50 protein-coding genes and 3 pseudogenes (2 of these 53 running past the window's edge) are annotated in these 57,671 nt (G+C 45.5%); 36 read left to right on the top strand and 17 right to left on the bottom strand.

Features of this window, described 5'->3' with window-relative positions:
* From MJB10_RS17315 to MJB10_RS17300, 4 genes are all read left to right on the top strand, one after another.
* Positions 1-299: the 3' portion of an FAD-dependent oxidoreductase gene (locus MJB10_RS17315; protein WP_314796669.1), read on the top strand. 1,081 nt of this gene lie to the left of the window's left edge; only the last 299 of its 1,380 coding nucleotides appear in the window; its start codon lies off the left edge, out of view; the stop codon is at positions 297-299.
* Entirely contained in the window at positions 292-2,562 is a 2,271-nt protein-coding gene (locus MJB10_RS17310) for a glycoside hydrolase family 31 protein (RefSeq protein WP_314796667.1), read from the top strand. The genes MJB10_RS17315 and MJB10_RS17310 overlap by 8 nt, the downstream gene beginning before the upstream one ends.
* Positions 2,563-2,700: 138 nt before the next feature.
* Positions 2,701-6,138, top strand: a complete 3,438-nt coding sequence (locus MJB10_RS17305; protein WP_314796666.1) for a polysaccharide lyase family 8 super-sandwich domain-containing protein — start codon at positions 2,701-2,703, stop codon at positions 6,136-6,138.
* A gap of 189 nt (positions 6,139-6,327) precedes the next feature.
* Positions 6,328-7,503: a serine hydrolase domain-containing protein gene (locus MJB10_RS17300; RefSeq protein ID WP_314796664.1), complete on the top strand. Its 1,176-nt coding sequence runs from the start codon at positions 6,328-6,330 to the stop codon at positions 7,501-7,503.
* Positions 7,504-7,931: 428 nt separating this feature from the next.
* On the opposite strand, the gene MJB10_RS17295 is transcribed toward MJB10_RS17300, so the two are convergent.
* Positions 7,932-8,807 carry a helix-turn-helix transcriptional regulator gene (locus MJB10_RS17295; RefSeq protein WP_314805701.1) on the bottom strand — a complete coding sequence of 292 codons (876 nt, stop codon included), beginning with the start codon at positions 8,805-8,807 and terminating at the stop codon, positions 7,932-7,934.
* Positions 8,808-9,057: 250 nt separating this feature from the next.
* Here MJB10_RS17295 and MJB10_RS17290 point away from each other — a divergent pair, with 250 nt between their 5' ends.
* The 10 genes from MJB10_RS17290 (at position 9,058) to MJB10_RS17245 (ending at position 19,292) form a co-directional block, all read left to right on the top strand.
* A complete protein-coding gene (locus MJB10_RS17290) occupies positions 9,058-9,222 on the top strand; it encodes a hypothetical protein (RefSeq protein WP_314796662.1) in 165 nt (54 codons plus the stop codon).
* 12 nt (positions 9,223-9,234) lie between these two features.
* The gene (locus MJB10_RS17285) at positions 9,235-10,140 is read left to right on the top strand and encodes an aldo/keto reductase (RefSeq protein WP_314796661.1); all 906 of its coding nucleotides are present in this window, start codon (positions 9,235-9,237) and stop codon (positions 10,138-10,140) included.
* A 12-nt stretch (positions 10,141-10,152) separates the two neighbouring features.
* On the top strand, positions 10,153-10,512 hold the full coding sequence (locus MJB10_RS17280) for a hypothetical protein (protein ID WP_314796660.1): 360 nt from the start codon (positions 10,153-10,155) through the stop codon (positions 10,510-10,512).
* Positions 10,509-11,351, top strand: a complete 843-nt coding sequence (locus tag MJB10_RS17275; RefSeq protein WP_314796659.1) for an amidohydrolase family protein — start codon at positions 10,509-10,511, stop codon at positions 11,349-11,351. The genes MJB10_RS17280 and MJB10_RS17275 overlap by 4 nt, the downstream gene beginning before the upstream one ends.
* Positions 11,352-12,125: 774 nt before the next feature.
* On the top strand, positions 12,126-12,353 hold the full coding sequence (locus tag MJB10_RS17270; RefSeq protein WP_314796657.1) for an SIS domain-containing protein: 228 nt from the start codon (positions 12,126-12,128) through the stop codon (positions 12,351-12,353).
* Between the two features lie 341 nt (positions 12,354-12,694).
* A complete protein-coding gene (locus MJB10_RS17265) occupies positions 12,695-13,582 on the top strand; it encodes a carbohydrate ABC transporter permease (protein ID WP_314796655.1) in 888 nt (295 codons plus the stop codon).
* A 28-nt stretch (positions 13,583-13,610) separates the two neighbouring features.
* Complete coding sequence (locus MJB10_RS17260; RefSeq protein ID WP_314796653.1) at positions 13,611-14,432, top strand: carbohydrate ABC transporter permease; 822 nt, start codon at positions 13,611-13,613, stop codon at positions 14,430-14,432.
* 48 nt (positions 14,433-14,480) lie between these two features.
* Positions 14,481-16,304: a sensor histidine kinase gene (locus MJB10_RS17255; protein ID WP_314796651.1), complete on the top strand. Its 1,824-nt coding sequence runs from the start codon at positions 14,481-14,483 to the stop codon at positions 16,302-16,304.
* Positions 16,276-17,862, top strand: coding sequence for a response regulator (locus MJB10_RS17250; protein ID WP_314796649.1), 1,587 nt, complete (start codon positions 16,276-16,278; stop codon positions 17,860-17,862). The genes MJB10_RS17255 and MJB10_RS17250 overlap by 29 nt, the downstream gene beginning before the upstream one ends.
* Before the next feature lie 98 nt (positions 17,863-17,960).
* The gene (locus MJB10_RS17245; RefSeq protein ID WP_314796648.1) at positions 17,961-19,292 is read left to right on the top strand and encodes an extracellular solute-binding protein; all 1,332 of its coding nucleotides are present in this window, start codon (positions 17,961-17,963) and stop codon (positions 19,290-19,292) included.
* A gap of 44 nt (positions 19,293-19,336) precedes the next feature.
* Here the strand turns inward: MJB10_RS17245 and MJB10_RS17240 are convergent, their stop codons facing one another.
* Positions 19,337-20,149: a helix-turn-helix transcriptional regulator gene (locus MJB10_RS17240; RefSeq protein WP_314796647.1), complete on the bottom strand. Its 813-nt coding sequence runs from the start codon at positions 20,147-20,149 to the stop codon at positions 19,337-19,339.
* Positions 20,150-20,303: 154 nt separating this feature from the next.
* Between MJB10_RS17240 and MJB10_RS17235 the strand changes: the two genes are divergently transcribed.
* From MJB10_RS17235 to MJB10_RS17220, 4 genes and pseudogenes are all read left to right on the top strand, one after another.
* Positions 20,304-21,269 (top strand): zinc-dependent alcohol dehydrogenase, encoded by a 966-nt coding sequence (locus MJB10_RS17235; protein WP_314796646.1) that lies wholly within the window; start codon positions 20,304-20,306, stop codon positions 21,267-21,269.
* Between the two features lie 10 nt (positions 21,270-21,279).
* The gene (locus MJB10_RS17230) at positions 21,280-22,155 is read left to right on the top strand and encodes a sugar phosphate isomerase/epimerase family protein (protein WP_314796645.1); all 876 of its coding nucleotides are present in this window, start codon (positions 21,280-21,282) and stop codon (positions 22,153-22,155) included.
* Between the two features lie 27 nt (positions 22,156-22,182).
* Positions 22,183-23,199 (top strand): zinc-dependent alcohol dehydrogenase, encoded by a 1,017-nt coding sequence (locus MJB10_RS17225; protein ID WP_314796644.1) that lies wholly within the window; start codon positions 22,183-22,185, stop codon positions 23,197-23,199.
* A 30-nt stretch (positions 23,200-23,229) separates the two neighbouring features.
* A pseudogene (locus tag MJB10_RS17220) lies at positions 23,230-23,505 on the top strand (phytanoyl-CoA dioxygenase family protein); the annotation flags it as partial.
* 142 nt (positions 23,506-23,647) lie between these two features.
* Here MJB10_RS17220 and MJB10_RS17215 read toward each other — a convergent pair.
* Positions 23,648-24,541, bottom strand: a complete 894-nt coding sequence (locus MJB10_RS17215; protein ID WP_314796643.1) for an AraC family transcriptional regulator — start codon at positions 24,539-24,541, stop codon at positions 23,648-23,650.
* Positions 24,542-24,671: 130 nt separating this feature from the next.
* Between MJB10_RS17215 and MJB10_RS17210 the strand changes: the two genes are divergently transcribed.
* Positions 24,672-25,859, top strand: coding sequence for a glycoside hydrolase family 88 protein (locus MJB10_RS17210; RefSeq protein ID WP_314796641.1), 1,188 nt, complete (start codon positions 24,672-24,674; stop codon positions 25,857-25,859).
* Here the strand turns inward: MJB10_RS17210 and MJB10_RS17205 are convergent.
* From MJB10_RS17205 to MJB10_RS17180, 6 genes are read right to left on the bottom strand one after another with little or no spacing between them, the layout of a single operon-like run.
* Positions 25,848-26,735: a creatininase family protein gene (locus MJB10_RS17205; protein WP_314796640.1), complete on the bottom strand. Its 888-nt coding sequence runs from the start codon at positions 26,733-26,735 to the stop codon at positions 25,848-25,850. The genes MJB10_RS17210 and MJB10_RS17205 overlap by 12 nt on opposite strands.
* Positions 26,716-27,696: an aldo/keto reductase gene (locus MJB10_RS17200; RefSeq protein ID WP_314796638.1), complete on the bottom strand. Its 981-nt coding sequence runs from the start codon at positions 27,694-27,696 to the stop codon at positions 26,716-26,718. The genes MJB10_RS17205 and MJB10_RS17200 overlap by 20 nt, the downstream gene beginning before the upstream one ends.
* The gene (locus tag MJB10_RS17195; RefSeq protein ID WP_314796637.1) at positions 27,686-28,648 is read right to left on the bottom strand and encodes an aldose epimerase family protein; all 963 of its coding nucleotides are present in this window, start codon (positions 28,646-28,648) and stop codon (positions 27,686-27,688) included. Before MJB10_RS17195 ends, MJB10_RS17200 begins: the two co-directional genes overlap by 11 nt.
* The gene (locus MJB10_RS17190; RefSeq protein WP_314796636.1) at positions 28,649-29,887 is read right to left on the bottom strand and encodes an NAD(P)/FAD-dependent oxidoreductase; all 1,239 of its coding nucleotides are present in this window, start codon (positions 29,885-29,887) and stop codon (positions 28,649-28,651) included.
* Between the two features lie 12 nt (positions 29,888-29,899).
* On the bottom strand, positions 29,900-30,223 hold the full coding sequence (locus tag MJB10_RS17185; protein ID WP_314796634.1) for a MocE family 2Fe-2S type ferredoxin: 324 nt from the start codon (positions 30,221-30,223) through the stop codon (positions 29,900-29,902).
* The gene (locus tag MJB10_RS17180; protein WP_314796632.1) at positions 30,223-31,332 is read right to left on the bottom strand and encodes a fatty acid desaturase family protein; all 1,110 of its coding nucleotides are present in this window, start codon (positions 31,330-31,332) and stop codon (positions 30,223-30,225) included. The genes MJB10_RS17185 and MJB10_RS17180 overlap by 1 nt, the downstream gene beginning before the upstream one ends.
* Before the next feature lie 166 nt (positions 31,333-31,498).
* Between MJB10_RS17180 and MJB10_RS17175 the strand changes: the two genes are divergently transcribed.
* A complete protein-coding gene (locus tag MJB10_RS17175; protein WP_314796630.1) occupies positions 31,499-32,380 on the top strand; it encodes an AraC family transcriptional regulator in 882 nt (293 codons plus the stop codon).
* Positions 32,381-32,499: 119 nt separating this feature from the next.
* Here MJB10_RS17175 and MJB10_RS17170 read toward each other — a convergent pair whose 3' ends face one another.
* A complete protein-coding gene (locus tag MJB10_RS17170; protein WP_314796628.1) occupies positions 32,500-32,784 on the bottom strand; it encodes a beta-galactosidase trimerization domain-containing protein in 285 nt (94 codons plus the stop codon).
* Between MJB10_RS17170 and MJB10_RS17165 the strand changes: the two genes are divergently transcribed.
* Positions 32,752-32,922: a helix-turn-helix domain-containing protein gene (locus MJB10_RS17165; protein ID WP_314796626.1), complete on the top strand. Its 171-nt coding sequence runs from the start codon at positions 32,752-32,754 to the stop codon at positions 32,920-32,922. The genes MJB10_RS17170 and MJB10_RS17165 overlap by 33 nt on opposite strands.
* A gap of 343 nt (positions 32,923-33,265) precedes the next feature.
* On the opposite strand, the gene MJB10_RS17160 is transcribed toward MJB10_RS17165, so the two are convergent.
* From MJB10_RS17160 to MJB10_RS17150, 3 genes are read right to left on the bottom strand one after another with little or no spacing between them, the layout of a single operon-like run.
* Positions 33,266-33,628: a creatininase family protein gene (locus MJB10_RS17160; protein WP_314796624.1), complete on the bottom strand. Its 363-nt coding sequence runs from the start codon at positions 33,626-33,628 to the stop codon at positions 33,266-33,268.
* A 56-nt stretch (positions 33,629-33,684) separates the two neighbouring features.
* A complete protein-coding gene (locus MJB10_RS17155; protein WP_314796620.1) occupies positions 33,685-34,686 on the bottom strand; it encodes an aldo/keto reductase in 1,002 nt (333 codons plus the stop codon).
* A 28-nt stretch (positions 34,687-34,714) separates the two neighbouring features.
* Positions 34,715-36,091: a hypothetical protein gene (locus tag MJB10_RS17150; protein WP_314796619.1), complete on the bottom strand. Its 1,377-nt coding sequence runs from the start codon at positions 36,089-36,091 to the stop codon at positions 34,715-34,717.
* Between the two features lie 121 nt (positions 36,092-36,212).
* Between MJB10_RS17150 and MJB10_RS17145 the strand changes: the two genes are divergently transcribed.
* The 10 genes and pseudogenes from MJB10_RS17145 to MJB10_RS17100 form a co-directional block, all read left to right on the top strand.
* Entirely contained in the window at positions 36,213-37,103 is an 891-nt protein-coding gene (locus MJB10_RS17145) for a helix-turn-helix transcriptional regulator (RefSeq protein ID WP_314796617.1), read from the top strand.
* Positions 37,104-37,548: 445 nt separating this feature from the next.
* A complete protein-coding gene (locus MJB10_RS17140) occupies positions 37,549-38,505 on the top strand; it encodes a carbohydrate ABC transporter permease (RefSeq protein ID WP_314796615.1) in 957 nt (318 codons plus the stop codon).
* A gap of 65 nt (positions 38,506-38,570) precedes the next feature.
* Complete coding sequence (locus MJB10_RS17135) at positions 38,571-39,341, top strand: carbohydrate ABC transporter permease (protein WP_397386640.1); 771 nt, start codon at positions 38,571-38,573, stop codon at positions 39,339-39,341.
* Between the two features lies 1 nt (position 39,342).
* Positions 39,343-41,199 carry a cache domain-containing sensor histidine kinase gene (locus tag MJB10_RS17130; protein WP_314796611.1) on the top strand — a complete coding sequence of 619 codons (1,857 nt, stop codon included), beginning with the start codon at positions 39,343-39,345 and terminating at the stop codon, positions 41,197-41,199.
* Positions 41,177-42,799 carry a response regulator transcription factor gene (locus tag MJB10_RS17125; RefSeq protein ID WP_314796609.1) on the top strand — a complete coding sequence of 541 codons (1,623 nt, stop codon included), beginning with the start codon at positions 41,177-41,179 and terminating at the stop codon, positions 42,797-42,799. The genes MJB10_RS17130 and MJB10_RS17125 overlap by 23 nt, the downstream gene beginning before the upstream one ends.
* Before the next feature lie 119 nt (positions 42,800-42,918).
* Positions 42,919-44,244, top strand: a complete 1,326-nt coding sequence (locus MJB10_RS17120; protein WP_314796606.1) for an ABC transporter substrate-binding protein — start codon at positions 42,919-42,921, stop codon at positions 44,242-44,244.
* Between the two features lie 86 nt (positions 44,245-44,330).
* Entirely contained in the window at positions 44,331-44,840 is a 510-nt protein-coding gene (locus tag MJB10_RS17115; RefSeq protein ID WP_314796604.1) for a heparin lyase I family protein, read from the top strand.
* Between the two features lie 19 nt (positions 44,841-44,859).
* Complete coding sequence (locus MJB10_RS17110) at positions 44,860-45,534, top strand: heparin lyase I family protein (RefSeq protein ID WP_314796602.1); 675 nt, start codon at positions 44,860-44,862, stop codon at positions 45,532-45,534.
* A 211-nt stretch (positions 45,535-45,745) separates the two neighbouring features.
* Entirely contained in the window at positions 45,746-47,827 is a 2,082-nt protein-coding gene (locus MJB10_RS17105; protein ID WP_314796601.1) for a carbohydrate-binding protein, read from the top strand.
* A 157-nt stretch (positions 47,828-47,984) separates the two neighbouring features.
* Positions 47,985-48,780 (top strand): annotated as a pseudogene (locus MJB10_RS17100) (Gfo/Idh/MocA family protein); the annotation flags it as partial.
* Here MJB10_RS17100 and MJB10_RS17095 read toward each other — a convergent pair.
* The 3 genes and pseudogenes from MJB10_RS17095 to MJB10_RS17085 form a co-directional block, all read right to left on the bottom strand.
* Positions 48,708-49,217 carry an ArsI/CadI family heavy metal resistance metalloenzyme gene (locus MJB10_RS17095; protein WP_314796598.1) on the bottom strand — a complete coding sequence of 170 codons (510 nt, stop codon included), beginning with the start codon at positions 49,215-49,217 and terminating at the stop codon, positions 48,708-48,710. The pseudogene MJB10_RS17100 and the gene MJB10_RS17095 sit on opposite strands and share 73 nt — an antisense overlap.
* A gap of 70 nt (positions 49,218-49,287) precedes the next feature.
* Entirely contained in the window at positions 49,288-49,746 is a 459-nt protein-coding gene (locus tag MJB10_RS17090) for a MarR family winged helix-turn-helix transcriptional regulator (RefSeq protein WP_314796596.1), read from the bottom strand.
* Positions 49,747-49,877: 131 nt separating this feature from the next.
* Positions 49,878-50,369 (bottom strand): annotated as a pseudogene (locus MJB10_RS17085) (mannonate dehydratase); the annotation flags it as partial.
* Between the two features lie 529 nt (positions 50,370-50,898).
* On the opposite strand from MJB10_RS17085, the gene MJB10_RS17080 reads away from it, so the two are divergent.
* Positions 50,899-51,429, top strand: coding sequence for an SGNH/GDSL hydrolase family protein (locus MJB10_RS17080; protein ID WP_314805699.1), 531 nt, complete (start codon positions 50,899-50,901; stop codon positions 51,427-51,429).
* Between the two features lie 54 nt (positions 51,430-51,483).
* Here MJB10_RS17080 and MJB10_RS17075 read toward each other — a convergent pair whose 3' ends face one another.
* Positions 51,484-51,936 carry a helix-turn-helix domain-containing protein gene (locus MJB10_RS17075; protein WP_314796594.1) on the bottom strand — a complete coding sequence of 151 codons (453 nt, stop codon included), beginning with the start codon at positions 51,934-51,936 and terminating at the stop codon, positions 51,484-51,486.
* Positions 51,937-52,170: 234 nt separating this feature from the next.
* On the opposite strand from MJB10_RS17075, the gene MJB10_RS17070 reads away from it, so the two are divergent.
* From MJB10_RS17070 to MJB10_RS17055, 4 genes are all read left to right on the top strand, one after another.
* Positions 52,171-54,462 carry an AraC family transcriptional regulator gene (locus MJB10_RS17070; RefSeq protein WP_314796592.1) on the top strand — a complete coding sequence of 764 codons (2,292 nt, stop codon included), beginning with the start codon at positions 52,171-52,173 and terminating at the stop codon, positions 54,460-54,462.
* A 341-nt stretch (positions 54,463-54,803) separates the two neighbouring features.
* Positions 54,804-55,013, top strand: coding sequence for an ABC transporter permease subunit (locus MJB10_RS17065; protein ID WP_314796591.1), 210 nt, complete (start codon positions 54,804-54,806; stop codon positions 55,011-55,013).
* Positions 55,014-55,100: 87 nt separating this feature from the next.
* A complete protein-coding gene (locus MJB10_RS17060; protein WP_314796589.1) occupies positions 55,101-56,597 on the top strand; it encodes an ABC transporter substrate-binding protein in 1,497 nt (498 codons plus the stop codon).
* Positions 56,598-56,854: 257 nt separating this feature from the next.
* A protein-coding gene (locus MJB10_RS17055; protein ID WP_314796588.1) for a right-handed parallel beta-helix repeat-containing protein crosses the window boundary here: on the top strand, positions 56,855-57,671 show its start. The gene runs 2,081 nt beyond the window's last position; 817 of the gene's 2,898 nt are visible here — the first part of the coding sequence; it begins with the start codon at positions 56,855-56,857; its stop codon lies off the right edge, out of view.

Below are 57,671 nucleotides of genomic sequence, written 5' to 3'. Positions count from 1 at the left end.
GGATTCAAGGCGACGGCACCTACGATATTCCCTATGGGTGCTTGCTTCCTATAAAAATTGTAAATTTACTTGCTGCAGGCCGCTGTATCTCAACGACTCATGAAGCGCTGGGAACGACACGTCTATCGCCTAGCTGCATGGCAACGGGACAGGCTGCAGGAACAGCGGCTGCCTTATCGCTGAGCTATGGGGATGAACCAAAGAATGTCCCAATTGAAAAACTCCAACACCTGCTGCGGGCTAATGGGGTTATATTAAATGACGCTGATTGTCGTTGCGAGGAGGCATGGGATGAGTAATAGCTATGAGAAGAGCAAGATGAGCAATCACTATGCGTTGGATTCTGGCGCAACGCTTGATGTATGTTTTTATACCCAATCAGTCATTCGGATTCGTATAGCGTGGGGAAACCATGAGGTACCTAAAAGCTATATGGTGGATAAATCACCAAAGCTTGACGTTATGATTACTGAAGGGAAACAGGAACAAACGGAAGATGAGTATCTTGCTTCAGGTAACCTAGTTGTCGTAGTCAAAGAGAATGGAGGACTAACTTTCCTGGATCAAGATAGGAAGATGCTGGTTGAACAGCTGCCTATAACGGCAGGTCCGGGCTACGCAGAATTCCAACATGATCGATCTGCTAAATTATTCGGGCTAGGTCAACACCAAATAGGTATGTTGGACTATACGGGCCAAATCATTGAGCTCAAGCATGAGAACACCACCATCGCGATTCCATTCTTATTGACCGATCAAGGGTACGGGATACTTTGGGATAATAGCGGAAAAGTGACAGTGGACGCGACTGAAAAAGGTCGTGTGACGTGGTCTTCCGAACATGGTGAATATATTGATTACTATCTTCTATTTGGGCCATCCACACCGAAGATTATTCAACATTACTGGGAGTTAACAGGTCCAGCACCTATGATTCCAAAGTGGGCATTCGGATTCTGGCAAAGCAAGATGCGCTACTCCAGTCAGCAAGAACTGCTAGAAGTAGCCGAAGCTTATCGAGAGAAAAATTATCCAATGGATATCCTGGTTATTGATTTCTATCATTGGACGCAGTTAGGGGACATGAGATTTGATCCCGAAAGTTGGCCCGATCCAGTAGCCATGTTTGACCGACTAGGTCAGCTTGGTGTAAAAGGAATGATTTCGGTCTGGCCGTATATCTCCAAGAAAAGCATGAATTATGCGCCTATGTCAGATAGGGGGCTCCTGCTTCATAACGAGAGCAAGGTGAGTGTGCCGGTTACAATCTTTAATGGCGATATGGCTGCACTCTATGATCCTTTTCATTCGGAAGGGCGAAGCTACTATTGGGAGCAGGTAAGCCGTTACTACAAGCAAGGGGCTAGAATCTGGTGGGTAGATTCCTGTGAGCCGGATGATGGAATAGAACTGTCAGATTATGATTTGCTCTACACGGCAGATGGTCCTCTTGAAGAACGCATTAATGCTTATGCACTACTGCATGAAAAAGGGCTGTATGAAGGCCAACGAAATGAGGATTTCAACAAGCGGGTACTCATATTTGCTCGAGCGGCATTCGGCGGTGCTCAACGTTATGGAGTAACGGTTTGGTCAGGGGATATTGGTTATGATTTTGAAGCTTTAAGGAAGCAAATTATTGCCGGGCTGCATGCAGCCGTTAGTGGCCTCCCCTTTTGGACAACGGATATTGGAGGGTTTCAAGGGGGAGATCCTCATGATCCTGCATACAGAGAGCTATATGCGCGCTGGTTTCAATATGGTGCTTTCTGCCCTTTATTTCGCGTACACGGCAGCCGTGGTGCATTATCCTTCGATGATTTGTTGTACGGTATTTCAAGAGGAGAGAATGAACTATGGTCTTTTGGCAAAGAACTCGAACCCATTCTTGTTCAATATGACCGCCTGAGATATCGCTTAATTCCTTATATTTATTCGGAGGCTAAGAAAACCTTCGAGACGGGAATGCCGATCATGAGGCCGCTCTTCTTGGAATTTCCCGACGATGCATTCGTCTGGGAAACAACCGATCAATTTCTATTTGGAGAATCACTTCTTGTTTGTCCGGTGGTTGAGCAAGGTGCAAAAACTCGTTCCGTATATTTGCCGGGTTCGGCTGATTGGTATGACTTCTGGACCAATACCAAGTATTGCGGCGGTCAGACGATAACGGCTGATGCGCCTTTAGATACACTTCCCTTATATGTGAAGTCCGGTTCCTTAATCGTAATGACGGAGGAAAAGACATGCATTGAGGCGAGTGCACAAATGAAGTTGACCGTCCTCATCTACACGGGACATGACGCAGCATTTGTTCTATATGACGACGATGGCGAGACTTATGATTATGAGCAAGGTAAATTTATCAAAGTTAAATTTGCATGGGATGAGGCTCAAGGAGAATTAACGATTGAACTTCTAGATGGTTTGCCACCAGAGCATTTCCTGTTAGATGTAAGCATTCAGACTATTCAAAGTGAAAGAATCTCTACATCATTTATCGGGAAGTCAACGGCTCTATTTACAGGTGAAAAGCTCTTTATAAACATGAAAGTTTTGTAAGAACACATAGGAAGGAGTGTGTAAGCATTTCTTCCTATTTACGAATGTAAGCGATTTATTTTTTGGAAGGGGGGATGTGCTGAACTGAGGATTTGTTAGAACAGACTCACGATAAACGAATAATGAGGAGGAACCCAAATGAAAGAGGCTAACAATCAAAAGACTAGCAAACTTACCAGAATGCTTGCATGCTTGCTTTGTGTAATCGTTGTTTTTTCTGTTTATGCAGCGTATCCAAAAGTTCCGAAGGCCTATGCTGCGGACTTAATTATGGACAATTCAGATAGTAGTGGCATATCCCAGATAGGTACATGGACCGGCTCCACGGCAGCGGCAGGTTACTATGGAAGCAATAGTGTTCATGATGGGAATACAGGGAAAGGGACGAAAAGCTTTACCTTTACGCCCAATTTTACGGCCACTGGGGAATATCAGGTATACATGTGGTGGAACACGAATGCGAATCGTGCGGATAATGTCCCCGTAGATATTATTCATCAGGGGACAACGGATACCGTAATCGTCAATCAGAAACTAAATGGAGGAGCTTGGAATTTACTCGGTACGTATTCGTTTGACGCAGGAACTAGTAATACGATTACTATTCGTACTACGGGTACGAATGGATATGTCATCGCAGATGCGATTAAGCTGGTTGCCTCGGGAAGTCCGACCTCAACACCAACACCAACGCCAACCACTAGTCCATCGCCAACGCCGACCTCAACACCACCCCCTGCCAACGGGGAAATCATTATAGATAGTACCGATACGACAGGTATTACGAAGCTTGGGAATTGGGTAATTGCTGCAGGAGCTGGAAGTTATAATAATAATTATTTATCGGATAACAATACGAATAAAGGCAGCTTAAGTATTTCATACACACCTAATATTCCAACATCAGGTTCCTATGCGGTTTATGTGAGGTGGCCATATTTTGCTACAACACCGGCTTCTCAGTCCACTAAAACCCCTATTGTGATTAATTATAATGGTGGTTCCAAGGACAACCTTTTAAACCAAAGGAATAAAGGTTCGGATTGGGTATACCTGGGCAGTTTCCCTTTCGCAGCAGGTACCTCGGGAAATGTCACGATTCGAAATGAAGAAACGGATGGCAGAGTGAACGTGGATGCAGTTAAGTTTGTTCCCGTGTCCAGCATCTCCACGACACCAGTCAACGTTACGAACCCAGTTGCGCTCCCTGCAACAAGTGATGAATTTGATATTTTACGTAATCGAAGGGCTGATTTTGTGACGGGATGGACGTCATTTAATCCTACGGATACCATACTTTCCAATAAACTATATCAAATAAATGCCAAGGCTCAGCAGCTCTGGGATACAATGAATAAAGACAGTGCTCGCAATGAAATTTGGATGGCGAATTCATATGATGGGAACTCATGGGGGCTTACCGCTACGTATCAGGACTTGCTTACGATGGCGATCGCCTATCTTTCACCGTATACGAGTCACGGTTTCAACCTTGCAGGCAACACGCAACTGAAGGACGACATTATAGCTGGAATGGATTGGATTTATTATCGGGATCCTAGCTTAGCAGTAAGTTACAATGAGAATTCGCAATGGCGAGTAAATTGGTGGGATTATGAAATCGGAGCTCCGTTGTATTTAAATGATTTGATGGCTCTTTTATATCAAAATTTAACGACAACACAAATCACAAATTATACGAATGCAATAGAACGATTCTCTCCAAATCCTACCAAATTCTATTATAACGCAAAGTTAAATCCGACTGGCGGAAACACCGCAACAGGTGCAAATCGAATCTGGAAAGCGAATGTGGTGGCGTTTAGAGGAATTATTGTCAAAGACAGCGATAAAATTGCTGCTTCTAGGGACGCACTTAGCCAAGTTCTACAGTATGTCCAAAGCGGAGATGGATTTTACACAGATGGTTCATTTATCCAGCATGGGAAGTTCAGCTATGCAGCTGGTTATGGGAATGACATTATTAGTAGTTTAAGTGATCTGATGACCGTATTGAATGGGTCTACTTGGCAGGTAACCGATACAAATAAGAATAACGTTTTCAAATGGATCTATGACTCTTTCGAACCTGTTGTGTATAAAGGAGATGCCCTAGCTACTACAATAGCCAGAAGTACTGGCGTAGAGAAAGCTCAAGATCATGTTATGGGGCATGGCGTTATAAATGCCATTGCGAAGGTTATTCCTTATTCTAGCGCTTCTGATGCATTGGCTTACAAAAGAATGATCAAACAATGGCTGCAGGAAGATACCGTTTATGGACTTAATATTTATAAAACATATAATGTGTATGTGGCTTCCTTACTAAGAAGTATCATGAACGATACTACGATAGCGCCTCGGGGAGAATTGGTAGAATCTTATGTCTTTCCTTCCATGGATAGAGTCATTCATTTAAGACCAGGATTTGGTTTCAGCGTAGGGATGACTTCCACGAGAATAGGCAACTATGAATCTATTAATAATGTGAATAAGCAGGGCTGGTATACCGGTTTTGGAGCAACCTATTTGTATAATGGGGACTTAAAAAAATATAGCGACGATTATATGGCTACGGTTAATCGATATCGGATTCCTGGAACGACGGTTGATACACAGATCCGATATGATGGGCAAGCCCAAGGCCAAAATAGCACCACAGATTGGGTCGGGGGCTCTGAGTTAGACAATACGTACAGCATTACTGGCATGGAACTTGGTCCCTATAATGTTGCAGCAAGTGGATCGATACCTGCATATGTCAGTAATCTGACAGGCAAGAAGTCTTGGTTTATGTTTGACAACGAAATCGTTAACCTTGGGGCTGGGATTAGCAGCAGCATAGGTCAATCTGTAGAAACAACGATAGAAAATGCGAAATTAACGGATGCGGCTGATAACACACTAACCGTTGGCGGGGTGGTGAAGTCATCGGCACTCGGATGGAACGAAACCATGTCAGGTACGAGCTACATTCATCTAACGGGTAATGCCACAGGATCAGACATCGGTTACTATTTCCCGACTACGGAGACTGTCAAGGGGCTCCGCGAGAGTAGAACTAGTTCGTGGCAGGCCATGGACTCGAAAGCAGGAAGTACATTATATACGCGTAACTTCTTAAATCTCTGGATTGATCATGGCATGGACCCTTCTAATCAGTCTTATGCTTATGTTACTCTGCCTAATAAAAGTGCTTCTCAGACGGCAGTCTACGCAGCTAACCCTGATGTCACAATCCTAGAGAATAGTTCATCTGCACAAGGAGTAAAGGAAACCAGTTTAAATATCACAGGCATCAATTTCTGGAATGACATCACGAAGACAGTTGGAGGAATTACGAGCAATAAAAAAGCATCTGTTATGGTAAAAGAAACCGCGACACAAATCGAAGTTGTGGTATCAGATCCTACGCAAAAGAACACGGGTTCGATTCAAATTGATCTCAATCAATCCGTTGCTTCCGTTTCGTCAAAAGATACCGAGATTACAGTAAGCCAGTTGAACACCGTCAAAATGATTGTGAATGTGAGTGGATCTAAAGGTAAGAGTTTTAAGATTGTATTCAATAAATAAACGAAAGCACATTCCTTATTGATTGATCGATTATGAATGGGAACATGTCTAGGCTTTATTTTATAGTGAATAGGATTAGATCAAGTTACTTATATACTTAAGGAGAGAGCCTAGCATGTTACCGATCAGCGAAAGTATCATCCTGTCCTAGTTGGAAGAAGCTAGTTTAAGCGAAGGAGATCATGAAACATGTTTGATCAAACTGCAATTCATCAACTCAAACATACACTTAGAAAAAGTATTGACAAAAATGAAGTTGCTGGTGCGAATATAATGCTGATTAAAGACGGTAGAGAAATTTTTTACCATCAGGACGGAATGGCAGATCGGGATGCGAGTATCCCAATTTCAAGAAATTCTATTTTTAGACTTTATTCCTTGACGAAACCGATTACCGCAACTTCCGTTATGATATTACTAGAACGTGGAGAAATCGATTTATATGATCCCGTAAGCCGCTATCTTCCTGGTTTTAACAATCAGATGGTGGAGAAAAACGGTGAATTGGTACATATAGAACGGGAAGTCCATATACATGACTTGCTATCTATGACGTCGGGATTGGTATATGGAGGAAGTCATAGAGCTGGACAAGAAACGGAGGCTCTGTTTAAAGAGATCGATTGTCGCCTATTAGGTGAATCGCCTATGAGTACGTTGGAAGTAATGAACCGATTGGGTCAATGTCCGCTTGCTTTTCAGCCAGGCTCATACTGGCAGTATGGAACCTCGGCTGACGTGCTGGGAGCGATTGTAGAAGTCGTAAGCGGAATGCGTTTTGGAGAATTTTTGCAAAGAGAATTATTCGAACCGTTGTATATGAAGGATACTGGATTTTGGTTGCCTGAAGAAAAGAGAGGGCGTCTTGTAAAGACTTACGCGGACAACGGGCAAGGCGGATTGATGCTGTATACGGGAAATCATCTGGGCATCGTTCATCAGATGGACCGGTATCCGGCATTTGAATCGGGAGGAGCTGGTTTGGTTTCAACGATTGATGATGTTGCTCAATTTACTACAATGCTTATGAATAAAGGACGTTTAGATGGCAATCAAATTTTGAGGCCCAGGACTGTCCAATATTTAACGTCGGCAACCTTAAATGGTGTGCAACAGAAAGGATTTGAATCGTGGCATATGCGGAGTGGACATAGTTATGGCAACCTAATGCGCATCCTGACGGATTGCAGAACAGCAGGGGTACTTGGTAGCCTGGGGGAATATGGATGGGATGGCTGGCTTGGAGCCTATTTTGGCAATTTTCCTCAGGAAGGATTAACCTTTCTATTTATGATCCAGAAAAAAGATGCTGGTACGACATCACTTACCAGAAAGTTGCGCAATATTGTACTTAGTACATTCTGATGTACAAATATAACTTAAAGAAGCTTGGATTGTGACAGAGTTTCCTTGCTGACCAGAAACGACGATACTGCTAGCAGGAGGAGACAAATGTGACTCCATGAGAAAGATAGTTTATGTGCAATTTCAATCAGCCCCAACTTTGTCTTTAAGTTGAGGGCTGTTCTTTATGTTCGCTTGCAGCGAGCCAACTAAGGAGTAGTCTCCATCATACCGCGAGGTACGAATGTGCATAGCTGAAACAGACTGCATATTTTATGAGGATACGTGCGGAGGATGTAAAGGCAAAACCCGGAACAGGCGGCATCCCAAGTTGGCTGACGGGTTCGGAGATCCCTGTTTTTGATTATCGCAAGGGGGATCAAGCTGGACGACGATGAATCGCCGACTGTTTTTAAACCAATCCCTTAGAACGCTGAGGCGGGTCTAGACTAGTCGTCTGCGGGTTCAGGTGCATTCTTATCATACACACCGCTACGGTATTCCGATGGGGTCATATCAGTGATTCTGCGAAAGCGCTCGATGAAATAACTGGCTTGAAAATAGCCAACCTCCAGAGCGATTTGCTTGACCGGCATATCCGTAATCATAAGCAGCTGCTTTGCGAGCTCAATGCGCTGCAGCGCAATATACTCAAGCGGCGGCATTCCGTACAGGGTGTGGAAAGTGCGGCTGAAGTAAGCGCTGCTGAGAGCGCAGTAGTCGGCCAAGTGCTGCAGCGTGAGCTGCTTGCTGCAGTTCGCCCGTATGTAATCGGCCGTTTGCCTAAGCTTATGTTCGAGCTTGGTCGGTGTTTTCCCGCTTTGTCCTGTGAGGATGTTGATCTCCTGCAAGATCTGGTAGAGAAGGGCGCTGATGCGAGGAATGTCCGAAACGTAAGTATCCTGGGCCAAGGCCCATAGCTGCTCGATTAGCGGCAAAATAAGCCGCCCGCATTCTGCAGTGAGAAGCCATGGATCACTACCGAGAATATGCTCGCGTATAATTGCTTCGATGCCCTCGCCCTTGAAGTACAACCACATCACTTCCCAAGGGTCGTCCGGATCGGCCTCATATCTCTGGACCTGATGCTCGGAGTATACAAAGCCGTAGTATGGTTCGATCGGAATGCGTCCCTTCGTGGAATGCACCCATCCTCTTCCCTTCGTGACGACATGTAGATTATAAATATGGGCCTTATACCGATTCCCGTGAATACGATGGTTCTTCTCGTTCTGAACTATTCCGACTGCAATGGGGAAATATGGGAGAGGGGAAGTCGTGGCATGATGGAAAAATCGACTGATATATATCGGACTCGCCTCCAATCGCAAAATACTGATATCATTCGCAAAAACAGGTTATCTGTTTCTTGCTATAACTATTATATAATTGTTATTGCAAGTATGAAAAGCGCAAAAATGACGTATTTCTAGTTACGGGGTGTGTGTATGGATCGTGGAATGTATTTTTCGTATTTGAAGAATCGCACGCAACCCCAATTTCGATTGGGCGGCAGTAGTGAATACGGATGTGGAGACGTGGCCTTTTCCCAAGGGTCCGCGCTATTTTATGCTGATGCCGGATATATTCCATGACGGCATATCTGTAGATGCCGCTTCCTGGAGGTCCGGGAGGACGGTCGAGTGGCGGTCGGGCTCGCTTGCGAAATTGAAGCCGGACATGGTCGCTAGCTACGTCATCTGGAGCCCGATGCAGCACGTAATTACGATTGAACGATAGGAGGAACAAGGCATGCAATATACCGAGTTTGGACGTACCGGGCTGCGGGTCTCGCGCCTCGGTCTTGGGGGAGCTCCGCTAGCGGGCGATTTCGGCCCTACCGACGAGCGAGAGGTCGAGCTGATGATTCATGAAGCGATTGACGGAGGTATCAACTTTGTTGATACGGCAGTGAAATATGGAAACGGGGAATCGGAACGAAGAATCGGGAATGCGCTGCGTGGCGGTAGACGAAATCAGATTGTACTCACGACGAAGGCAGTGGGGAATCATGGCGATTTCAGCTACGCGAGCACGATTGAGTCAGTCGAAGGAAGCTTGCAGCGGCTGAAGACCGACTGGGTCGATCTGCTGCAAATTCACGACGCTGAGCGAACATCGTTCGAGATCGTGATGGAGGAAACGCTGCCTGCGCTCGAGAAGCTGCGAGAGCAAGGAAAGCTTCGCTTCATCGGCATCTCCACCCGTCGCTTGCCTCTACTTATGCAATATGTGCAAACAGGCCGTTTCGACAGCATCCAATTCTATGTGCGCTATATGCTCATCGATCATTCTGCGAAGGATGAGCTGCTGCCGCTTACCCAGGAATATGGGCTTGGCGTCATCAATGGCAGTGTGCTGAGCATGGGGCTGCTCGCCGATACGCCTGCGAAGTTCCTTAAGCCGGATATCATTCAGGAGGCACAGGAGCGCATGGAAAAATTGCGCTTCCTTCGACGCGGGGAGCCGTATGGTCTTGTCGAGCCTGCCATGCGGTTCAGCTTGACGCAACCGGCGATTCATGTAACGCTCACCGGTGCCTCGACGCGCGAGGTACTGCGCACGAATATGGCGTATTGTGATGGACAAGGACTGGCGCCGGACGATCAGGCACGGGTGTTTGAGCTTTTTGCCGGACAGCAGTTGTTTCAAGACTAGGAGGATACCCAGATGCGAGAAGAGTGGAAGAGCGTTCCTCTGGTCGAAGCGAAGGAACGAGTCATTGCGCCCTCTTGGGCGCTGCAGCAGCAAAGGATGTTCGACACATTGAATAAAGCGGCGAAGGAGATTGAGCAGCGGTACACAACGGCGGAAACTACTGGCTTTAACACGCAAGCGGATGCGATAGAACGGACTTCAGTGAATAGCAAGTGGCTTGCGGACCTTCCTCCAGCCGAGCGCTCGATTAAGCTCCGCATCGGGATGGAGCGCTACATGAATAGGCCCTGCTACGACATGCCTTGGTCGAATCCTTTCATTGGTGACCCATTGCTAAGCGGCAGGCAGTCAAAGAGGGGGGCTATCCATTGACCTACATTGATACCCATGTTCACTTCTGGAAACCGGCGCGCGGCGACTACGGCTGGCTCAAGCCAAGCAACGAGCTGATGTACCGCGACTATTTGCCTTGGCAGCTGCTCCCTCACCTTCAAGAGCAAGGTGTGGAGGGGGTCATAGCAGTTCAGGCGGCGTTTACGGCGGAGGAGACGGAGTTTCTGCTCGAGCTTGCCGAAGAGAACCCAGTCATTATGGGGGTTGTCGGCGGGCTCGACCCGCTTGCGGCAGATTTTGCGGAAAAGCTCGAACGACTGAGCGCACACGAGCGCCTCGTAGGTCTGCGCTTTAACGGAGAATTCTTCGCCTCTTCGGCGGTGGCGGATCCTCTTCGCCGGTTGGAGCGGACCGGACTGACAATCGATGTGTTGACCGGTCCGGAGCAAATGGAAGCGGTGTACGCGCACTTGCGTCACGTTCCGGAGCTGAAGGCTGTAGTGAACCATCTTGGGAATCCCTTGGGAGGAAGCACTGACCTGTGGCGCCAAGGAATCGAGCGACTTGCCGAACTGCCGGAGGTTAGGGTCAAGCTATCGGGTATGATTACCCAAAGCGGAGCGGAGTTCAACCTGGAAGCGCGGGGTGAACGGTTGAAGCAGTACGTAGGTGATCTTTTGCGTACATTCGGTACGGAACGGCTGATGTTCGGCAGCGATTGGCCCGTGGCACTGCATGGCGGGGCCTATAAGGATGTTATACGGCTGTTTGAATCGTTCATAACCGAGGCTGTCTCTGTACAGGAACGACAGGCGATTCGTAGTATTAATGCCCGTGCCGTTTATGGTCGAGCAAAAACTCGAGCAAAGTCATCCTAGTTAATAGGGTTACGAGGAACACCAATATTTCATCTCATTGTTAGTTATGCGATTTTCTTCAACAATGAGGACTTAGCAGTGGATATAAAGGTGGCACGACTAACGTCAAGCTTTCAGGACGGGCTTGCAAAGGAGAACACCGATGCAACGTACCATGTACTTATCCAGGCTGTGCCCCAATTGCGACGATAAATATATGCATAACCTACTCCTTCCCTGACCACGGTAGATGCTACAGGCTTGGTGATAACGGTTGGGTCAGGTGATGCGGGGATATCGGCAACAACCGTTTCGGGAGGACAAGTAGCGACGGATAATTTTCATGTACGATACCTAAGGATTGGGCCTTTTCAAAAAGGAGCGCCTCAGTATGATGGGTTTGTCCCGGGTGTTAACCCAACACCATCAAGGAGGCGCTCTTTTTATGGAGTTTGAACAACGCACTATAATCCGAAACAATCGATCAGCCGTCAAGATATGATCAGCTTCCTCTCACGAGCTCTCGAGTTGAAGGGAATCATTACTGGAGACGCCTCGGGGACATCTCTCACATCCTTCACAGATGCCAATGAAGTGGCGACCTATGCCTTGAAGCCATTTCAGCAGAAGTGTAAGATAAATAGAATGTTAAGGAAGCGTTTACCCCGATGAGGGCCGAAGCCGAAGTGAACCGAGCCATGATTTAGGCAGGACAATAAATCGTCAGTGTCGCTTGTGATCGCTTTTCCAGTCGCAGCAGAGAGTAAGCGCGTCATGAAAAGAAGGAACGTTACCATGCACGCTACTTTGCACAAATTGATCTATAAATATCCTGAATTGGAAGGTTGCTTGCCTCCTATTGAACAAGCTGTCGCGTTGATGACTGAGTCGTACCGAAGCGGCGGCCATACATTAGTTTGCGGCAACGGCGGCAGCGCTTCGGATAGCGAACATATTGTCGGCGAGCTTATGAAAGGCTTTATGCTGAAACGTCCTATTCCAGCGGACATACGAAGCCAATGATACATTACAATCTGTTGATTATCAGCCAGAACTACGTGCGGAGATTACCGAAGAAGGCGATAGCTTCTTCCATGTGTCAGCAGGGGAGCCGACGCGTATTGTTCTACGAAAAGAGAACTTATCCAAATCTTCTATATACACCTTGACAAATAGTCCTAGAGAGATTAGCTCTCGATAGGACTATTTAACTTGCGCCCGAGTTTTTTTCGTATAGTAAAGTCGCTACGTTAAACCCATTAAAAAGGTGCCAAAAACTTTCCTAACCAATTAAAAATAATCCATTCCGTTACAAATATCATTTTGTTAAATTGAATGTATCACAACACAGGAAGGATGAGGGTATGGACGCCTACCGGAGGAATCGAAAGGCAATCCTATTATTTTTGCTGCCAGCCTTATTCATTTATACATGCTTAACGATGCTGCCCATCCTAGCTTCTTTTGGATTTGCCTTCACGAGCTGGCATGGCATTACAGGCGAAGCGATCAAGTATGCAGGAATCAGTAATTTCACCAAGCTGCTTAAGGATGAATTCTTTTGGATTTCGCTTAAAAATATTGCCTTGTTCATGGTGCTCACTTTGGACATCCAAATTCCAGTCGGCTTTGTTGCTGCACTGCTATTGAGCAAAGGCCTAAAGTTTTCCAAGATGTTTAGGACGATTATTTTTCTGCCGCAAATTGTTTCAATCACAGCCACAAGCCTGATTTGGTATTTTATTCTATTGCCTAATGACGGTGTTTTAACCACGCTGCTGACAATGATTGGGTTCGGGGAATATGCCAGAAATTGGCTTGTTGATTCACATACGGCGATGGTATCGATCATTCTAGTAAACGCATGGATTGGCGTTGGCTTTCATATGACGGTCTTCTCCGCGGCCATTGCTGGTATTCCCAAGGATATTGAGGATGCTGCACAAATTGACGGAGTAACAGGTCTGAAGCGTATTGTATCCATCATCATTCCGCTAGTTTGGGAGAGTATGAAGATCTGCGTGATAATCGTTGTCACCGCGGTATTGAAAGCGTTTGATGTGGTATTTGTTATGACGCAGGGCGGGCCGAACGGCTTGACGCAGGTACCGACAACGCTGCTGTACGATCAGGCTTTCCGCTATGATAATTATGGAATCGCAAGTGCGATATCCATACTCATTTTTTTGCTTAGTATTTCGATAACCATCCTCAGCTTGAAGATTCTTCAACGAGATACACTTGAATACTAAACGCAGCTGTTGTTGAAAGGAGAAAAGGATGAAACGAATTTATACACTCGCGATTTATATATTTTTTCTATGTACAACGGCCATTTTTCTGTATCCGATCTATTTTCCTATAGCGTCATCGATGAAAGGGAATACAGAGATCTTTTCGAGCCCCTTTGCCCTGCCGACTTTGTTTAAATTCGAAAACTATCTACAAGCCTGGCAAGTGGCCAAAATTGGTCTTGATTTTCGAAATAGTATGCTCCTGTCAACCGGTACGGTTGTCCTTTGCCTGCTTGTATCCAGTATGGGCGCATACATTTTGTCCCGATTCCGTTTTAGAATCAAATCTTTGATCTATGTGTACTTTTTAATCGGAATGATGATTCCTATTCAATCAACCATTCTGCCGCTCACCTATATCATTGGCAAATTGCAATGGACGGATAACTATTTGGTCATCGTTTTATTATTCGTGACAACGAATTTACCCATTGCCATTTTTATTCTAACAGGGTTTATGTCTCAAATTCCTACCACGCTAGAGGAGTCCGGTATTATGGACGGAGCTGGCATTCTGACCATTTTCTCTACGATTATCATTCCATTATCTACACCTGCCATCGCTACGGTAAGTATTTTTGTCTTTCTGCAATCATGGAACGATTTGCTTATTCCTTTAATTTTCATACATAAGCCCAATCTCCAGAGCATTTCATTAGGTCTACTTTCATTTAAAGGTCAATACGGCACGGAATATGGTGCTTTGATGGCAGCAATGGTGATATCTATCGTGCCTCCCTTAGCAGTTTATATGGCTGCACAAGAAAAGGTACAGTCAGGATTAACAGCTGGTGCAGTGAAAGGATAACCTTTACAATAGGTATAAAAGGTTATTATTCGATGTGAGGGGAACTTGATGACAATCCGAGCCTGGTACCTTAATTTATCCATTCGACGCAAAATGTACGTTGCCAATGTGATTTTTATCCCTCTGTTGATCCTCATTGTCGTCTTTAGCAGAATCTCATCGGACTCGGTTATTAAAAATAAGATTTCAAGTTCCATCCAGAGTCTCGATCTGATCACTAAAAGCATGGTTCCTTTAGTGGAACATGACGAAGAGCTTTCGAGAACGATCGTGTCAAACAGTCAGGTACAGGATTTTCTGAAAAATTATGCCCAGATGGATGCCAATGAACGCTATCGCCAACAAATGGTCATTGGATCTTTGTTCGATAATTTGGTGAGTAAAGGGACGAATATCTCTTCCATCGAGTTGTATGGTCTTGATCAATCCATCGTCACATCAAGGAATATAACGGTTGATGCTAATCGTAATTTTATCCGGAGTGATTTTTTTAAAAGTTTGAAACTTGAGTACGGTAAGGTGCTTTGGGTCTATCAACCGAATGAAGAGAGTAATCCTGGTCAAGCTTCCATATATGCTCTGCGCGAGATTTACGACTATATGACAGGTGAGCTTTTCGGTTATATCAAATTAAATATCAAGGAATCGATTATTGCTAGCTTATATGCGGACGTAAAGATTGGAGACACCGGCCACCTCTTCGTTGTTAATCAAACTGGTACCATTGTTTCCTCCTCTGATAGGCTGGAGCTATCTCACAGCATTGCACAAACGGAGGAATTCAACTGGCTGCAAGCGAATAATAGGCAAGGTAAAGTATTTAAAAAGAACGGTCAGAAATACCTCATCATCTCCAGCCCAATGACGTATTTATCCTGGTATGTGATTGGTACGGTTCCTTACCATGATTTTATTAGAGATACGAACGGTCTAAGCAATCAAATTCTGTGGATAGGCCTATTGGGCTTGCTATTTCAAATCTTGATCTCTAGCTTTATTTCCCGTTCCATCACGACCCCTATCTTAAAGTTAAATCGATCCATGCTGGAGACGGGGTTGGGCAATTTCAAGAATCAACTTCATGTAGGCAGCCGTGATGAAATTGGAAGGATCGCTCTCACCTATAATACGATGGTGGGGCGGATTTCAGAGCTTATTGACGAAGTTTATGCGAAGCAACGTGAGAAACGTGATCTGGAACTTCATTTATTACAGTCCCAAATCAAGCCGCATTTTCTATATAACACACTCGAGAGTATCTGTTCGCTCATACAGCTTAAGCAGGAAAGCCAAGCCATTGTCATGCTTAAATCGTTATCGATGTTCTACAAAACCGTGTTGAACAAGGGGAAAGAAGTCATCTCTATTAGAGAAGAAATTGAAATTGTGCACTACTACCTGACGATTCTTCAAATTCGGTATAAGGGCAAATTTGAGGTTATCATGGAGATCGACGAGGCCATTATGGACTTCTCAATTCTCAAATTATCGCTGCAGCCTTTGGTTGAAAATGCGATATACCATGGCATCCGCAACAAACGAGGCCCCGGTTTGATTACAATAAGAGGCAGCATGATTGATAATAAAGTCAAAATTTCTGTCATTGATGATGCCAACGGTTTTAATCCAGAGGAAATATCCAAAATTCTCACGCAGGAATCCACAACAATGAATACGCTAAAAGGCTTTGGATTGCCGAACGTGAATGAACGAATTCAACTGTTTTGCGGAACGGAATTCGGGCTATACTTAAGCAACGAACCAGCGGGCGGAGCACGTGTGGATATTTTACTCCCTAAACTCTTAGTGAGTTCTAATCAACTAATTTCAAGAGGTGAGGTCAATGATCCCTATACTTCTGGTGGAAGATGAGTATTTAATACGTGAATTGATCAAAGCCTCTATCGATTGGAACGGCTGCGGATTCGAGATTGTGGAAGAAGCGGAAGATGGTGAGGAGGCGCTGCTGCTTCTGGAAAATTCCAAAGCTCAGTTACTGCTTGTAGATATTAATATTCCCATCATGGATGGCATGCAGTTAACACGACTTGTAAAGGAAAAGTATCCGAATAAGCAAATTATCATTATTACAGGTTACAGTGAATTCGAATACGCTAAGACGGCTTTAGAACTAGGTGTATCCAACTATATGCTGAAGCCTATTGACCCCGAGGAGCTGCAGGGCTGCTTGAGAAAAGTAAAGGCAGAAATAGAGAAAAGACATTATATACATAACTTGGAGGATAAGGTCAAGTCAGGATTCGAGATGCACAAGAGTGCGTTCCTAGCATCGATCCTCCAAAACGCAAACCATTTCTCTAAGGAACAGATTGAAGAGTCTTTACAAACTTATCAGATAGATCTGGATCCTGTGCAGCTGCAGGTTATTGTCATTGAAATTGACTATATGACGTATAAGTGGATGAACGAAAAGGAAAGACGATTGTGGCAATTTGCTACGAAAAATGTGGCAGATGAAATTTTCGGGAAGCAATTCACGTATGTTTCGCATATAGGAAGCCTAAACCATATTGTTTATGTGATAAATAACAAGGATGAAACACGTTTAAAACAAGTCTGCGAAGAAGTGCTTAACAAAGTGAAATTCTATCTGAAATATACCGTTACCATCGGAATTGGTCTTCGCTACGAGGGGTATGAACAGATACACCGCTCCTACCAAGATGCGCTCTTAGCGTTGGAGAACAAATTTACCATGGGAGCCAATCAGGTATTGGATGCCTATGTAAGTCCCGTGTTTTCAAGTAATTCTATTGTCGATGCTCCACTCATGTTTAATAAGGAAGCCTTTATTATTGCTATCAAAATGGGACGAAACGATCTATGCCACAATCAGATTGACGATGTGTTCTCACAGATGGTGGGGGATGCCTTGTCGAAAGAAGTGGTTAAACAAATCTCACTGGATATCCTGATGGCCATCATGAAGGTAGTCGCTGAGAATCAAGTCATGCTTCCTGACTTGTTTTCCTGCCATCATGATTATTTTACTTTTATCCGAAGTCGAGAAACGATAGAAGATATTAGACTAACCTTATTGATGTTGGTTGAGGCAGTCGTCCAGCATTCCACACATAATCGTTCAAAAAATACAGTATTTATTGATCGAGCAAGGGAATACATTGAGCAGCACTATGCGAAGAGTGACCTTTCTTTGGAGGAAATCTCATCTTATGTAAGTATTAGTTCTGCTTATATGAGTACCATTTTCAAAAAAGAAATGGGTGTAGGCATGACCGAATATATAACGGAAATTCGCTTAAAAAAGGCCAAGGAACTTATCGATCTGCATGGCGAGACCAGCATCCAAGATATTGCGCTAAACGTTGGCTACATGGATGCCTATTATTTCAGTAAATGCTTTAAAAAAAGATTCGGTATTTCACCGAAAAATTATAGTGTACATTGAGAAAAATATTACTAATTATGTGAAAAGAAATCCATTCAGGATCCCGTTGGCTTCCTGTACCATAAAAGATGTAGAAAATAAGAGGAGGCCAACAACGTATGAAGAAAACTAGCAAATTGATTTCAAGCACAATTGTAAGCGTTCTAACCACAGCATTACTTGTATCCGGCTGTTCCAGTACGAAGTCTGAATCAACACCAGCAACAAAGACTGGAGCATCATCGCCTAGTGCCAAACCTGTGACCGTAACCCTTATGACCAGGGAATCCGGTGATACACCATCGGCCAAATTTATTGCCGAGGCAATCAAAGGGTTTACCGCTTTGCATCCGAACGTTAAGATCCAGGACGACTCCGTTGCAGACGAAGCTTCGTATAACAGCAAGTTGAAAGCGTCGATTGCTTCTGGCTCAACGCCTGATATTTTTTCTTTTGCAGGTGCAGTAAGCCTTTTGAATTATGCGAAGTCAGGAACGATTATGGATATTACACCATTGCTGGAAGATAAAGAGTGGGCGAGCAACTTATTACCTGGGATTACATCGCCATTTGATTTAACGGCTGCGGGGCAGAAAGGAATTTACTCCATTCCTTGGTCGATAAACTATGAACCTATTTACTATAATCCCGCTCTCTTTGAGAAAGCAGGAATTACGACACCGCCCGTCACCTGGGATGATCTGCTCGCCGCAATCGGCAAACTCAAAGCAGCCGGCATCACACCTTGGGCACTTGGAGGAAAGGATAGCTGGCGAGTCGGTCACATCCATACGTCCATCTTCTATAAGCTTGCAGGCGTCGAGTTGGCACAGAAAATTGGACTTCGACAAGCCAAATGGACGGACCCGGCTGTAGTGGAGACATTCCAGAAGGTCTTGGATCTGAAAAATGCTGGCGCGTTTGAGGAGAATTTCGAAGGTGTTAATTACGATTCTGAAAAAGCTTTGTTCTACACAGGGAAGGCTGCGATGACGCTGGATGGGACATGGCGTATTGGGGACATTCCTAAGGATCTGAAAGTGAAAGCATTCCCGTTCCCTTATTTTAAAGAGCATCCTGAATTCAAGGATCATGGTGTTAATTACCTAGCTCAATTTGTGTTAAATGGCAAAATGAAGGACGACGAGAAAGCTATGGCTATCGCATTCGTCAAGTATCTTACAAGCAAAAATGTGCAGCAATCACTGCTGGATAAGTATTCTCGCCTGCCTGCAATTAAAGATGCGGACACAAGCAAATTGGATGATTTGACGAAGAGCATTATTCAATCAGGTGGAACGATCAAGACGCCTGGATTAGATACCTTCTCCTATGATCCTTTATCCGCAATTGAGAATGCCTCCAAGGATGCCCTTATGGGGACCCTATTAGGAAAAACACCACAAGAGATGACACAGCAAGTACAGAAAATTATTGATAACGCGAAGTAAACGTCAAGACCGTAACTCCTTAGCATAGGGGTTACGGTCTTGTTTCAATTCGTTCTATTTCTATAATAACCAGGAGGACAGCCAACTCTCTTTTTGAATATCCTCGAAAAATAATAAATACTGTTAAAGCCGCACTCAAGACTAATCTTTTCAATACTGTCATGACTGTTAATTAATCGTACTTTAGATTCTTCCAGTCTTCTGGCGATAAGGTCCTCTTTAGGACTCGTATGGAAAAAGGTTTGATATAGCACGGTAAAACGTTCCGCACTTAACCGTACCAGATTCGCCATCCGTTCTACCGTCCAATCCTGTGCAAATTGTTCGTGAATCGTTGCTCTTGCCTCTATAAACTTCTGTTTAAATTCCCTTTCAGAGGGCGTATATTGCTCTAGTTCGATCTTCATCATGTGCTGTCGTCCAATCAGGCACATGACGTCTTGAATAAGAATGCCAATTTTTTGTTGCCAAAAAGGTTTTTTATGAGCAAGTTCCGATTCAATCGCGCGGAAATAAGCGGATAACAGATGTTTTTCGCCAGTTCGAATGAGGATATTGAGCGGAACTCCAAATTGGTTCGCAAGTTCTTTGATCCCTGTGCCTTCCATATGTATCCAATCATTACGAAATCCTTCCTTTTGTCCTTCTGGAGTTCCATGATACTGAGCAAACAAAGGATCGTGCAGTAAGCAGTCGCCGGGCTCACCGAACTCCATACCTGTAAGTGTACGGGTGAAGAAAGGTGTGGAAAAACACATTAACACAAAACAACCTTCACCATGAGGCCGATCAATGATGAAATCCGTCTGATGGGGGGTATCGATGCCAATTAAGGTAATGTTAGGAGTAAATAGCATTTGGACGTTATCTCCTTTTCATTTATCTGAAACAGCTTACAACTGAAAAGTTTAAAAGGTAGAATGATTAATTCATTTAAATTGATGTATATAGGGGTTACTATTAATTATATCACAATTGATTAGTTTAAACATCTGAAGGAGGGCGCACAGTATGAGAGCGTTAGTCTTACATAAACCAGGTGAACTAAAACTGGAACAAATACCGATTCCTTCTTGTGGAAGTAAAGAGGTACTCATCGAACTAAAGACTTCGTGTATTTGCAATGGATCTGATCCAGCTATTCTTGCTGGAGCTCATTGGGAAACCTTCCCCATTGTATTCGGTCATGAGGCTTGTGGGACGATTGTTGCCTGCGGTGACCAGGTGACACAATTCCAGATCGGTGATCGCGTTGCTTGGTGGTTTACGGTTGGTGCGTTCGCTGAATATGTGAGTGTCACTCCTGAACATGTGGCCATGGTCAAACTGCCGGAAACGATTAGTGACGATGAAGGGCCTTTATTTGAGCTTGCTGGCGCAGCCATCAGAGCTGTCGAGGCGGCAAAGATAAAGGCAGGTGATAAAGTCCTGATTGTAGGACTCGGACCAAGCGGACTTATTATGTCACAGCTGGCTAAGAATTTGGGAGCCAGTACAGTGATCGGTTGGGACCTATATGGCATGAGGAGAGAGCTTGGGTTACAACTCGGGTGCGATGGCGTATTTGATAATGGGGCTTGTTCCGTAAGGGAAGCTGTGATCAACCAATTCGGAGAAATGGATGTTGTGATTGATGCCTATGCGGACGATTTGCTTCCAGGCTCACCAACCCTCAATGATGCCATAGCTGTAATTCGGCAAGGTGGAACGCTCATTTCTTATGGTCATCCGCAGCAAGGAAGAATGATCGATATTTTCGATTTTCAAAAAAAACAAGTTATTATGCGCGGGCCTGTCAATGATATGCAGCTTGTTCGACTTTATTTCCAGAAGGCAGTCGACTATGCAGTGGAAGGGAAATTAAAATTGGCGCCGCTAATTAGCGGTAGGGTGAGCTTGGATCATGTAATGGATGGACTAGAACTTGTCATGAATCATCCAGAGACAAATTTGAAGATTCTAGTAGACATACAGTAGGGGGACGTATATGAAGTTGGCTATTTCCGGGCAGGTTTTCGCGGGAACATTAAATTTGGAGCATACACTAAAGACAATTAGCAAGTATGGGATAGATACGATTGAGATTTGGCCAGGGAACATCACACCGCTAGAAGAGGATGTATGTCCAGATGCGTATGAAGGACGAGATATTCCAGCAGCCAAAAAACTGCTCGATGAATATGGATTTAAGGTAAGTGCTGTGTCTATGTCAGCGGCTTTTCATAAAGTCATTTCAGCCGACCTAGATAAGTATGCGGCCGCATTACTTTATGCGGTAGAAGTTGCCAAAACGTTGGGGGCACAGTATGTCAACCACTATTGCTATAACCTGTCACTAGAGATTTCCCCCGATTTGGAGCGAATCAAGAAGGCTGTGACACCAGCCACACGCTTTGCGGAAAAGGAAGGCATCATTCTTTGTTTGGAGAATGAAGCCCACGATGCCACGCAGACCCCAGAGGGTATGCTGCATATCCTTCAAGCGATGGATTCACCGAATTTCAAGACCACGTTCGATGCCACGAATTATTACCAGGCAGGGCAAGAGAGTTTCCCTTATGCGTATGATTTGCTCAAGCCATATATCGCCTATGTGCATCTGAAAAATGGATGTGTATACAGACCTGAGCTAGGACATTCCGAGAAAAGTAAAGGTGCTGTCATGACAGGATCCCTTGCGCCTAACTATATCTACTATCCTCCGCTTCCTGAAGGAACTGTTAACATGGATGGTGTCCTGGCACGGTTGGAGAAGGATGGATACACCGGCTTTTGTATCATTGAGCCGCACACAAAGCCTGAATTGGCCGAGCATTATTTGCAAGTGGAAACTGCCTATGTAAGAGAACGAGGATATTTCTAAAAAAAACAATGAAGGGTAGGTAACGAAATGAAAGCAGCAATTCTTGAACAACCAGGTGTTCTTAAAGTGAAGGAGATCGAAATACCAACAATTAAAAGTGATGAGGTGTTACTGAAGGTTCAAGTTGCCTCCATTTGTAATGCTACGGACAATCATATTTATCATGGTGATTTTGATGGATATCATGATTTCTACCCGCAAATTCTGGGTCATGAGGTGGCTGGCGAAGTTGTTGAGTTGGGCTCAGATGTGAAAGATATTCGACTTGGTGAAATTATTGCCTTATATACACCTCGAGGGGCTTTCACCGAGTTTACTGTCGTAAGACCCACAGATGACCTCTGGGTCCGAGTACCAGAATCTATTCCGGTGCGAATCCGTTCTCTCGTTGAAATGTTCCACGGAGCTTATGTATCGGCTGTTCATCCCGCACAGATTAAACCTCATGAAACGGTACTTATTGTAGGTCAAGGTCCACTGGGGCTAACGGCAACGGCAACGGCAAAGCTTACAGCACACAAAGTGTTAACTGTCGATGTGCATGATTTCCGTGTGCGCAAATCGTTAGAAATTGGAGCTGATGTCTCCTATAATCGTTCGGTGATGACAACAGAAGACATTGTTGCAGCTGTGCTTAAAGAAACGGATGGTAAAGGAGCCGATGTCGTCGTGATGTGTATATCGGAGGATCGAAGCACGGAAAGAGATGCATTCGATATGGCTGTAAAGGCTTTGAAGCGCAAAGGAAGAATAACGGGGTTGTTCGTTGATGCGAAGGGGATTGAGAACAATCACCGATTAAATCCGAGATTATTGCTCCGTAAAGAAGCTACGTTCGCTCATACGTTGAATGAGGTATATGAGTCACAAGCAGATGAATTAAAGGCGTTCCAGTTTGCAGTTGATAAGGTTGCGGAGGGGAAGATCAATTTCGATGCGTTCGTCACACATGAGATCGGCTTTAGTGAACTGGAGTATGGCCTTGATTTGTGTGTCAACCATATGAATGAAGCTATTAAAGTTGTGTTGTATCCCAATCGATAGGAACTGGGAGATAAGGGGTGAGCGAAGCTTATGGTTCACTCTCGAGTTATGGACGTTCAGGCAGACTTATATGGAGAAGAACCGCTGGCTGCCCAGAGTATGTTTTACTTCAAGCCGCCAGGTGCTCGCGGGCAGGCGTTGCATCAGGATAACTTTTATTTGAAAGTTGAGCCAGGAACTTGCATTGCCGCTTGGACCGCAATCGATGCTGCTGATGAAGAAAATGGTGGCCTGCTTGTCGTGCCAAAGACGAATCAGGATGCCATTGTTTGTCCGGAATTTGCTGATTCAGCGGAGTCGTTCACTATGGCGCACATAACGTAGAGGGTTTCGCTAGGCTGTATAAAATTACAAATGATACGCATTATTTAAATGTAGCGAGAGTCCTTATGCACAATACGCAAAAATGCAGACCGCTTCCATAGAGGAAACGGACTGCTTTTTTGTTTCATATATGCTGTTGTTTACTGCTGTCATTTCGATACTGGAGCGGTGTTCTTCCTGAATATTCCTTGAATTTTTTACAGAAATAAGAGACGTTTGTGAGCCCGATTTGCTGACAAATCTCATACACTGAAATCGCACTGTTTTTCAGTAACCAACACGCCTGTCGCATTCTCCTGGCGATAACATATTGGGTAATGGTTGTGCCGGTCCATTGTTGAAACAGATGCGAAATATAGTAGGAAGTTAGATGTAATTCATCGCTGAGCACATTCAACTGAAATTCAGATGTATAGTTTTCTTCAATCCAATCCATAATTCTCTCGATATAACTAGGCGGAGTGGAAGCGCTCTGGGTTACAAGCTGCTCACACGCTGGCCATACGCTTTTGAGATAGTTCAGAAACCCAATAATGAACAGGCTGAATTCTTCCTGACGATCGGGATAAGAATCAGCTTGCGAAAGGTGTTGATAGTGCTTGAACATTACCTCTATCGGATTGTTTACTGGCAGTTGCGATAGTACTTGTACAGGTAAGTCTGCCTTCCAGATTTGTTGGAAAAAAGCCTTTAGTGCAGGGAAGTGCTGCAGATAAGCTTCAATTTCGAAAGGTTCAAAGGATAGAATGGATCTTGTGTAAGCGGCATTCTGATCAAGGGAGACTTTTGTGCCATGAAGTTGAAATGGTTGGAAATAGACAAGGGTTTGAGGTCTAATTTCAATCATTTTTTGATTAATAATGGCGTAGCCGTTTCCTTCATGAACGTATAGAAACTCCATGCCTTCATGACAATGAAAGATGTGCCAGTTCGTTTCAATGGTTGTCGTCTGATAAGAAAAATCATAGGACGTTTCTAACATGTTGTAGTTAAAACCCACTTGCAAATGTGCATTCATATTGAGATGTCTCTCCCTCCCGATAAATGACAACCTAACGGTATTTTAGCGCAATTTGCAGGTATTAGATAGCGTTATCTTCCGTGTATAATATGCGTATCAACCGTTTTCTAGGAGGGGAGTCTTACCAATGAAAAAAGTACACTATGAGTCTATTAAAGATGTAACCAAATATTCGCAGCAACCTCTGTTTACCAAAGCATTTATAGAGGATGCGCTTGCTTATATTTTAAAGAAAGTGGATCAAAATCTGGAAACGTTCACTTACAAATACCCAGCTCCCGCAAGTGTAAACAACGTATATCCTGCTATTGACAATGTAGAATGGACATCTTCCTTCTGGACAGGCATGCTTTGGCTAGCCTATGAGGTTACAGGGGATATGAAATACCGCCGTGTAGCAGAAATTCAATTAGCCAGCTACAAAAAGCGCGTCGATGAGCGAATTGAAACCGGTACGCATGATTTAGGTTTTTTGTACACGTTGTCTAGTGTGGCTGCCTTTAAATTGACGGGCAGTGAGGAGGCTAAGGAAATGAGTCTCAAAGCTGCTGATTTGTTGATGGAGAGATATTTTGAAAAGGCAGGTATCATTCAAGCTTGGGGCGCTCCAGATGACCCTGAGAACGGCGGACGGATGATCATTGATTGCTGTATGAATCTTCCGCTGCTCTTCTGGGCAAGCGAGATTACCGGCGATAAGAAGTATTATGATGCTGCCTATAGCCATGTCAAAATGGCCGAAACCTACATCGTAAGAGAAGACGCCTCCACGTATCACACTTATTTCATGGATATTTATACAGGAAAACCTAAGTACGGCAAAACGGTTCAGGGATACTCGGACACGTCTTGTTGGGCTAGAGGCCAAGCTTGGGGCATCTATGGTTTTCCACTCAGTTACAAGTATACAAGGGATTCAACATTGATTGACCTCGCCAAAAAAGTAGCTAACTATTATATGAATCGATTACCCGAGGATTCTGTTTCTTATTGGGATCTTATCTTTACTTCAGGACCTGAAGAGCGAGACAGCTCATCTGCGGCTATTGCAGCCTGTGGATTGATGGAATTAAGCAAAAGTCTGCCCTTATCGGATAACGACAAACGTATCTATGAAAATGCCGCTCTACATATTGTTAAATCGCTCGCAGAGCATTATACAAGCAAAGATGTCCTTGAATCTAACGGTGTATTACTTCATGCCGTATATGCAAAGCCCCACAATAAAGGAATTGATGAATGCAACATTTGGGGTGACTACTATTACTTTGAGGCGTTGGTTCGACTAAGCAAAGACTGGGAATTATATTGGTAAATAAGGAATCTTCCATTGCGACTCTTCGCTAACAGGTTCCTGTCCAGCGCGAGAACTTAGTGTAACCCAACTAGCTTGCTTTGCCAGCAATCGTTGACACACCACTTCCACTTCAGAGAGAGGGATACGAGGCTGCGGAGGTAAGTCCGCTGCCTCCTCCTGCATTGCCTTCGCTTTACGCTGTAAGGCATCAAGACAGGCGAGCATGATACGCTCGCCCTCGACAGGCGAAGCATTCCCTGCATCCGCGCCAGCGGCCAACTTCCCGCCAGAACCTGGAAGCTGCTCGAGTCGAATCAATGACAAATCAACCAGCTCAGGACGCAAGTACATGAGCTGGGAAATCTCGTATTTACCTGCATGATCACCCGTATATTGTCCATGAACGAGCTCGGGGTCGCTGACAACCCATACCTGAACAGAAGTGATCTCCATGAAGAGCTCAGCTGCTATGCGCAAATCTTCCTGATTGCCGCCACTATGCCCTGAGACAACAACAATGGCCTTGAAGCCCGCATTGACGAAGGCGCGCAGTTGGTACAGGAAGAATTGCAGCACAACATGAGGCGGCATGGAGGTCATGCGGGGATTCTCCTCCCCAACGACCTCCTCCAGCCAGCGGGCATGGTAGCCGGTTTCGTGAATATGATAGGCTTGTGTGGGCGCGACAATGCCGCCTACACGGCTAGCAGCCATCGCGCACAACCATTCCGCCTTCATCGTATCCAGCCCGAAAGCGCTAAACTGTCCGTGTGGTTCACAGATACCTAACGGCAAATAGACGATAGGACAAGCTTCGATGCGACGGTTAAATGCATGGGGAAACAGTTCTGACCATAGAACTGTTTCTTCGATTTTACCAGAATTTAGTATCATAGAAATTGCGCACCCATCTGTGGTATTTACGAATCTCTTCAAAAACTTCATTTGGCAATGGGGCCTTGTCTAGCGCGGCAATATTTTGATTCGCATACTGTGGGATATGCATCGAAACGAGCGCGGAGGTAACCGCAGGATGATGAAGCACGAATTTGAGTGCCAGCTCGGCAAGATTGTCTGCGAATTCCGGAATGAACTTCCGCAGGCGATCGACTCGCTCGATGTACATGGCACGCGGAACATAATCGAAATAAGTTTTGCGGTAATCGCTGTCTGTGAAAGTCGTATCTTCTGTCAGGAAACCGGTCAAACCGCCTTCGTCCATCACACAGCGAGCGAGAAAAGCAACGTTATGCTCTTCGCAGAAAGGCAGAAGGCAGTCGAGTGGAAGCGGATCGAAGATATTGAAGACTGTCTGCACGGCATCAATTGCACCACTTCGAACAATCGAAAGCGCAATATCATGCCGCTGATCCGGGATGGAAATGCCGATGTAACGAATTTTGCCTTCATCCTTGAGACGGAGCAGTTCTTCCATCCAATAATCGGAACGATCCCATTGCGGCCAGTATTGATGAAGCTGGATAAGATCAATAACCTCAACCCCGAGCTCTTTCAGGGAGAGCTCCGTGCTTCCGCGCAGCCACCCTTCAGGATACGCCGATTCAATCGGAATATGCGTACCCCAGCCAATGGAGCCTGGACCTAGCGATTGCACTTTGGAAGCGAGAAAGGGCTTTGTGCCTTTCCACTCTTTGAGTGCTTTTCCTAGAATACGTTCGGAATCCCCGTAAGCACGCGCTGTGTCGATAAAGTTAACGCCTTGTTCAAGACAATTTAGAACGCTGTTGATCAAATCCTTCTCATCATGTGTGCCAAATGAACCACCAAGCCCCATGGCACCGAATCCAAGCCGCGATACTTGATCCGTTTCGGATCGGAATGCATTATATTTCATGAGATGTACGCTCCTTTGTTATTGAAATATCGAATGTCCATTTCGTTTGACTCATAGCGGGGACCGACTTCACTTTATTCATGACGCTAGCGATATATACATCGTCCAAATACCCCGTTGCAGGTTCTAAAGCAAACGTATAATCACCATTAAAAGCGCCATAATTCGCCCAAACTGCCAAGTAGGGGACATCTTCTGGGGAAAATGAGTAGCCTAACGTTTCTCCAGACGCTGGATCGAAAATACCTGTGTGCCCATCGGTGAGATCCCCTTCAAACCAGTATTTTTCCGCATGCTCGCCAAGATTAGGCTCAATGACGGATAGATTAACAGCGGTTCCGTTAACAAAAGGGAATGATGAACGCCCATATGCCCGTTCAGTCAGCCGATTCTGATGCGAATACTGATATTGCACGGTGTCCAAATTATCGGGAACCAGCAATTGCATCCCAGGACTCACCGCCAGCAAATTGTGGGCGCACCACAGATAGGAGAAGGGATAAGGAGTCGGATTATGTACTTCATAGGTGGTATATAGTGTGCCACCGCTAATCGTATACGTTTTGGCAAATTGGTAAGGCACTTTCACGCCGTGAACCCACATGCGTAATCGATCTTTATGAAGCTCAAAATCCCAAGGCAGCGTCCACACTTCGCCATGATCCGGATATTCCGTCCCACGCCACGGGTGATCAGGACAAGGGCATGCCAGAATAGTTGGAAACATTTCGTCCCAGCCGCTGCGATCCCCTTCGTCCCACATCATGCCGTATGTCAACGGCTTCCAGGGCACCTCCGTTTGGAAAGCCCATTCTTTTCCAGAAGATTTGCTGATGAAAGAAACTAGCTTGCCTCCCCGGCCAGGTACGATCTCTACACGCAGCTCGGAAGTTTCGCCAACGACGCTGCACATGCCTTTGTACTCGGATTCCTGCCATGTACCATCGCTCAATTAGCTCAACTCCTTTAGCAGCGCTTTCAACTTGAGACCAGGTGCGGCCAAAACCACTGGATCCAGAACTGCACGCTTCACGATGAGCATTTCCGCGAGCTTAATCTCTTTGGCAATCCCCGCGCCAATGCCGCTTGCTGCTGCCAATCGATGCTCGTCATCCAGATGGAAAAAGAATAAACTTTCGTCTTCGGTATGGCGCTGAACCGTCAGTGTACTGGCATCCGGCAGTCCAATCACCTGCAGCGTCTGCTCATATTGATCCGACCAGAACCACGGAATCGCCTCGTAAGGCTGATCTGCGCCCAACATATTCCGTGCGGCATGTGCGCCGCCCTCTTGGGCATTGCGCCACGCTTCCAATCGGATGCGCGTACCGCCGTACACCCCATGCGGAAATGCGCAGCAGTCTCCCGCAGCATAAATCGTTGGATCGCTCGTGGCGAGCCGATCATTCACGAGGATACCGTTGCCCACGTCCAGCCCGCATGCTGCGGCCAGACTGGTCTCCGGTATCGCCCCAATGCCCGCGATAATCGCGTCGCATCGCAACTCTTGACCATTGGCGAGTGTAATCCGCTGCTCGCCAGAGGCACTCTCTATGCGTTCGATGCCAACGCCCAGCTGGAAATTCACCCCAGCCTCCCGGTGACGAGCCTCCACGGCTTGGGCGATGCCCAGTGGAACACCGCGCATCAGAATGCGGTGACCTACCTCAAGGACGGTCACCTGACAGCCTCGCTCGCGAGCGCTCGCCGCTACCTCGAGGCCAATGAAGCCAGCGCCGATGACGACAAGTTGGCGGCCAGCCTCCAGCTTCGAACGGAGCCTCTCGGCATCCGCAAATGTTCGCAGCTCCATGACGCTAGTGGTATTAGAGCCTTCCAGCGTGAGCTTGCGCGGACTAGCGCCTGTCGCAAGAAGCAGCTTGTCATAGGCAATTTCCTGCCCATCAGCGAGCTGAACGATGTGGCGATCACGGTCAATCTTCACCGCACGCGCCTCGCGCACCCAAGTAATCGATAACTCTTCCAGCGTTTGCTCCTTTAAAATAAAAGCCGGTGCAGCCTCACTACCCAGAGCCAATGCTCCTTTGGATAATGGCGGACGCTCATAAGGCGCCAGATTTTCTTGACCAATGAGGGTGATAGGCCCCTGCCAGCCTTCCTCGCGGAGTGTTCGAGCCGCGCTGGCGCCAGTTTCCCCTCCGCCTATAATGACCATGCCACGTGTACTCACACTGTTCGCCCCTTAGTCAATTTGGATGTAAACCTTGCCGTCGTCAGTGACTTGGACAGGGTAAGTCGTTAGATGCTCGCATGCCGGCGTTTTCTTCGCTTGACCCGTTTTATAGTTGAACCGACCATTATGTTTGGGACACTCAATGATGTCTCCCATAACGAGGCCTTCTGCCAAATGAACTTTCTCATGTGTGCAGAAGCCATCTGTTGCATAATAATCATTATCCTCTGATCGATAGATGGCAAAGGAGCGGCTGCCTGAATCGAAGCGAATTACATCCTCCTCGTCAATAGCGTCAGCCTCACAAACGTATATCCATCCTTCTAGCAGCATTATAATGCCCTCCCCATGGTGTCTGTTACTTCTCGTTCCTCACTTGTAGGTCTATATTTGTACGGTTGCGCGGTTGCTGGAAGCACACGCTGAATGGTGTAACTTGGGTCCTTCCCTTGACGGATTAGGGCAATCATTACTTCCTTCACGGTTTCCCACACACTGCGGTTCGGTTTTGGAAAGTCCGGTTTTAATTCTTCGTGGAGCTTCGGAAGCGCATGGTAGGGTACCATCGGAAACATGTGATGCTCAATATGGTAGTTCATATTCCAGTAAAGGAATCGGAACACGGGATTCATATAGATCGTCCGCGTGTTCAGGCGGTGATCAAGCACATCCTCGTGCAAACCGAGATGCTGGACTAAGCCAAAAGTGAGCATGAGCGAAACGCCATAAAATGAAGGTAAAACAATGAACATGGCAGGTAAAATGCTCCCAGCATAAAGACAAAGCCCGATCACCGACAAGAAAATGAGCACATACACGCGTGACTCCCAAAATGTTTTGCGGAACTCCGATTCGGGTAAATAGGTGCGCTGCTCTTTATCGACAATGCCGAAGCAGTGTAGAATCATTCGTTTAATATCTTTGGGCCCACCGTATAAATGTAAAAATTCCATGAGTATAATACGCCAAACCGGCGGCCTTGGCTGTGCGATCTCGGGATCCAGTCCAACGATGAACGTATCCGTGTGATGACGTGTATGGCTCCAGCGCCAAGGGGTAGCAGGACGTAAGACCATAAATGATGCAATTTGATAGATGACTTCATTCATCCAAGGTGTTTTGAATGCAGTTCCGTGACCGCACTCATGCCAACGGGAATCTCCAGGGGAAGCGTACAATATTCCATAGATGAAAAAGGCTGGAATCGACCACCAGGTACCCCAGGAATAAAAGGCCAGCACGCCGGTTCCGATTAATAGAGCAAACCAAATTAACGTATCGCGGATTGCAGGGCCGTTACGTCGTTGCATGAGCTCTTTTAGCCGTTTTCGTGGTATTGGACTGGTATACCATTGTGCGGATGCAAGTCCTTTTTCCATTGCCCGAAGTCGTTCTGGTCCTGTTAGACTATAATCTCTTTTGTGGCCTGTAGCCGCGCTCATGTTAATCTCCTCCAACTTCATAATGCCTGCCGTAAAGGCTTACATTTCAAATTATAGAGGCTTATTTATTGCTTGTATTTAGACGATATCCGCAAAGTAGTTGCCAAAATCGTGGTTCTTAATAAATAATTAGTGTACAATTTTGTGAAAGGGGAGGTTGCGAGCTATGCCAAAGAAACCACTTTTCTATTTGAGTCCAAACGATACGCTAAGCGAATTGAGTGATACGTATTTTCCGCCTTATATCACGCTTGCTCATACGTTTAATGCGCCGGCCGGCTGGGGTATTTATAATCGCGTACTTAAGCAATTTCAGTTGCAGTATGTGCTTAATGGGAGCGCGCAATATACGATTGAAGGCAAGCCCTATTTGACGCGAAAAGGCGATCTCATTTTCCACCGCCCGGGAGAGCGACACAGCGTAACAACCATTCCTGGTGAGCCTTATGTGTGTCTGTCCTTAGTGTTTCATTTTGGTCAAATTGCGTTCCCGTTGGACGATCTAGTTTCGACAACGAACTATTTGGGCAACTTCGCCAGTCATGATATCGAACGCAAGCTGACCTCTCTCGTTGTTCATTATCGACAGCCGGGACTTGTGCATCAATTGCATGCGCAGACGCTTCTGATGGAAATCTTGCTTATTTTCAATTCCCTTGCCGGAGAACGCAGTGTACAAGAGGCTACAGCAGTGCAGCGGAACAATTTTTCAAGGCTAGTGTTGGCAAAAAACTACATCATCGAACATTTTGCAGAAGAAGTAAAAATCAAGGATTTGGAGAAGATAACCGGGTTCAGTTGTGACTATTTAATCGTGCAATTCAAGCTCACATTCGGGATGACACCGATCCAATATCAGATCCATCTTCGGGTCGAGAAGGCGAAGGAGCTTGCCGTTCATGAAGGACTCACACCTAGTGAGGTCGCGGAGCGGGTGGGGTACAGTGATATCCATACGTTCGGGAAAATGTTTAAGAAAAAAACGGGCACAAGCTTGAGTCAATTTTGTGCCACCTTATTTACGGAGGATTTTGGGCCAGAGGAGTGAGGTTATTTACAATAAATAAAGAATGCCACACGTTGACCCAACAGGTCTATGTGTGGCATTCTTTTTTGCTTTATTGCTTCTTTAACACCCAAACGCCATAGGGCTCGAGGCAGCTACTGCTAAGTCAAACGCAGCGCCCCAGAAGTAAACCTGTCCCTTGCCAACCGATTGACTGTAAGGGCAGGCTTCCCCTGATAGTAGTCCGAAGCGTACTCCGCAAGTACTTCGACTGTATCTACCTGAACATGAAGTATATCGTTGAAGCTCGGAGCTGAATACGCAGTTGCTTGACCTTTAAAGAGCAGTGATACAGGTGTCGCCGTTCCATTCGCCATGGTAAAGTCCTCCACGTAAACGCCGCTCATCAGATCATGGGAAGCACACCAGTACAATATTTGCTTCAATGCCGATTAAAGCTGGCCAAGCAGCTCCTTGTCTCCACGACACTATCCATCAAGCAGATTGCATTTGAGGTAGGCTTTCAGCAAAGCAGTTATTTCGCGAGCATACCGGCATTTCCCCGGAGCAATTTCGCAAGCTGAGAAGAATGGGATGAAGGCAAATGAGCAATTTGGATATAATTGGGATGGATATGCAGAAGAGCGGATAATTCTTCTCGTGATATTTTACGGTCTAAATGTGTTTGCATATACTGAATGACCTCCATGAAACGGTCTTCAGTCGAATTTAGCTGCTCAGGGCGAGAAGGGAGCCCATTAGCCTCCCACGAGGTGAGAAGGAGCTTGATAAGCTCAAGGATTCCAGACCCGATATAGACGTTTCGAAAGACAATGAGAAAAAATCAATTCGCCGTAATCTGCGTTAGCAAGATCAGCACTCGCATCTTTTGCAAAGCTGCGGCCTGAATCACTCATGAACTCCAGTCTACGCATTGCTCTCAACGAGCTCGGGGTGCAGGTGCATCAGGGTGGAGATTTCATATTGTCCTGCATGATCCCCTGCATACACACCAGCTGTTAAATCAAAGTCTGTACCATACCACACCTGCATGCCTGTACATTCAGTAAATAACTGGGACAAGTTCTTCAAATCCGCAGCATGGGCGCCTCCATGACCTGACAATACCACAGCACCACGGAAACCTGCATTGTGGAAAGCTTGGAGTTGGTATAAATAGAAATGATAATACACATGGGGAGCGATGGCTGATAGGAAAGGATTCACTTCTCCAACTTTCTCTTCCAAGAAACGAGCAGAAGGTCCGCTTTCATGGACATGATATCCCATTGTAGGCGCAATGATTCCCCCAGTACAATTTCATAGAAGCAGTCTCCTTCTTGTTGCTATACGTGACGTCTTGCTTGATAGAAATTTCTTATCCAACGGTGTTTCACCTGTAGTTCTTTAAACACTTCATGTGATAAATCAGGCTTATCAATGGAAGCGATGTTCGCTTGGGCATACTCATGAACTTGCATGGAGGTGAGGGCTGTCGTTACGCCAGGATGATGAATAGCGAATTTGATAGCGAGTTCCGCCAAATTGTCAGCATTCGCTGGGATAAATTCGCGTAAGCGATCAACTTTTTCTATATAAATAGGGCGAGGCAGTACATCAAAATATTTGTTGCGGAAGTCATTCGTTGGGAATTGCGTGTCTTCTTGTAAAAATCCGGTTAAACCGCCCTCATCCAAAATGATTCTAGCCATAACAGCGACATCATGGTGTTGGCAGATGGGCACCAAACAATCAAGCGCCAGAGGATCAAATATGTTCAGTAGGACTTGAACGGAGTCAATGACGCCTGAACGAACAAGCGAGATGACGACTTCAGGTCTGTGATCAGGTACCGAAATGCCAATAAAACGAACCTTTCCTTCTTCTTTTAATTGCAGAAGTTCCTCCATCCAATAGTCGATCGTATCCCACATTGGCCAATAGTTGTGCATTTGAATCAGATCAATGGTGTCTAGGTTCATCTGACGAAGCGATTCTTCGGTACTTGCTCTTATGGAACCAGGAGGATAAACAAGCTCGACTGGAGCAGGATGATGCCAGCCTGACATGACGGGGTACGATGGGTCCGATATCCAGGTCGGAAGCACTTTACTCGCTACAAAGGGGCGTTCCCCCTTCCATTCCTTCAAAGCTTTCCCCACTAATTCTTCCGACCGGCCATAGGCACGTGCGGTATCGATAACATTTACGCCATTTTCCAGCGCAGTAAGGACAGATTGAATCATGTAGGCATCATCGTAATTACCAAAGTGTCCACCTAAACCCATAGCACCATATCCGAGTTTAGAGAGTGACTGCCCTGAACGAGGGAAAATCGTATATTTCATGATCTAACTCCTCCAAGTCGTTTTACTACTAATAATTGGTATATTTCAGCTCAATCGTGGATAATCCGCAGAAGCCAGGAAAGTTCTTAGCAATTTTCTTCGCTTCCTCCGGTGAAGAAGCTTCTCCTAATGCTTCAATACGACGAATCCGAGCACGCTCAGACATTTCAGAAGCGCTAATGATATCATTAATTTGTTTGTAGAGCTCAGGTCCCCATTTCTTGCCAAAGTCAACATGCATACGCTCATCAACCATATCGAACTCACACTGAATGGCAGAGAGTGCATCATGAAATTGCCAAAAATGTTCGGCAGCCTTCCTCTTCTTAATAAAAGAACATGGCTCCGCGACCATTGTCAGTCCAGCATACATGTCCGGGAACCATTCTTGGGCTAAGTCCTGCAGACCTTTTCCAGGTGAGCCTTTAAAAAATTTGAAGTCCTCGGTTTTATAGCCTAATTGGAGCAAACGACGAACGCCCATCTCGGAGTGTCGCACTTCATCCCACAAATGACGTGCCGTATCGAAATAAAACGTCAGCTTCATCCCGTTAACACCATAATAGAGATAACAAAGAGATTCAGCTGCACCCATTTCGGTAGCATTAATATAGTGCATTTGTTTTACACTGTCTTGTAGTGGTGACATAGACGGATCTGAGTAGGACTGCTTGTAGTCAGGATTCCATGTATATACAGGAAATCGCTCAGCATTCCATGCAGAATCCATGGGAACGGGTCCAATTGCCTTACCATTTGGGTGCTGCGGCCATACAGGACTAAAGCTGCTACCTTGTTTCATAAATTCCAGCAGGTTCATCCAAACACTTGTTACATACTTCTGCCATTCTGCAATCTGACTAGTGAGCTTCGGTTCATCCGCTGCAGCAAACTGAACTTGTTGGGATAGCCATCTCAACATGTCGTTTCTATCCAATAGAATATAACGAAGTTTATCACAAGTAGGTGCATCCAAAATCGGATCAAGTCGCTCTTGCAAATGTTCATATGCATGGTATAATTCACGAGCTGCGTGGGTATAACCAGCAAAAAACGCGGCTTCTGAAGGTGCTAAAGACATTCGTTCAATGGCTTCTCGTGTTATTGAAGGTGCACCCAGCTTTTCATTTAAAGAACATGGGAGTTCTTCAAGTCGTTCGTACATCAGTTTGGCATGAAAGTTGTGAAGGTAACCGTATCGACCCATTTGTGCTTTTGTTTCAAATTCTTTTACTGCAGGCAACCATCCAAAAGCCATACGGGAAAGTTCAAACTCGACCCACATCAGATCAGTGAGTAATCTAGCTGTATCCTTTGGACGTAAGAAGATTGCTTGATTAGATTCGCTTAGGTTAATTTCAGAAAGTTCCTTATCGAGGACATTCATTTCGCGATGTTCATTCATCGATATCTCTCCTTAACATGTATTGAACACAGTATAACAAGATATTATTCTTAAAAGTTGCCGTAGATTATGGTAAAATGTCGTTGAATTGCGGATAATTATCTTACTAGGAGGACTATTCGTGAAATTAATCGATCATTTCGATTTAAAAAAACATCCTTTTATGTTTAGCTATTGCCACCAAACAACAGATAACCTGTTTCAGATGTTTCATGCACATCAAGGGCTGGAGTTGTTGTTTATCGAGCAGGGGAATGGACATGTTATTATTGAGCAGCAAGTAGTGCCATTGCATCCGCCGCTGCTATTCATATTTCAACCGTATCAACTCCATCGCATTCATGTATCAGCAAATGAAGATATGCCATATATTCGTTCCGTTTTCGTAATGGAACCGCATACCCTGGAGAAATACTTAATTCAATTTCCATCGCTTAGGACTTTCTTTAGGAGACTTTGGTTAGAGAGATTGCCAGCACAAGCGGTTCAATTGGAGAGGGAACAAGCAGTTGAATTGAAGAATGCTTTCCTTTTAACCCATCATGAACGGGAACATATTAAATCGGAGAAACATGATCATAAGCAAGAGGCGACAGTGCTCGGAGCGCTAAGCATACTTCGAATTCTTAGAACGATGCCGAACCTATTTTCAGATCAATTAGATAAACGGCCATATCGTGAAGCTCATCTTACTGAGCAAATAATGGTATGGATCGAGGCACATTTTAGAGAAGAATTCTCTTTGCAGGATTTGGCAGATTGCTTGCATGTATCTCCTCATTATTTATCTCATCTATTCAGGCAAGATACTGGAAGTAGTATTACTGAGTACATGATAGCCAGAAGACTTAGGGAAGCTTGCTTCATACTTGATACAAGCGATATACCTATTAAAGATATTGCGATACAGCTTGGACTTTCATCTATTCCCTATTTTGTACAGTTATTTAAGAAGCATATGGGCATTACCCCACATCAATATAGAATAATAAAGAGGAAGTCATTTATTTAAAAACACGAACAAGAGAGTGGATTCATTGGATACAAATGGACATATAATATTTAAGGTTTTAAAACCAAACAAATTGTTGAAAACGACGAATGGCAGCGTGTTAAACCGTGCCAAGTATGAGACCGCAAAGGCATATTTGCTGAACGTCACGTCCTAAGTCGACATTCCTGGAGGAAACCACTCTCTCTTATGGGCTGCATAAGGACGATAACCCAGCGGCTCTGTCGCCGAAGGAGCAGGCTCGTTTGGTGGGGAGCAGCATGGACGAATGGCTGAAGCGGATTCCTCCCTAGGTTGACCTTGCATATGAGCAGAGGGTGACCCATATCATCGTAAAATAGTGAAAGAAATTGTACATCCTTCTTCTATTGCCTGGCCAGTCTGTATTCTATACTCATTACAGGGAATCGTATCGTAAGTGAAAATAACAACCCGAGGTGATAGTATGCAGACACAGAGCGTTCAGAAAAATAACGTACATAAGAAATCCCGATCCTCCCTAAGTGTATATTTGGGACAATGGAATGCGCCGGTGGTCGGTTATGTCTTTATTGCCCCTTGGCTCATTGGCTTCCTTGTCCTTCAGTTGTGGCCGATCATTCAGTCGTTCTATCTTTCCTTTACGGAGTATTCTCTCCTGGATGCGCCCCACTGGATCGGCAGCGCGAACTACGAGAATATCGCGAAGGATCGCTTGTTTTTCAACTCTCTGAAAGTTACTTTTACGTACGTGTTAGCTTCCGTTCCTCTTAAGCTCGCAGCGGCGCTGTTCATAGCGATACTGCTGAATCGATCCATCCGCGGTATCTCCGTGTACCGTACGTTGATTTATTTGCCTTCGCTAATCGGCGGCAGTATGGCGGTCGCTGTCTTGTGGCGTAACATCTTCGGCACCGACGGATTCATTAACAACCTTGTCGTACTCTTCGGTTTCACGCCCCACAACTGGATCGGCATGCCGGAAACGGCTCTATCTACCCTAATCATTTTAAGCGCATGGCAGTTCGGTTCGTCAATGATCATCTTCCTTGCCGGGTTGAAGCAGATTCCATCAGAGCTCTACGAGGCTTCTTCCGTAGACGGTGCGGGACCGGTGCGTAAGTTCATCTCCGTCACGCTGCCGATGCTGTCGCCAGTCATTTTGTTTAACCTGATCATGGGAATTATCAATTCATTCCAGATGTTCACTCAAGCGTTCATCGTGACGGAAGGAAAGCCCTACAATTCCACAGAAGTGTATGCGCTATTTCTCTATAAGAAAGCGTTCGGGAGCTTGGAGATGGGGTATGCCTCCGCACTGGCTTGGATTCTTCTGATCATCATCGGCATCATGACACTACTTAATTTTATAGCATCCAAATATTGGGTGTTCTATGAATCCGAATCGGGGGCAAGCAAATGAATAGAGAGCTGACATGGAGAGGAAAATGGGCAACGCATTTGGTTTTGCTAGGGTTTAGCCTGCTGATGTTTTATCCGATACTGTGGTGGATCGGCGCTTCGTTCAAGACAACGCAGGAGCTGGCTCTACCTACCCTGTTCCCTACAAAGTGGATGTGGGAAAATTATAGGGACGGCTGGAACGCACTTCCCAAATATACGTTTACGTATTTCTTTTTGAATAGCCTGAAGCTGAATGTGGCAACAACGGTGCTTCATGTGGCTGCGGCGAGTCTTGTCGCATTTGGCTTTGCCCGGATGACTTTTCCGTTTAAAAATATGTGGTTTAGCGTGCTGCTGCTTACGATGATGCTTCCTAACCAAGTTACGTTAATTCCGCAGTATGCCATGTTCCATTCCTTTAATTGGATTAACACGTATTTACCTCTCCTTGTGCCGTCGGCAATGGGGGGCGCCTTCTTTGTCTTCTTGCTGGTTCAGTTTATTCGATCTATTCCTCGGGAGCTTGACGAGTCGGCGAAGATCGACGGCTGCAGCTGGTTTGGGATCTACTGGCGCATTGTGATGCCGCTGACGAAACCTGCTCTGGTTACCGTCACGATCTTCTCCTTCCTCTGGGGCTGGGATGACTATTTCGGACCGCTCATCTACTTGAATTCGGTTGAGCTTTATACAGTGCCACTGGCGCTGCGCATGTTTATCGATACGCAATCGGCTGTAGCTTGGGGGCAGCTGTTGGCGATGTCACTAGTATCGATTATGCCTCCGGTTCTTATTTTCTTCTTCGCTCAGAAGCACTTCGTCGAAGGTATTGCCACTACAGGCTTGAAGGGGTAAGATGGTGAAGAAAGCTGCGCTCGTCGGCAGCTTTTTTTGCATCTATGGCAAGGAAGGGGCCGTCTGTATGAAAACGTTTCATCCATTTCGTCGATATCGCATTGATAATGTGCTCTTCTTTGCGCTGGCCATTTTCATTACGTTGCTAGTGGCGGTGATTCTAATGATTACCTATAACTTTTCGTCGAAGGAGCAAGCACAAAATACTTCGTATTATCAGCAGGCTATGTTAGGAGAGCTGAATGAACAACTGACGCTGCAGCTCAAAGCGGTCGAGCAAACTTCACTTGCCATATCTCGGAATATGGCAGTTATCGATTTTATGGACCTTCAAGGCGACTATTATATACGCAACAAAATGCGGCAGGATTTGATTCGCGATTATCTGCATCCAATCATCAACAGTTCTCCCTTCATCCATTCGATTCAAATTTATATGAGGGAACCGACCATTACGGACGTGACCGGGTATGTGCAAATGATCCCCATGAACTACGTATTATCCGAACCGTGGTACCCATTGGTCCAAAAATCCGACTTCACCTGGATCGGCCAGCGCTTAGCGGAATCTCAGCAAGGCCCAGAGCCGGTCCTAAGCTTTGTTCGGCATGTCGTCTCGGATATGAATGGCTCATTAGGGCTATTAGTGGTCAACGTAAAGGTATCTGCGCTAGAAGCCTTATTAAGCCGTGACAAGAACAACCCGCAACGGATGCTTGTTGACGCGGGTGGCAGGATGCTGATGCAAACCGGCAAAAAGGTATCGGAAACGGAGGCTTCTCAAATCGTAAACAGCGTTCAGGGGGAATCCGGATATAAGCGAATTGCGATTTCCACTCAAGGAGACCGTGGCGTCCATAACGTTCTGTCCGTATGGACCAGGGGCTACCAGGAGGGCTGGGTGCTGATCGAATGGACGCCTTGGGAGGAGATTACCCGCAGCAGCGTTAAGCTCGCTAAGACATTAGCGGCCATTGGGGCGGGTGCCATTGGTGTAGCCTTATTAATCACCCTTACGTTATCCCGCAGCTTTACCTCGCCAATCAAGCAGATTTTGCAAATGATGAGCGGGTACACGCTCAACCGCAGCATTCAACCTTATCCGGAAACCTATCAGAATGAGTTCGGCAGTTTATTTAGCGGTTACAGGAAAATGATCGAAAGGGTGGAGGAGCTGTATCAGTCCTTAGAGCAGCAATATAAGGCTCAACGGGAGGCAGAAATCAAAGCGCTCCAAGCGATGATTAATCCCCACTTTCTGTATAACACCTTGGATCAGCTCAATTGGATGGCTATTGAGGCCGGACAAGAGCGAATTAGTCATGTACTGGAATTAATGGGCCGTATGTTTCGAATTGGCTTATCGAATGGAGACAGCTTCATTACGCTGCAGGAGGAACTGCTTCATATCGAGTGCTATCTTCAAATTCAACAGCTGAAATGGGGGGAAGGGCTAGTCTACGAGCTATTCCTGGAACCGGGGCTGGAAACGCTGTTAATTCCGAAGCTGACGATTCAACCGTTCGTGGAGAATGCCGTAACCCACGGCCTGCACGGCCGAGCAACCGGCAAGGTGACCGTCGCCGTTCGGCGTAAGGATGAACGTACACTGGAATGTTCGGTTCTTGATGACGGTTGTGGTATACCAACCGATTGGAACCGTAGGCCGATTCGCAAAACAGGTGGCTACGGAATCCGCAATGTAATGGAGAGAGTGGAAGCGTATTTCGGGCATCCTTATGGCGTAGACCTGTCTCCTCTGGAGAGGGGTGGAACGCTGGTTAAGGTATGGATACCCGAGTTGCAGCAATTCACGACAACAGGAGGTCATGAAGATGTGGAACATCGTTATCGTTGATGATGACCGGAGTGTACTGCAGGGTATGAAACGGATGATACCTTGGGAGGAATTCAATGCCCGGTTGGTGGGCGAGGCTATGGACGGCAGTGAAGGACTCCGTATCATCCAGGAATGCAGCCCTGACATTGTGATCACGGACATTTATATGCCGGTCATGAATGGTCTGGATATGATCCAACAGCTGAGGAGTACTGATTTTGCAGGAAAAATCGTTATTTTAAGCGGATATTCGGACTTTGAGTATGCACGGCAGGCACTTCGCCTGGGCGTGGATGATTATTTGTCTAAGCCGGTGACTTTAAACACGCTTAGGGAACTACTTGGCAAGCTTCTTGGCCAGTTGGAGCAGGAGCTGACTAAGAAAGAGGAAGAGGAAGAGATTAAGGTAAGGCTCCAAAAGTATGAGCCCTACGTCCGCCACGAACGGATGAGAACCCTGCTAATCGGCTTATACTCTCTTCAGGATAAGTCGTTTGTCGAGTGGGCCGAGGAGTTCCAAGACGGGCAGTCGGCGCACTATGTCACGATGGTCATGGAGATGGTGCGCACCGACCGTATGGTGGGTTGGACGGCCCGGGACTACTTATTGCTCCGTTTCGCCGTGGGCAATATTGCTGCGGAGTTAGCTGCGGAGGAAGGTCTGAAGATTTATTTTGCCGAGCTTCAGCATCTTCAGATGGCGGTCTTACTTCACGTAGACCCGGGCTTACCTCGGAAGAGGGCGATGGAGACATGTCGGAAGCTAGCCGAACGTATTCATGAAGCGGTCACCACCTATTTGCGGATCGAACTCCAAATAGGTCTAGGCTCGGTGAAGGAGGAATGGAAGACCATCGCTACAGGCACCCAAGAAGCACAAATTGCGTTATTGGATAAAATAAGCAATTCCGAGCAAGGACTTCCCGTGTTTCAATACCGCCCGCCCGTTGCTGGTTCCGAAGATGAAGGGGGCGTGAGGCTCCGGTCCTTGGCATGGTATCAGAAGCTGACTGAAGCCGTCAGGCAGTTGGACCCTGCTTATGGAGAAGCAGCCATTGCCGAACTGGGGGATCAGCTGGAGGGTGTTTCTATCGCAGGACTGCAGCGGATGGGGAGCGAGCTTTGGACTATCTGGGGATATGCGCTGTATGAAACTGGGATGAATTTGAATGACATGTATGCAGCCGGGGAGATCGAGAAAGAACTGAAGATCTTGCTGCGGCCGAGTCAGTGGAAGGACTGGGTCCTTCATAAATTATTGGCAATATGTGAACGATTCGGCCGCACGGACAACGTGAAACACAAGAAGTCGGTTGATTTCATCGTTGCCTATGTGCACGAACATTATGCCGAAGAAATTCGTCTGCAGGAGCTGGCGGAAAAATTATATATTTCTAGAAATTATTTGAGCAATATATTTCGCAATGCGACCGGGGAGACCTTCAACGATTATGTGACCAGAGTCCGCATCGAGAAAGCAAAGAAGCTGATCTTACAAGGGAATCTCATGGTCTATGAAATTGCGGAAGCCGTAGGGTATAAGAACGTTTCGTACTTTACTACCTTATTTAAGAAACAGACGGGTCGAAGCCCCTCGGAATTCAGTAAAGGCTATTAATCGAAAAATATCGTAAAATAGCGAAAGAGATTGTGCATCTCTCATGTATGCAATAACCTCCGAAAAAGCTACGATGAATATGTAAACGCTATATTGAATTGGAAGGGGAACTGTAGAGCATGAGACCATGGGTAAAAGCAAGTGCATTGGTGATGGCTTCAGCATTAACACTAGGAACCGCGGCTTGCGGTGTGAAGGAGGAAGCCAAATCGACGACTCCCGCAACTTCGACCAACACGCCTTCGGCTACAGCTGAAGCAAAGGCTGTGAAGCTACGCATTATGTGGTGGGGATCGCAAGCGCGTCATGATGTAACCCTCAAGGCGTTGGAGGCTTATACCAAAAAGCATCCAAACGTGACCTTCGAACCGGAGTACCAGGGCTTTGACGGCTATCTCGATAAAATATCGACCCAGGCTGCCGCACGGAACACGGCCGACATTTTCCAAATGGATGCGGCCTGGTTTAATGATTGGGCCAGCAACAACCGTTTGGCGGACCTCTCCACCATCAATACGAAAGATGTGGACAAGGCGCTTCTGGACAGCGGCAAGTATAAAGATAAAGTGTACGCCGTACCACTTGGCAATAACGCGCTAGGCATGATCTACAATAAGGCCGTCTTCGATAAGGTGGGAGCGAAGGCCCCTGCTACTTGGGATGAGCTGTTCCAGCTGGCGCTTGACATCAAGCCTAAGTTAGCTAAGGATCAATATTTGATCAAGGATTTGTCGGAAGACATTACCATGTACACGAATTACCAGATCGCAGAGGGGAAAGGCAATCCGAAGCCGGCTGCCGGCAATTTTAACTTTGACAAAGACACGTGGATCAAGTGGATGAGCAAGTTTCAAGAGCTGCGCAAGGCGGGCGCTATCGCTCCTCCGGATGTTACCGTATCGGATAAAGCGTTCGACGCCAAGCAGGATCTGCTCGGACAAGAGAAAGTGCTGATTAAGCAATCCCACGCTGCGGAGTTCGGGGGGTTCAATTCCCTGAAGCCCGGTAATTTCGCACTCGCCCCGCTGCCTAAGGGCAAGGAAGCGAGCGGCTGGCTCAAGGCGTCGATGTACTGGAGCGTGAGCCCAGACAGCAAATCGCAGGAAGAAGCAAAGAAATTTATCGATTGGTTCATTAACGATAAAGAAGCGGCAGACATTCTAGGTACGTCGCGCGGCGTTCCTGTCGCGAAAACGATTGTCGATTACTTGCAGCCGAAGTTTAACGATGTAGACAAAGCCGGCATTACCTTGATCAACGATGTAGCCAAATCCGGAGCGAAAGCGTATGATCCGGGCCCGGGTACAAAGGGCGGCTGGGCAAAGTTCGCTACCGGTAAGGAATATGACAACCTTGCGCAGCAGGTTATGTTTGACAAGCTTACGCCGCAGCAAGCATGGGAGGAAGTTGCCAAGCTAGGTAAAGACATCCAGCCTGCGAAATAAAGCATTGAAAACCAAGCGAGGTCAGCGACTATTTGTGTTGACCCGCTTGTTTTTATAATATCCGAAAATAAATGGAGGGTTTGATAATGAAAAGATATGCAAATCTGTGCTTCCGGTTGTTCATTGTAACCGCTTTAATTAACGTCTTGGTCTTACCCTTGCAAACCAAGGAAGCAAGCGCAGCCGTTAGCTTCTACAATAGCGGAACGACCAGCGGCTGGGATACGACCATTACGCCCGGCAAGCCCTACAATTTGCGTTCAGTTACCGGCCCGACTCGAGACGGTGGCCAAGCGCTAAGAATGGAGCTGCGGTACGGAGAGCCGGACCCATTCGGTTCTTACCATTCCGAGGTTGTCAAGAACAATACGGGTAATTATGGTCAGACTCGTTGGTACGGCTTCAGCACCTACGTTCCGGATGATTATGTATTCGGTCAGAACGTAATTACTACACAATGGTGGTCATACGCTCCCGCCCAACCCGTTATGGACATCAGCATCACCTCGCAAGGCAACTGGAGCGTGAAACAGCAATGGGTGTATCCCCAAACGAGTTCCGGTCTGAATCGCCAAGGATGTTGGCTCCGTTGCTAAGGGCGAATGGACGGATTGGGTGGTTCAGGTATATTGGTCTTACAACAGCGACGGTTACGTCAAAGTGTGGAAGAACGGTTCGGTTGTGCATGAGCGCACTGGCCCCAACATGTACAACCATCCGGACGGGATTAAAGAATTTAAGCTCGGACTGTATGCATGGAATTGGAAGACGACTCCTCCTAGCCCTCCTGAGGCTAGTCCCCGGGTGATTTTCCATGATGAAGTACGCGTTGGGGATGCCAGCTCCAACTACGACGAGGTGAAACCCCGAGGCAACAAGGTAATTCAGAAAGAAGTGGAAAATCTGCAAGCCGTAACAAACGGTGACTCGCATAGTGTATTCGATCAAGACGGTTGCAGCGAGTATCAGTGCACGCAATTTTTTTCTGATAATGTCGGCGATCAGGTAACTTACATGCTCAATGTCCCCGAAGCTCGCACCTATAAAGTCAAAGTAGGTGTGAAAAAGTATAAAAACCGAGGTAAGTTTCAATTAACCATAGGACCTGACAACCATGGGAGTGAAGTAGATCTGTTTTCCCTCAATGAGGAATGGAGCGAAATCGATATTGGCAATGTCACTTTCGGTTCTGCCGGGGATAAACCATTCAAATTCACCGTTACTGGAAAGAACGTCAGTAGTCTCGGATATAATCTGTCCTTCGATTACATAAAGCTGATTCCCCAATAAGAATCGTGAGGAGATGTTGAAAGGCTGAACAACTGGGCGAATTGAGAATATTCAAACACAAGTGATGTTTGACAAAATTACGCCAGAAAAAAGCTGGGAAGAATTTATCAAGCTGAGTAAAGAAATTCACATGAAATAAGAATGCCATTATGAGAAGCTTTACCATCTGTAATAAAAAGGTGGAGCTTCTTTTAAAAGAAGGAGATAAGTTATGAAAAACACTAAAAATGTTAAGCGCTTACAATCTTGGTTTATTGGTTTCGTTTCATTTGCCTTTCTTTTGCAGATTGGTTTGATCATAGATCAACGGCAAGCCTATGCACTAGATAATGGACATGCCTTAACACCTCCAATGGGCTGGAATCCATTTAATAGCGTGGGATCCAGTACAGATATAAATTTGAAAAATGCGGCGGATGCCATGATAACTAGCGGCATGAAGGATGCCGGTTATGTTTGGGTGAATTTTGATGGGGGCTGGATGATGCCAAATCGAGACAGCAACGGTAATCTGCAGCCTAAGGCTACCTGGTTTCCAAATGGTGTTAAATCCGTAGGAGATTATATTAAGTCCAAAGGGTTAAAATTTGGCGGATATTTAAATGTGGGATGTCATGACGATGAAACGAATACGATCGGGTATTACCAGAAAGATATCGACTTATTGGCCTCATGGGGCGTAGAGTTTATTAAGGCCGATACATGTGACAAAGCAACCGTGACACGGGCAGGCACTCCCTATACCGTTCAACAGATTTATAGCTCACTGCATGGGGCAATTGAAGACTACAAAACACGTACAGGCATTGAAATTGTTCTCAGCATATGCACGGGAGGTTCCGGATCTCCTTGGTTGGATTGGGGGACTGACAACGGAAATATGTGGCGCACCACTAGGGACATTGAGAACAAATGGAGTTATGTGATTAGCAATGTGGATAATAACGAAGGCAAAGCTGTTTATGCGAAGCCTGGAAATTGGAACGACCCCGATATGTTAAGTGTTGGCGCTTTCAAGAACGATGGCTTTGGTTCCTTGACAGATGAAGAAAATAAATCACATTTCAGTTTATGGGCGATTATGGCCGCTCCGTTGATTGCAGGCAACGATATCAGCAACATGTCGACTACAACCAAGAACATTTTGACTAATAAAGAAGTTATTGATGTAGATCAAGATACGTTAGGTGTGCAAGGTAGGCGAATCAAGAAGTACGGTACGAATAATGAACTGGGGGTCTGGTCAAAGCCCCTCAGTACGAAAGGTCAGCGAGCGGTCGTCTTGTTCAATCGAAATGACAGCATCCCGCAGGATATTACTGTGAACTGGAATGAGATCGGCTTGACTGGAGCTGCGAATGTGCGTGATTTGTGGGCCAAAACGGACTTGGGCTCATTGGCAACCGGATTTACTGCATCTGTTCCTGCACATGGTGTGGTCATGATCAAGGTTACAGGCACCGAAGTCAGTCAAATCATTCTAGACAATACAAGCTCTGAGTTTACCAAGAGTTCGTCAGGTTGGACACTTTCAACAGGTTCACCAGGTTACTATGGCTCCAATTATTATCTGGACGGTACCGTGGGTGCGGATTCTAATGTGTGGGCTAAGTGGACTCCGAATCTTCAACGACCAGGGAATTATAAGGTGTATCTGCGGTGGCCAGGTGGAACGACCCGTCCTGATGCAGCATCCCTTCAAATCAATTATAAGAATGGTACGGATTCTTTAAAGACAGTCAATCAGAATGCCAACTCAGGGGTATGGAATTATATAGGTACATATGCATTCGATGCTTGGAACAAAGAAAGCATTCAAATCAATGCGAATGATGCCGGTTACACCGTAGCTGATTCCATCATGCTTGAGTATACAGATACATTCTCCGCGTTCGATACTATTGAAGCAGAAAAATATAGTTCTCAGTCAGGAACCTCTGTAGCTGCTTCTTCAGAACCAATAGGGAATCAGATGGTTAGAAGCACAGAGCATGGTGACTATTTGGTCTTCAATAATGTAAACTTTGATTCTGGAGCGAGTCAGGTTTTCCTGAGACTGGCTAGCGGTTCAACGGTAAGCGGAGGAACCGTTGAATTTCGTCTCGATAGCACAACGGGTACACTGATTAGTTCAGTTAATGCAGATAATACGGGGGGCTGGACCTCGTGGATGACTCGCAAAGCAGCGGTCACAGGTGCAAGTGGTACGCACAACTTGTTCGTCCTTTTCAAAAAGTCAGTCAACCCTGCTGCAACGGTTGCTGATATTAATTTCTTCCGGTTTGTTGAATAGTCTGCTAGGAGTTAGGGGTGCATTATATGCGCCCTTTTAAGAGTTTTCTAAAGCTTTTCAAAGAGATAGCTAGAGGCAGTGGAGTTTAAACTGTCGGCTGAAGTCTGCCGTATCGCGATATCCAAGAGAGGTAGAGATATCCTGCATGTTCACCTGAGTTAGTATCTGCACACCGAATGTTTCTCATCTTGTAACTACGGTTGATTCTTTGCGCTCAGGCAAACATGTGCTGCTTGAAAAACCGATGTCAGTCACGCTTCAGGAAGGGATAGATATGACACAGTCGGCCAAGGCGAGCGGGAAAATGCTAACATTAGGTTTCCAGCCGCGCTATGATCCGAATATGAAGTTGTTGCAAACGATAGTGCAATCGGGACGCCTTGGTAATGTGTACTATGTGGAGACGGGGGGCGGACGTCGCCGAGGAAGGCCCGGTGGTACTTTCATCAGTCAAAAGTTTGCAGGAGCCGGAGCGATGGCCGATATTGGTTGTTACTCACTGGACATGGCACTGAACACGCTAGGATACCCTCGTCCGCTAACAGTGTCCGCCTTTACGCCTAACCATTTCGGCACAAACGCCCTGTATCATTCAGAGGCAAGCAAGTTCGAAGTCGAAGATTTTGGTGTAGCGATGGTACGCTTCGAGAACGATCATGTGCTGCAGTTCAAAATATCGTGGGCGATGCACATGGATACACTTGGCGCAACCATGTTTCTTGGTACAGATGCGGGTCTTAAAGTCACGCCAGCTGGTGCTGGCCTATGGTCGGGTGTGTGGGATGGAGCAGTTGGATCCATCACGCTGTTCCATGATGAATTTTGCAATCCATACCTCAACGCCGATTCCGCTCGTCGAGCATAAATTAATTCTGTTCGATCAGAAAGTACATGATTTTGCCGAAGCGATTCGGGACGGTCGACCAGCTCCGATACCAGGTGAGTTAATGCTTGTTGATGTCGGTTCAGGCGTTGTGCAACAGACAGAAGAAACAGGGATTACATGATCTTCTGCTGCTTCGAATTCTGAATCTTCACGTGTATAAAAGACTTCCCACGGGTTTCCTTCAGGATCGCTCACCCAAATTTTATCTTGAACAGCATAGCAACAAGTTGTATTCATTTCATCAAAGGAGACAAGACCTGCTTCTTGTAGGCGGTGCTTAGCCGCTAGAACTTCTTCTGTATTCTGTACTTGGAAACCAAAATGGTTGAGCACTCCTTTATTATCATAGTCACGAACATTTAGGGAAAAGTGAAGCGCAGGCTGATCTAGCTCGAACTTTGCATAATTCTCCTTTACTTTCGTTGGTTCAGCATTAAATAACTTTTTGTAAAACCCTAGAGATTGTTCAAGGTTTTTTACGTTAATAGCAACATGCATTTTCATAATTAACACACTCCTCTTGAAATTTTCAATAATTGATATTTGCAACTATATGGTAAAAATGAACTCCTCTTTATAGAGGAGGCGTGCAGCAATTTGGACTTTGACTCATTGCATCACTAAGAATTTGCAGACTTTCTAGGACTTGTTCTTTTCTCTCAGGAGGAACATGTTGGAAAATACCTAGGACATATTCTTCCATTGTTTTCGCTATATCATGGTACTGATTCTCCCCTGTTTCAGTAAGAGAGAGTACAACATAGCGACGATCCTTAGGATCAGGCAAACGGTTAATCAAATCGTTTTCGACGAGTTGCTGGACCTGACGACTCAGCGTACTTGTATCAATGCTCAAAATTTCGGATAGCTCATTTAAAGAAATATTTGGGCTTTTGAACAGCTCATACAAGATATGGCTCTGCACAACAGATACGCCGCAGCACTGGGCACCATCTTTCTGAAGTAACCCAAAGCGTCTGACAAGCAATTGAAGGACTTCACGAACGTTTACGTACTGTGGTAATTGTTTCATTATGATCACCTGAAATATTTATAACAGACAATAGTTGATAATTGCAAGTATTTCATTTAACATTTAATTAGAAAGTAAAATTCAAAGTTGGTTGTATCAAATGAAAAAAACGGTAAGTTCGTTCGCTCATTTTATACTTTCGCTCCTTTATTTAACATGCCTTGTTCCCGACACTTCATGTCCCATAATCCCCATAAATACATAATGCCTAAAGCACGGTCATACAGCCCGTAACCCGGTCAGCAGTGCTCATCCCAAATATGTCGGCCATGGTCCGGACGGCAGAAGCCTTCATACTTATTTTCGTGTAACGCCTGCAAAATCCCAGCGATATCAACGGTACCATCTTGAGTTCGATGGGAGGTTTCGATGAAGTCGCCATTCTCATAAACACGCACATTGCGGATATGGGCAAAAGGAATCCGATCGGCGAATTCATGCAGAATCGCGACAATATCGTTGCTCGGATTCGCGCCGAGCGAACCACTGCACATGGTCAGCCCATTGTACAGGCTGTCATGCAGGGCCAAGAAACGGCGAATATTCGCTTGGCTCGTCATGATGCGCGGAAGACCGAAGACGGACCACGGTGGGTCGTCCGGATGAATGGCCATGCGAATTCCATGATCGCCAGAGTATGCCATACCAGCAGCAAACACGAATTATGATTTATCCCTGCTTCGCTGGGGGTGCGAGACGCTGCTGGCTTCCTGTTCAAGACTTGACATCCAAGATGAAGGGATAGAACGATGACGCGATGTGTTGAACCGTCTTGTCGACTACCCCGTTGACGAGACAGGGTATATGATCGGTACGGATGTTCCGCTACTTGAATCGCATCGGCATTATTCCCATTTAATGATGATTTATCCGCTTTTTTTTCGTGGACGGGGGCGGCTTCGCTATATGCGGCAATTGGCAACGGTAATAAGAGTTTGCACTACCTTCGACAATTATTAGATCGTGAATTACAGTTTAATACACTGTATAAGGAGAAAGGCCCTTGCATAGAGACGCCACTGTCAGGAGCGGCTTCCTTGCAGGAGATGCTTCTACAGAGCTGGGGAGACACAATTCGCGTCAAAACGATTTGAATGGTGTGAACATTGGTGGGAACAAGCGGATAACCATGATCGGAAGAGAGTTTTATTAATTGGAGATTCGATTACTAAGGGCTATCGGCCTTATGTGGATGAGCTTCTCCACAACCAATCATATGTAGACATGTTGGCCACTTCAAAAGCAATGGATAATCCGTCTCTTCTGAAAGAGATTGACTATATGATCCAGCATCGGGAAGACTTTCATTACGACGTTATCCATATGAACAATGGCTTGCATGGTTGGCATCTATCCCCTAGCCAATACGAAGATCAATATAACAAATTGATTCGTCATGTCCTCCAGATCGCGCAATCCGCTACAATCATTATTGCGAATTCGACCCCAATGACGGAAGTTGGAAATCGGGCCGTGATTAATCCGCAATTAAATGGGCAGGTTGAAGACAGAAATAGGGCTGTTAATCGAATTGTCGAACAATATAACCTTGCTATAAATGATCTATATAAACCGAAGTATGGAAGAAGCGAATACCGGGTGGCAGATGGGTATCATTACAACGAGAAAGGGAAGAAGGCTCAGGCAGAGATTGTAGCAAAAGCAATCAGAGATTGTTTATAAGAAACGTCTTGAACCATTACGGTAGGGAATCTATTGTCTTGAAACGGGGGATATTTATGAATATTTTTGTTTCATTTCATTTACTATTTCCTCCAAATCTTTCAAAATGTTCGCAACAAGTAGATCTCCCATCTTTTTTGATTCATCTAATGGAGCATTTAGTTTGGCAGTTTCAATTGCTAGTTCACGAAGTTTTATTAACGCTTTTGGCCTGACAATAAATAGACCAGCAAAAAAATCTAAATAACGATCATGATCTACCATAGCCAATATACTCAAAGGACCGTTGTTGAAGTATTCGGCTATTCTTTTAATAACTTCTATTGACGGTGCTTTCTTACCACGTTCCAGTTCACTTAGGTAATTTAGTGATATGCCTAAAGCGCTGCTTACTTCTTGGAGACTTAATCCCTTCTCCAACCTTAACTCCTTAATCATTTGCCCGAACGATTTTTGGTATTCTGCATCAGGCACCTTTTCTTCAAATGTCAAATTACTTGCAGTCAATTTTCATCACCTATTTATGTATATTCTTTATGTCCCTTTTCGATAAATAGTGTGACCAATTCATCTATTTCTTATTTATTGAGGGGGTCGGGTCTAGTGCTGACGAACTTGATGCTGACCAAGGTTATCAGAATTTTGTAGCCATGCGCATTGCCCTGAATGTATAATGAAACTCAACGATTCTGCCCATGCTTTAGGGCAATACATCGATGAATTAAGGGGAGATTGCATGATATGTTTAGGTGGAAGATGAGCCGGACGTTCGTTAACATCGCAGTATTGCTTTCATTGCTGCTCTTGGTCGTACTTGGGGGGTTCTCCATAACGGCATTTAAAAGTTTTGAAGGCATCGTTAAACAGCGAACCTTTGAAGAGAACAACAAGGAGCTGCGCATTATCAGTAATACGGTCAAGCGTATGAATGAGGATGTGAAGGCGTTTACATTTCGCCAATTAGACGATCCTGCACTTGCAGCGTTATTCGAGAAGAAGAATCTCGAATATTTTGAAATGTTCGGATACATGGACTTAATCAGAAAATCGTTTGAAATAAATCCCATCTTCCACTCGGATACGCTCTACAGTGGAAACACTGGAAATTTCTACTCAACGCTTGGCTCCATGGTACAGAAGGATACATTCTTTGTGAACGCGATTCAGAACTATAGGAACATTCCCGTACTTAAACCGATTCCAAGAGTGCTTCCCATTGATGCTTATAACACTAACGCCACGGTGTTTACGTATTTTTATTTTCAAACCGACAGTGGCAATAAGCTATCCAAAGCGTTGGGTGTGAATATTGACGCGGCTTGGTTATGCGACACGTTAAGCAAGCTTAAGGGGCATAATAATAAAGCTTATATTATTGATAAAACGAGTCGAACATTCATTGACGATTCCAAGCAAATTCGCAATCTGGATGTGCTTAACGCCGAACTGGTTCATAAAATCATGGATTCGGATCAGGAATCCGGCAGCTTTGAGACAGGGGCGAAGAAGGATCAAAAAATCATTACGTATCTCTGGATGCCCGAAACTAACTGGGTGCTTGTGGTGGAAGAATCCAATGACTTCCTGAACCAATCACTGCAATTCGTGCGTAAAGCCGTGCTTCAAATTACGCTGGGCATCGCGATTTTTGCACTCGTAGCAGCTGGCTTCATCGCTTACCGCATCTACCTCCCCATTGGCCGCGTGTTCCGCGAAGTTATTGGGTCTGGGAGCAAAGCAGAGAAGAAGGGGCCGCTTATCGACGAGGTTAAGCTTCTTTCGGATGTGTTTCAAAAAAATAAAGACTTGTTGAAGGACTATTACAGCTATAAACAGTCAGCGGACACGATCCTGTTGGAAAACTACATTAAAGCCGTGTTGATGGAGAATAACTCCATAGCCAATCAGTTGACCTGTGAATTTTCTACTGTGTTTGGCAATATGCTCGATCGCGAGATGATGCTGATTCTGCTGAAGATTGATCGGCGAGAGCATTTTAAGATGCTGGACGCTGATCGAAAGAAGGCTTATCGTTTTATCATAATGAACGTAGCCGAGGAAGTTCTTGATTCGGGCAATTCGGCAAAGGCTATTTATATCGGGGAGGGGCAGTTTATTATTCTTGCCTTCCTACCGGATGGGAAGCCCGTTATCTCCTGGGACGAGAAAATTAAAGTGCTGCAAAATGCCGTAAAAGAGTTTACGGGCATATCGCTCTCCGCTTTCCTCGGCGGGCATGTACAAGGCGTCGAAGCACTCATTCATTCGTACCGTACGGCGAACCTTTTGCTGAAATACAGCGTCATCTACAGCCTCGAAGCTATTCTGGATCCTTCTGTTTTAGATTTACATGAACAAATGACGGTTACCTACGACGAGAAGCTGGAAGAACGAATTTTAGAATCAATACGCGCAGGAGATGGGGAAGAAGCCAAATCACTATTCGATCAGTTCGTTGAAGTGTCATCCAAAGGAGACATCGAAAGCTTTATGCTGTCGATGACCCGCTTTTCCTTGGCGTTGGGTAAAACCTTCGATATTATGAACAAAACGAGAATTGAGAAAATACCAATCTCTATGAAAGATTTTTACATGCGGATGGCCTCCTTTGAATCTATTGATGATCTCAAGAGCAAATTTTATGAGGATATCATGAAAATTGCGAATCAGAAACCGCTCGTGGAGACGCGCCATGACGCTTTGGTTGAATCGATAAAACGATTCATTCAGGATCATTTTACGGAAGACTTGAGCTTGAAGGGCATCGCGATAGAGTTCAAGCTGTCCCAAGGATATCTGGGTACGATATTTAGAGATTCGGTCGGATTGTCCGTCATGGACTTTATTCATAATTTCCGATTGGACAAGTCAGCCGAGCTGTTGCTTGCGACGCAGCTTAGCATCGCCGAGATTATGGAGAGAACCGGCTTCTACAATGAAAGCAGTTACTACAAACTGTTTAAACGCAGGTTCGGTACTACACCAAAAGCGTATCGAATTGACAAAGAAATCTTGAACAAATTGGAGAAATGACACGCATTCGTCGTGTTTTTTCTCTTTTTTTATCGAAATGCATACTTTTCTTTTATTCGTACAGTCATTAAAACAACAATATGGAATTGAACAGTGGTGCAATTGGGCGTTGGGAGATATATTCAATTTGCAGATCTGCAGTATAGAAGACGAGGAGGAGGTTTGAAAATGGAAACAACCGCAATGTCGCAAACGGTGCCTGATGTGAGAAAGGTGTCGCGCAAAAGTACCCTGCGAAAAAATGTAGACTTTACGTTATTGGCGCTTCCAGCATTGGTGCTTCTGTTAGCAAAACACACTGATCTACAACGCCGTTTTTATGATTACTGGAATTGGCGGAAGTGTCCTGCTGGCGATTCTGTGCCAGTATTTCGAACCTCGCATTTTTCTTCGATTTGCCTCAGGAGGTGCTGGAGTCTGCAAGTATCGATGGGTGCAGTAAAATGCGCATTTTCTGGAAAATCGTTCTCCCGAATCCGATGATGTTCGTATTCCCTTTCTTCCAAAAATATTTTGTTAGAGGCATTACATTCGGTGCAGTCAAAAGGTAATATCAACCGTTTGATTTCAAACTTCGATATAATAAAATATGAAAAAGGGAGTTGCTCAGATTGAAAATGTTGAAAGCACTTACGACGATGACAGTAGTATTGGTAACGGCAACAAGCTTGGTGGGTTGTGCGAAGGATAATACGGGTGGAGCGACACACTCTCCTAATGTCACAGCAACTCCGACTGCAGCAGCACTAGCGCCGGTTAAGCTCAAGTGGGTGCTTCGCATTCCAGCGCAAAAAGAAAGCGAACCGGTATTGGCCGAGGTTAACAAGATTTTGAAAGAAAAGATTAATGCCACGCTTGACATTCAGTTTATTGAGGCTGCAGCTTATACGGAAAAGACCAAGCTGATGATTGCTGCGGGTGAGGATTTCGATATCATGTTCACTTCCCCAGCGTACAATTTTTATGATAACGTTGCCAAAGGTGCCTTCCTTCCAATGGATGACTTTCTGAAGAAATATGCTCCGAAAGCATATGGCCAAATTCCAGCTAACTTCTGGAGCGCGGCGAAAGTCGACAATAAAGTGTACGGTTTTCCTAACTACCAAATTGCAGCTCGTCAGTCCGTCATTAACTTCAGGAAAAAAGATATGGTTGATAAATATGGCATCGACGTCAACGCGATTAAGAAAATGGAAGATCTAGAACCAGCTTTAGCCAAAATGAAGGCCGGCGAAGGCGCAGACAAATTCATTTTTATGAGTCCTGGCACTACTATCACTGGTGTTGATACCATGAATTATCTGAAATTGGAAACGTTAGGCTCCGACGGATCACCAGGCGTGATTGAAGCAGCAGGCTCCGACTATAAAGTCAGCAATCAATACGAACATCCAGCGTTCGTGAACTTACTGAAATTGTTGAAAAGCTGGTCGGAGAAAGGCTATATTAACAAAGATTTGGCTTTGGTGAAAGACCCAACTGAGCTTTTGAAGGCTGGCAGAATTCTTTCCTACGGGCTGAATACTTACAAACCTGGTGCAGAAGCGGAATCGAAAGCTCGCTACAATTTCGATCCTGCGTTTGCGTATGTGGCAGATCCGATCGTTACCACAAGTTCCGTAACTGCCACGATGCAGGCGATCAGCCGCACGTCCAAAAATCCGGAGCGGGCTATGATGTTCCTGGAGTTGATGAACACCGACAAGCAGTTGTACAACATGGTTCTTTATGGACTGGAAGGCAAGAACTACAAGAAAACAGGAGATAATTCAATCGAAGTCATTCCGGATTCCGGATATGCGCCGAACGTTGCTTGGATGCTAGGTGACCAGTTGAACGCTTACCTGCTTCCAGGGGTTGCTGCGGATATTCCACAGAAGACAGATCAACTAAACAAAAGCGCGAAGGCTTCCAAAATTATGGGCTTCTCCTTCGATGCGGAGCCAGTCAAAGCGGAGCTTGCACAGGCTAAAACCGTTACTGATAAATATATCCTCGCCCTTGCCTACGGTATGATAGATGTAGACAGTACGCTAGCTACAATGAACAAAGAGTTGAAAGCGGCAGGTATGGATAAAATCATCGCTGAGAAGCAGAAGCAACTAGACGCTTGGGTAGCGGCAAATAAGAAGTAAGTATAACTAACAATATGAATGAATTGGCCTTTGTTCTGAATTCCATTGGACAAAGGCCGTAATAAAAAGTGAATTGGTATAGAAGCGAAATTAAGAAGCTGCAAGGATTCAGGTTTCAACCATACCCTTTGATCATGATAGGGAGGTGATTCTAACAACAACACGAACGATTATTGCACCAAAGAATTGAACCCAGCATTTGAAAAATTGAAAGTAATGAAGATTTGCTTTTATATGAAGAGAGGGGATGTATTATAATGAATGTTAATGAAATCGCTTCCAGGTTAATGAAAGGAGCCCTTTCCTTGTTACTGGCCGTACCTTTAGTGCTTGCCAATTTTGGAAGCGCTTCAGAAGTACATGCGAGCACGCAAGCAACGTACTACGCTTCGCCAACAGGCAGCGGATCAACATGCTCGATTAGCGCACCTTGCTCCTTGACCGGCGTTCGCGACAAGGTGCGTACGGTCAACACGGCGATGACCGGGGATATCGTAATCGAATTGCGTGGAGGCACATACAACATGACGTCTCCGCTTACGTTGGATTACCGTGATTCCGGCACAGCTGGATACAAAGTACTCTGGCATCCATATGGCACCGAAGTGCCCGTTATCTCAGGCGGGCAGGATTTAAGCAGTGGCTGGGTATTGCACGATGCAACAGCCAATATTTACAAGAAAACTGGCGTTACTGGGCCGTTCCGCTCATTCTATGTAAACGACAATCGCGTAGATCGCGCTCGGACGCCAAATAAAACCGATCCTGACAGCTTAGGGCCGTATTATAAAACAATCAGCGGAGATCCGGTAACCCAAACATTAAAAATCAACAAGTCGGAAATTGCAAGCTGGGCGAACTTTTCAAAAGTCGAAATGGTGGATCAACCGCATTGGTATCACGATAATGCACGTCTAAATTCATATACGACCGATACGAGCTATGCTTATGTCACTTTCCAGTCCCCAGATTCCGTCAATGTGTTTAATAAGCCTGCAAACTATTATACTGGAAATTCCTATCATTTTGAAAACGCATACGAACTATTGGATGCTGAAGGCGAATGGTACTTGG

The sequence above is a fragment of the Paenibacillus sp. MBLB1832 genome, from assembly GCF_032271945.1.
Classification (GTDB): domain Bacteria; phylum Bacillota; class Bacilli; order Paenibacillales; family NBRC-103111; genus Paenibacillus_E; species Paenibacillus_E roseopurpureus.
Note: the sequence above shows the minus strand (reverse complement) of the source record. Positions and strands in the feature narration are given on the sequence as shown.

Bases quoted from the DNA above. Each gene is read 5' to 3' on its own strand.
- MJB10_RS17120 (WP_314796606.1), top strand. From the start codon at position 42,919: ATGAGACCATGGGTAAAAGCAAGTGCATTGGTGATGGCTTCAGCATTA.
- MJB10_RS17130 (WP_314796611.1), top strand. From the start codon at position 39,343: ATGGTGAAGAAAGCTGCGCTCGTCGGCAGCTTTTTTTGCATCTATGGC.
- MJB10_RS17280 (WP_314796660.1), top strand. From the start codon at position 10,153: ATGCGAGAAGAGTGGAAGAGCGTTCCTCTGGTCGAAGCGAAGGAACGA.
- MJB10_RS17225 (WP_314796644.1), top strand. From the start codon at position 22,183: ATGAAAGCAGCAATTCTTGAACAACCAGGTGTTCTTAAAGTGAAGGAG.
- MJB10_RS17285 (WP_314796661.1), top strand. From the start codon at position 9,235: ATGCAATATACCGAGTTTGGACGTACCGGGCTGCGGGTCTCGCGCCTC.
- MJB10_RS17210 (WP_314796641.1), top strand. From the start codon at position 24,672: ATGAAAAAAGTACACTATGAGTCTATTAAAGATGTAACCAAATATTCG.
- MJB10_RS17125 (WP_314796609.1), top strand. From the start codon at position 41,177: ATGTGGAACATCGTTATCGTTGATGATGACCGGAGTGTACTGCAGGGT.
- MJB10_RS17185 (WP_314796634.1), bottom strand. From the start codon at position 30,223: ATGCTGCTAGAAGGATGGATATACGTTTGTGAGGCTGACGCTATTGAC.
- MJB10_RS17250 (WP_314796649.1), top strand. From the start codon at position 16,276: ATGATCCCTATACTTCTGGTGGAAGATGAGTATTTAATACGTGAATTG.
- MJB10_RS17155 (WP_314796620.1), bottom strand. From the start codon at position 34,686: ATGAAATATACGATTTTCCCTCGTTCAGGGCAGTCACTCTCTAAACTC.
- MJB10_RS17200 (WP_314796638.1), bottom strand. From the start codon at position 27,696: ATGAAATATAATGCATTCCGATCCGAAACGGATCAAGTATCGCGGCTT.
- MJB10_RS17290 (WP_314796662.1), top strand. From the start codon at position 9,058: ATGCCGGATATATTCCATGACGGCATATCTGTAGATGCCGCTTCCTGG.
- MJB10_RS17260 (WP_314796653.1), top strand. From the start codon at position 13,611: ATGAAACGAATTTATACACTCGCGATTTATATATTTTTTCTATGTACA.
- MJB10_RS17160 (WP_314796624.1), bottom strand. From the start codon at position 33,628: ATGGGATATCATGTCCATGAAAGCGGACCTTCTGCTCGTTTCTTGGAA.
- MJB10_RS17235 (WP_314796646.1), top strand. From the start codon at position 20,304: ATGAGAGCGTTAGTCTTACATAAACCAGGTGAACTAAAACTGGAACAA.
- MJB10_RS17265 (WP_314796655.1), top strand. From the start codon at position 12,695: ATGGACGCCTACCGGAGGAATCGAAAGGCAATCCTATTATTTTTGCTG.
- MJB10_RS17095 (WP_314796598.1), bottom strand. From the start codon at position 49,217: ATGAAAATGCATGTTGCTATTAACGTAAAAAACCTTGAACAATCTCTA.
- MJB10_RS17230 (WP_314796645.1), top strand. From the start codon at position 21,280: ATGAAGTTGGCTATTTCCGGGCAGGTTTTCGCGGGAACATTAAATTTG.
- MJB10_RS17150 (WP_314796619.1), bottom strand. From the start codon at position 36,091: ATGAATGAACATCGCGAAATGAATGTCCTCGATAAGGAACTTTCTGAA.
- MJB10_RS17135 (WP_397386640.1), top strand. From the start codon at position 38,571: ATGTTTTATCCGATACTGTGGTGGATCGGCGCTTCGTTCAAGACAACG.
- MJB10_RS17165 (WP_314796626.1), top strand. From the start codon at position 32,752: ATGGGAAGCACACCAGTACAATATTTGCTTCAATGCCGATTAAAGCTG.
- MJB10_RS17175 (WP_314796630.1), top strand. From the start codon at position 31,499: ATGCCAAAGAAACCACTTTTCTATTTGAGTCCAAACGATACGCTAAGC.
- MJB10_RS17060 (WP_314796589.1), top strand. From the start codon at position 55,101: ATGACAGTAGTATTGGTAACGGCAACAAGCTTGGTGGGTTGTGCGAAG.
- MJB10_RS17215 (WP_314796643.1), bottom strand. From the start codon at position 24,541: ATGAATGCACATTTGCAAGTGGGTTTTAACTACAACATGTTAGAAACG.
- MJB10_RS17115 (WP_314796604.1), top strand. From the start codon at position 44,331: ATGAAAAGATATGCAAATCTGTGCTTCCGGTTGTTCATTGTAACCGCT.
- MJB10_RS17180 (WP_314796632.1), bottom strand. From the start codon at position 31,332: ATGAGCGCGGCTACAGGCCACAAAAGAGATTATAGTCTAACAGGACCA.
- MJB10_RS17270 (WP_314796657.1), top strand. From the start codon at position 12,126: ATGCACGCTACTTTGCACAAATTGATCTATAAATATCCTGAATTGGAA.
- MJB10_RS17205 (WP_314796640.1), bottom strand. From the start codon at position 26,735: ATGATACTAAATTCTGGTAAAATCGAAGAAACAGTTCTATGGTCAGAA.
- MJB10_RS17105 (WP_314796601.1), top strand. From the start codon at position 45,746: ATGAAAAACACTAAAAATGTTAAGCGCTTACAATCTTGGTTTATTGGT.
- MJB10_RS17140 (WP_314796615.1), top strand. From the start codon at position 37,549: ATGCAGACACAGAGCGTTCAGAAAAATAACGTACATAAGAAATCCCGA.
- MJB10_RS17090 (WP_314796596.1), bottom strand. From the start codon at position 49,746: ATGAAACAATTACCACAGTACGTAAACGTTCGTGAAGTCCTTCAATTG.
- MJB10_RS17070 (WP_314796592.1), top strand. From the start codon at position 52,171: ATGTTTAGGTGGAAGATGAGCCGGACGTTCGTTAACATCGCAGTATTG.
- MJB10_RS17300 (WP_314796664.1), top strand. From the start codon at position 6,328: ATGTTTGATCAAACTGCAATTCATCAACTCAAACATACACTTAGAAAA.
- MJB10_RS17305 (WP_314796666.1), top strand. From the start codon at position 2,701: ATGAAAGAGGCTAACAATCAAAAGACTAGCAAACTTACCAGAATGCTT.
- MJB10_RS17310 (WP_314796667.1), top strand. From the start codon at position 292: ATGAGTAATAGCTATGAGAAGAGCAAGATGAGCAATCACTATGCGTTG.
- MJB10_RS17245 (WP_314796648.1), top strand. From the start codon at position 17,961: ATGAAGAAAACTAGCAAATTGATTTCAAGCACAATTGTAAGCGTTCTA.
- MJB10_RS17255 (WP_314796651.1), top strand. From the start codon at position 14,481: ATGACAATCCGAGCCTGGTACCTTAATTTATCCATTCGACGCAAAATG.
- MJB10_RS17240 (WP_314796647.1), bottom strand. From the start codon at position 20,149: ATGCTATTTACTCCTAACATTACCTTAATTGGCATCGATACCCCCCAT.